The sequence below is a fragment of the Blautia sp. HCP3S3_H10_2 genome (genome assembly GCF_052122375.1).
Lineage (GTDB): Bacteria > Bacillota > Clostridia > Lachnospirales > Lachnospiraceae > Blautia_A.
In genome coordinates this window covers 1-57,671 of record NZ_JBQKCL010000006.1, presented here as the reverse complement: position 1 = coordinate 57,671, position 57,671 = coordinate 1, and the positions used below count along the sequence as shown (strand labels likewise).

45 protein-coding genes and 1 tRNA gene (1 of these 46 running past the window's edge) are annotated in these 57,671 nt (G+C 42.2%); 42 read left to right on the top strand and 4 right to left on the bottom strand.

The features are described 5' to 3' along the window. On the top strand, window positions 1-1,246 hold the 3' portion of the coding sequence (locus ACTQWB_RS08175; RefSeq protein WP_441501511.1) for a putative polysaccharide biosynthesis protein. It extends 374 nt beyond the left edge of the window; 1,246 of the gene's 1,620 nt are visible here — the last part of the coding sequence; its start codon lies beyond the left edge, outside the window; its stop codon occupies window positions 1,244-1,246. An 87-nt stretch (window positions 1,247-1,333) separates the two neighbouring features. Here ACTQWB_RS08175 and ACTQWB_RS08170 read toward each other — a convergent pair whose 3' ends face one another. Beyond that, the gene (locus ACTQWB_RS08170; RefSeq protein WP_441501512.1) at window positions 1,334-5,584 is read right to left on the bottom strand and encodes an acyl-CoA dehydratase activase-related protein; all 4,251 of its coding nucleotides are present in this window, start codon (window positions 5,582-5,584) and stop codon (window positions 1,334-1,336) included. A 321-nt stretch (window positions 5,585-5,905) separates the two neighbouring features. Between ACTQWB_RS08170 and tgt the strand changes: the two genes are divergently transcribed. The 7 genes from tgt (at window position 5,906) to ACTQWB_RS08135 (ending at window position 14,669) form a co-directional block, all read left to right on the top strand. Continuing rightward, window positions 5,906-7,063, top strand: a complete 1,158-nt coding sequence (gene tgt / locus ACTQWB_RS08165; protein WP_441501513.1) for a tRNA guanosine(34) transglycosylase Tgt — start codon at window positions 5,906-5,908, stop codon at window positions 7,061-7,063. A gap of 193 nt (window positions 7,064-7,256) precedes the next feature. Beyond that, the gene (yajC, locus tag ACTQWB_RS08160) at window positions 7,257-7,556 is read left to right on the top strand and encodes a preprotein translocase subunit YajC (protein ID WP_118584184.1); all 300 of its coding nucleotides are present in this window, start codon (window positions 7,257-7,259) and stop codon (window positions 7,554-7,556) included. A 308-nt stretch (window positions 7,557-7,864) separates the two neighbouring features. After that, window positions 7,865-8,947, top strand: coding sequence for a 3-isopropylmalate dehydrogenase (gene leuB, locus ACTQWB_RS08155; protein WP_441501514.1), 1,083 nt, complete (start codon window positions 7,865-7,867; stop codon window positions 8,945-8,947). 82 nt (window positions 8,948-9,029) lie between these two features. Continuing rightward, entirely contained in the window at window positions 9,030-10,703 is a 1,674-nt protein-coding gene (ilvD, locus tag ACTQWB_RS08150) for a dihydroxy-acid dehydratase (protein ID WP_441501515.1), read from the top strand. A 47-nt stretch (window positions 10,704-10,750) separates the two neighbouring features. Then, window positions 10,751-12,427 (top strand): biosynthetic-type acetolactate synthase large subunit, encoded by a 1,677-nt coding sequence (gene ilvB / locus ACTQWB_RS08145; RefSeq protein WP_441501516.1) that lies wholly within the window; start codon window positions 10,751-10,753, stop codon window positions 12,425-12,427. Further along, window positions 12,424-13,506 carry a 3-phosphoserine/phosphohydroxythreonine transaminase gene (serC, locus tag ACTQWB_RS08140; protein WP_148461832.1) on the top strand — a complete coding sequence of 361 codons (1,083 nt, stop codon included), beginning with the start codon at window positions 12,424-12,426 and terminating at the stop codon, window positions 13,504-13,506. Before ilvB ends, serC begins: the two co-directional genes overlap by 4 nt. Beyond that, window positions 13,506-14,669, top strand: coding sequence for a phosphoglycerate dehydrogenase (locus ACTQWB_RS08135; protein WP_441501517.1), 1,164 nt, complete (start codon window positions 13,506-13,508; stop codon window positions 14,667-14,669). Before serC ends, ACTQWB_RS08135 begins: the two co-directional genes overlap by 1 nt. 161 nt (window positions 14,670-14,830) lie before the next feature. Here ACTQWB_RS08135 and ACTQWB_RS08130 read toward each other — a convergent pair whose 3' ends face one another. Continuing rightward, window positions 14,831-15,805 carry a carbohydrate kinase family protein gene (locus ACTQWB_RS08130; RefSeq protein WP_441501518.1) on the bottom strand — a complete coding sequence of 325 codons (975 nt, stop codon included), beginning with the start codon at window positions 15,803-15,805 and terminating at the stop codon, window positions 14,831-14,833. 383 nt (window positions 15,806-16,188) lie between these two features. Here ACTQWB_RS08130 and glgB point away from each other — a divergent pair, with 383 nt between their 5' ends. From glgB to ACTQWB_RS08065, 13 genes are all read left to right on the top strand, one after another. After that, on the top strand, window positions 16,189-18,471 hold the full coding sequence (gene glgB / locus ACTQWB_RS08125; RefSeq protein WP_441501519.1) for a 1,4-alpha-glucan branching enzyme: 2,283 nt from the start codon (window positions 16,189-16,191) through the stop codon (window positions 18,469-18,471). Between the two features lie 62 nt (window positions 18,472-18,533). Continuing rightward, window positions 18,534-19,025 carry an ureidoglycolate lyase gene (locus tag ACTQWB_RS08120; RefSeq protein WP_441501520.1) on the top strand — a complete coding sequence of 164 codons (492 nt, stop codon included), beginning with the start codon at window positions 18,534-18,536 and terminating at the stop codon, window positions 19,023-19,025. 67 nt (window positions 19,026-19,092) lie between these two features. Further along, window positions 19,093-19,165, top strand: a tRNA-Thr gene (locus tag ACTQWB_RS08115). Between the two features lie 81 nt (window positions 19,166-19,246). Beyond that, entirely contained in the window at window positions 19,247-19,468 is a 222-nt protein-coding gene (locus tag ACTQWB_RS08110) for a hypothetical protein (RefSeq protein ID WP_441501521.1), read from the top strand. Between the two features lie 171 nt (window positions 19,469-19,639). After that, window positions 19,640-20,653 (top strand): ABC transporter ATP-binding protein, encoded by a 1,014-nt coding sequence (locus tag ACTQWB_RS08105; RefSeq protein WP_441501522.1) that lies wholly within the window; start codon window positions 19,640-19,642, stop codon window positions 20,651-20,653. Window positions 20,654-20,790: 137 nt separating this feature from the next. Beyond that, window positions 20,791-21,615, top strand: a complete 825-nt coding sequence (locus ACTQWB_RS08100) for an ABC transporter permease (protein WP_441501555.1) — start codon at window positions 20,791-20,793, stop codon at window positions 21,613-21,615. Further along, on the top strand, window positions 21,612-22,394 hold the full coding sequence (locus ACTQWB_RS08095) for an ABC transporter permease (RefSeq protein ID WP_441501523.1): 783 nt from the start codon (window positions 21,612-21,614) through the stop codon (window positions 22,392-22,394). The genes ACTQWB_RS08100 and ACTQWB_RS08095 overlap by 4 nt, the downstream gene beginning before the upstream one ends. 108 nt (window positions 22,395-22,502) lie before the next feature. After that, window positions 22,503-23,546 carry a spermidine/putrescine ABC transporter ATP-binding protein gene (gene potA, locus ACTQWB_RS08090; protein WP_441501524.1) on the top strand — a complete coding sequence of 348 codons (1,044 nt, stop codon included), beginning with the start codon at window positions 22,503-22,505 and terminating at the stop codon, window positions 23,544-23,546. Then, window positions 23,546-24,367 carry an ABC transporter permease gene (locus ACTQWB_RS08085; RefSeq protein ID WP_441501525.1) on the top strand — a complete coding sequence of 274 codons (822 nt, stop codon included), beginning with the start codon at window positions 23,546-23,548 and terminating at the stop codon, window positions 24,365-24,367. The genes potA and ACTQWB_RS08085 overlap by 1 nt, the downstream gene beginning before the upstream one ends. Before the next feature lie 10 nt (window positions 24,368-24,377). Beyond that, window positions 24,378-26,225 carry an extracellular solute-binding protein gene (locus ACTQWB_RS08080; RefSeq protein ID WP_441501526.1) on the top strand — a complete coding sequence of 616 codons (1,848 nt, stop codon included), beginning with the start codon at window positions 24,378-24,380 and terminating at the stop codon, window positions 26,223-26,225. Between the two features lie 113 nt (window positions 26,226-26,338). Further along, entirely contained in the window at window positions 26,339-27,367 is a 1,029-nt protein-coding gene (locus ACTQWB_RS08075) for a polyamine ABC transporter substrate-binding protein (protein ID WP_441501527.1), read from the top strand. A gap of 206 nt (window positions 27,368-27,573) precedes the next feature. Continuing rightward, window positions 27,574-29,196, top strand: coding sequence for a phosphoenolpyruvate--protein phosphotransferase (ptsP, locus tag ACTQWB_RS08070; protein WP_441501528.1), 1,623 nt, complete (start codon window positions 27,574-27,576; stop codon window positions 29,194-29,196). Between the two features lie 66 nt (window positions 29,197-29,262). Further along, on the top strand, window positions 29,263-30,399 hold the full coding sequence (locus ACTQWB_RS08065) for a DUF362 domain-containing protein (protein WP_441501529.1): 1,137 nt from the start codon (window positions 29,263-29,265) through the stop codon (window positions 30,397-30,399). A 153-nt stretch (window positions 30,400-30,552) separates the two neighbouring features. Here the strand turns inward: ACTQWB_RS08065 and ACTQWB_RS08060 are convergent, their stop codons facing one another. Continuing rightward, window positions 30,553-31,437, bottom strand: a complete 885-nt coding sequence (locus ACTQWB_RS08060) for a homocysteine S-methyltransferase family protein (protein ID WP_441501530.1) — start codon at window positions 31,435-31,437, stop codon at window positions 30,553-30,555. A 345-nt stretch (window positions 31,438-31,782) separates the two neighbouring features. Here ACTQWB_RS08060 and ACTQWB_RS08055 point away from each other — a divergent pair, with 345 nt between their 5' ends. The 4 genes from ACTQWB_RS08055 to ACTQWB_RS08040 all read left to right on the top strand — a co-directional run bounded on the left by ACTQWB_RS08055 (window position 31,783) and on the right by ACTQWB_RS08040 (window position 36,092). Next, complete coding sequence (locus tag ACTQWB_RS08055) at window positions 31,783-33,429, top strand: LCP family glycopolymer transferase (protein ID WP_441501531.1); 1,647 nt, start codon at window positions 31,783-31,785, stop codon at window positions 33,427-33,429. Between the two features lie 389 nt (window positions 33,430-33,818). Then, window positions 33,819-34,745: a hypothetical protein gene (locus ACTQWB_RS08050; protein ID WP_441501532.1), complete on the top strand. Its 927-nt coding sequence runs from the start codon at window positions 33,819-33,821 to the stop codon at window positions 34,743-34,745. Window positions 34,746-34,911: 166 nt separating this feature from the next. Beyond that, a complete protein-coding gene (locus tag ACTQWB_RS08045) occupies window positions 34,912-35,814 on the top strand; it encodes a hypothetical protein (protein ID WP_441501533.1) in 903 nt (300 codons plus the stop codon). 59 nt (window positions 35,815-35,873) lie between these two features. Then, entirely contained in the window at window positions 35,874-36,092 is a 219-nt protein-coding gene (locus ACTQWB_RS08040) for a hypothetical protein (protein ID WP_441501534.1), read from the top strand. 511 nt (window positions 36,093-36,603) lie between these two features. Here ACTQWB_RS08040 and ACTQWB_RS08035 read toward each other — a convergent pair. After that, window positions 36,604-37,746 (bottom strand): tyrosine-type recombinase/integrase, encoded by a 1,143-nt coding sequence (locus ACTQWB_RS08035; RefSeq protein ID WP_441501535.1) that lies wholly within the window; start codon window positions 37,744-37,746, stop codon window positions 36,604-36,606. A gap of 279 nt (window positions 37,747-38,025) precedes the next feature. On the opposite strand from ACTQWB_RS08035, the gene ACTQWB_RS08030 reads away from it, so the two are divergent. The 17 genes from ACTQWB_RS08030 to ACTQWB_RS07950 all read left to right on the top strand — a co-directional run bounded on the left by ACTQWB_RS08030 (window position 38,026) and on the right by ACTQWB_RS07950 (window position 57,379). Then, window positions 38,026-39,210: a zinc ribbon domain-containing protein gene (locus ACTQWB_RS08030; RefSeq protein WP_441501536.1), complete on the top strand. Its 1,185-nt coding sequence runs from the start codon at window positions 38,026-38,028 to the stop codon at window positions 39,208-39,210. A gap of 259 nt (window positions 39,211-39,469) precedes the next feature. Further along, window positions 39,470-41,536 (top strand): polysaccharide biosynthesis protein, encoded by a 2,067-nt coding sequence (locus tag ACTQWB_RS08025; RefSeq protein ID WP_441501537.1) that lies wholly within the window; start codon window positions 39,470-39,472, stop codon window positions 41,534-41,536. Window positions 41,537-41,556: 20 nt separating this feature from the next. Then, complete coding sequence (locus ACTQWB_RS08020) at window positions 41,557-42,825, top strand: DegT/DnrJ/EryC1/StrS family aminotransferase (RefSeq protein ID WP_441501538.1); 1,269 nt, start codon at window positions 41,557-41,559, stop codon at window positions 42,823-42,825. A 135-nt stretch (window positions 42,826-42,960) separates the two neighbouring features. Further along, complete coding sequence (locus tag ACTQWB_RS08015) at window positions 42,961-43,701, top strand: sugar transferase (RefSeq protein ID WP_441501556.1); 741 nt, start codon at window positions 42,961-42,963, stop codon at window positions 43,699-43,701. 108 nt (window positions 43,702-43,809) lie between these two features. Further along, window positions 43,810-44,583, top strand: a complete 774-nt coding sequence (locus ACTQWB_RS08010; RefSeq protein ID WP_441501539.1) for a glycosyltransferase family 2 protein — start codon at window positions 43,810-43,812, stop codon at window positions 44,581-44,583. Further along, entirely contained in the window at window positions 44,570-45,631 is a 1,062-nt protein-coding gene (locus tag ACTQWB_RS08005) for a glycosyltransferase (protein WP_441501540.1), read from the top strand. The genes ACTQWB_RS08010 and ACTQWB_RS08005 overlap by 14 nt, the downstream gene beginning before the upstream one ends. 27 nt (window positions 45,632-45,658) lie before the next feature. After that, window positions 45,659-46,789: an EpsG family protein gene (locus tag ACTQWB_RS08000; RefSeq protein ID WP_441501541.1), complete on the top strand. Its 1,131-nt coding sequence runs from the start codon at window positions 45,659-45,661 to the stop codon at window positions 46,787-46,789. 10 nt (window positions 46,790-46,799) lie between these two features. Continuing rightward, a complete protein-coding gene (locus tag ACTQWB_RS07995) occupies window positions 46,800-47,861 on the top strand; it encodes a glycosyltransferase (RefSeq protein WP_441501542.1) in 1,062 nt (353 codons plus the stop codon). A gap of 112 nt (window positions 47,862-47,973) precedes the next feature. Beyond that, window positions 47,974-49,317 carry a hypothetical protein gene (locus ACTQWB_RS07990; protein ID WP_441501543.1) on the top strand — a complete coding sequence of 448 codons (1,344 nt, stop codon included), beginning with the start codon at window positions 47,974-47,976 and terminating at the stop codon, window positions 49,315-49,317. Between the two features lie 9 nt (window positions 49,318-49,326). After that, window positions 49,327-50,607, top strand: a complete 1,281-nt coding sequence (locus ACTQWB_RS07985; protein ID WP_441501544.1) for a lipopolysaccharide biosynthesis protein — start codon at window positions 49,327-49,329, stop codon at window positions 50,605-50,607. Window positions 50,608-50,621: 14 nt separating this feature from the next. After that, window positions 50,622-51,767: a dTDP-4-amino-4,6-dideoxygalactose transaminase gene (gene rffA, locus ACTQWB_RS07980; RefSeq protein WP_441501545.1), complete on the top strand. Its 1,146-nt coding sequence runs from the start codon at window positions 50,622-50,624 to the stop codon at window positions 51,765-51,767. Between the two features lie 720 nt (window positions 51,768-52,487). After that, on the top strand, window positions 52,488-53,027 hold the full coding sequence (locus ACTQWB_RS07975) for a GNAT family N-acetyltransferase (RefSeq protein ID WP_441501546.1): 540 nt from the start codon (window positions 52,488-52,490) through the stop codon (window positions 53,025-53,027). Between the two features lie 82 nt (window positions 53,028-53,109). After that, window positions 53,110-54,348, top strand: coding sequence for a nucleotide sugar dehydrogenase (locus ACTQWB_RS07970; protein WP_441501547.1), 1,239 nt, complete (start codon window positions 53,110-53,112; stop codon window positions 54,346-54,348). A gap of 69 nt (window positions 54,349-54,417) precedes the next feature. Beyond that, window positions 54,418-54,822, top strand: coding sequence for a hypothetical protein (locus tag ACTQWB_RS07965; protein WP_441501548.1), 405 nt, complete (start codon window positions 54,418-54,420; stop codon window positions 54,820-54,822). Next, window positions 54,819-55,502, top strand: a complete 684-nt coding sequence (locus ACTQWB_RS07960; RefSeq protein WP_441501549.1) for a sugar transferase — start codon at window positions 54,819-54,821, stop codon at window positions 55,500-55,502. Before ACTQWB_RS07965 ends, ACTQWB_RS07960 begins: the two co-directional genes overlap by 4 nt. 297 nt (window positions 55,503-55,799) lie before the next feature. Continuing rightward, window positions 55,800-56,294, top strand: coding sequence for a transposase (locus ACTQWB_RS07955; protein ID WP_441501550.1), 495 nt, complete (start codon window positions 55,800-55,802; stop codon window positions 56,292-56,294). Further along, the gene (locus ACTQWB_RS07950) at window positions 56,291-57,379 is read left to right on the top strand and encodes an IS3 family transposase (RefSeq protein WP_441501551.1); all 1,089 of its coding nucleotides are present in this window, start codon (window positions 56,291-56,293) and stop codon (window positions 57,377-57,379) included. The genes ACTQWB_RS07955 and ACTQWB_RS07950 overlap by 4 nt, the downstream gene beginning before the upstream one ends. The last annotated feature ends 292 nt before the right edge of the window (window positions 57,380-57,671 follow it).

The following is a 57,671-nucleotide window of genomic DNA, read 5'->3' as shown; positions in this document are numbered from 1 at the left end:
CAAAATGCTGGCACCGACCATTTTCCTGTCTGGAATCCTGGGAACCTTCCGAGGCTATTTCCAGGCATACCGGAATATGCTTCCTACCTCTTTATCACAGATCGTAGAGCAGTGCTTTGTTGCAGTTTTTGCAATTCTCATGTCTACAGTTATGCTGAATAAATTCAGCGGAGCAGAAGAGTCTGTGCGAAATGCATGGGGAGCTGCCGGAGCGACTATGGGAACCGGAGCCGGAGTTGCTTCCGCTTTGCTTTTTATGCTTTTTGTATACTGGGTAAACAGGAAGAATATTAAAAGAAGACTGGCACGGGATACTCATTCACGGGATGAGGCTACCAGTGAGGTGATGAAGAATATTGTCCTCATTGTAATGCCGATCATTCTCAGTTCTTTCATTTACAATGTAAATGGTTTTATTAACAGCTACATGTATTCCGGCATTCAGGGCTTTAAGGGGATTGATCACGACACGATTACGAGTCTGTATGCGGAGTATGGTTATTATATGACACTGATCAATATTCCGCTGACACTTGCAAGTACAGCGCCGACCTCCATGATTCCGGAAGTTTCTGCCCAGTATGCCAAGAGAAACATGGACAGTGCCCGGGATAAGATTGACCGCGCGACCTGGATCAGTATGTTTATTTCCATTCCATGTGCAGTGGGGCTTGCGGTTCTTGCAGGACCTATCACCAGATTGCTTTTCCCGCGGACAGAGGGAGCTGCAGCCCAGCTGATGATGCTTGGCGTTATCACCATTATCCTCAATGGAAATTCCAATATTTCCAATGGAGTGCTTCAGGGAATCGGTAAGCCGAATATCCCGATGATCAATGCGGCTATTGCACTGGTGGTAGATGTGATCGCCATGGCGATCCTGCTTCTGGTCACGGACCTTGGAGTTTATTCCATTGTAATTGCCATGATCATATATGCGGTAGTAATGTGTCTGCTCAATGAACGCGCTATGAAGCAATATATGCAGTATAAGAATCCATGGAGAAGTGCTTATCTGAATCCTCTTCTGGCTTCCGTGCCCATGGCAGTAGTGGCCGGGTTCTCCTATTATGGAATTTACAAGCTGATTCATTCCAATTTTATCAGCCTTGGAATTGCAGTTGTGCTTGCTGTGATCGTATACTTTATTGTCTATCTGGCAGTGAGCAAGCCTTCTGACGAGCAGTTTGCCATGATGCCAGGCGGAGCTTATTTAAAGAAAATTGCGGGTAAATTGCCATTTTAACCTTAACATTATATTTGTGTTAATATGTAACGAAAGGCCCCTCAGAGCAGTAGTTCTGAGGGGCCTTTTGCTACACTTATTAAAAATTTATGCGTTTTTCTTTTCTTCTTCAGCCTTCAGATTCTTCTGTGCAGTGGAAAGCATCAGCTTAATACGGTTCAGCTGGTTTACCTCACTTGCGCCAGGATCATAGTCGATGGCTGCAATATTTGCCTTCGGATACTGACGGCGGATTTCTTTGATAACACCTTTTCCTACAATGTGGTTCGGCAGACAGCCAAATGGCTGGATACATACAATGTTCGGAACATCATCATGAATCAGCTCCATCATTTCACCGGTCAGGAACCAGCCCTCTCCAGTCTGATTACCTTCGGACACGATCGGCCGTGCCATCTTGGCCAGATCACGGATGTCGGCGGTAGGATGGAAATGGCGGCTCTCAGCAAGAGCTTCATTGGCAGTCTTACGAACCCAGTCAATTGCCTTGATGCCCATATTTCCAATGAAAGCCTTGGACTTCTTGAAGCCCAGATTCTCGGCTTTGAAATTCTGGTTATAGAAGCAGTAGGACATAAAGTCGATCAGATCCGGTACTACCGGCTCAGCGCCTTCCGCTTCCAGAAGCTCTGCAAGATGATTGTTCGCTGCTGGAAGGAATTTTACCAGGATCTCACCTACAATACCAACACGTGGTTTCTTCTCATCGCTGATCGGGATGGTATCAAAATCATGAACCATTTCCCGGCTCATTTTCTTAAACTGGCTGTGGCTTAAAGAGCTTCCGGAAACAAATGCGATTACGCGCTGTTCCCAGATCTTATGCTTGCGGTTTACAATTCCTTTCTCCAGCTCGTATGGACGCATACGGTAAATGCACTTCATCAGAATATCACCAAATACAGCTGCATATACAACCGCCTTGATAAGTGGAAGGGTAAGCTTGAAGCCAGGGTTGCTCTCCAGACCGCTTAAGTTAATGGAGATGACCGGAACCTGCTCCATGCCGGCTTTCTTAAGGGCACGGCGGATAAAAGCAATATAGTTGGAAGCACGGCATCCGCCTCCTGTCTGTGACATGAGAACAGCTGTTTTATTCAGGTCGTATTTGCCGGATAGAAGAGCGTCCATAATCTGTCCTACAACGATCAGGGAAGGATAACATGCGTCGTTGTTTACGTATTTCAGCCCCACATCAACGGCATGCTTGTTGTCATTTGGAAGGACCTCCAGATGATAACCATTTGCATTAAAGGCAGCCTCCAGAAGGGAGAAGTGTACCGGTGACATCTGCGGGCAGAGGATGGTGTAATTCTTGCGCATTTCTTTGGTAAATACCACCTTCTCAATAGAAGACGGATTGATGGTACGCTGCTTCTTCTGCGCATCCTTGGCACGGAGGGCTGCAAGAAGAGATCTGACACGGATTCTTGCAGCACCAAGGTTGTTTACCTCGTCAATTTTCAGACAGGTATAAATCTTACCACTGCCATCCAGAATCTCATAAACCTCATCTGTGGTTACGGCATCAAGTCCGCAGCCAAAAGAGTTCAGCTGGATCAGATCCAGGTCATCCCTTGTCTTTAGATAGTTTGCTGCGGCATAAAGTCTGGAATGGTACATCCACTGGTCATTGACACGGATCGGTCTCTCAACCGGAACCAGATGGGAAACAGAATCCTCAGTGAGGACAGCAACACCATAGCTGTTGATCAGATCCGGGATACCATGGTGGATCTCCGGGTCAATATGGTAAGGACGTCCTGCAAGAACGATACCTCTGCGGCCGGTCTGTTTCAGGTACTGAAGGGTTTCCTCGCCTTTTGTCTCGATGTCTTTATGTACGGCAGCCAGTTCCTCCCAAGCCTTATGGGCAGCTTCTTTTACCTCAGAAGCCGGGATTTTCGGGAAAATTTCCGTCAGTCTCTTGGTGACGATTTCCTCAGAAGTCAGTGCCAGGAACGGATTCATAAAGGTAATAGACGGATCATGAAGCTCGTCTACGTTATTCTTGATGTTCTCCGCATAGGAGGTAACGATCGGGCAGTTGTAATGGTTGACTGCGTCCGGGAACTCGTTGCGCTCATAAGGGATACATGGGTAGAAAATAAAATTCACACCGTTTTTAAGCAGCCAGGTTACATGTCCGTGGGCAAGCTTGGCAGGGTAGCACTCGGATTCACTTGGAATGGACTCAATACCCAGCTCGTAGATCTTTCTGGTAGAGGTAGGGGAAAGCACTACCTGGTATTTCAGCTCTGTAAAGAAGGTGTACCAGAAAGGATAGTTCTCAAACATGTTCAGGACTCTTGGGATACCCACTTTGCCTCGGGTGGCTTTATCCGGGGAAAGCGGCTCGTAGGAGAAAATCCGCTTGTATTTATATTCGTAAAGGTTCGGAATGTGATCCTTGTTTTTCTCTTTGCCGATACCACGCTCGCAGCGGTTTCCGCTTACAAACTGGCGGCCGCCTGTGAATTTGTTAATGGTAAGACGGCAGTTGTTGGTACATCCGTGACAGTTTGCCATGGATGTGGTGTATTTCAGCTCATTGATCTTGTCAATGGAAAGCATGGTGGTCTCACGGCCTTCTGCATGATAACGCTCTTTGGCAATCAGGGCAGCACCAAAAGCACCCATGATTCCGGCGATGTCAGGACGGATGGCTTCACAGCCTGCAATACGCTCGAAGCTTCGAAGAACACCGTCATTGTAGAAGGTTCCGCCCTGTACTACAATGTGTCTGCCAAGCTCCTTGGCATCGGAAACCTTGATAACTTTGTAAAGGGCATTCTTGATAACGGAATATGCAAGGCCGGCAGAGATATCAGCTACGGAAGCACCTTCCTTCTGGGCCTGCTTTACCTTGGAATTCATGAATACCGTACATCTGGTTCCAAGATCGATAGGATGCTCTGCGAAGAGGGCTGCTTTGGCGAAATCCTGTACGGAATAGTTCAGGGATTTGGCAAAGGTCTCGATGAAGGAACCACAGCCAGAGGAACATGCCTCATTGAGCTGTACACTGTCAACGGTCTGGTTACGGATCTTGATACACTTCATATCCTGACCACCGATATCCACGATACAGTCAACCTCCGGATCAAAGAAAGCGGCTGCGTAATAATGGGAGACTGTCTCTACCTCTCCCTCGTCCAAAAGCAGAGCGGCTTTCATCAGGGCCTCACCGTAACCGGTGGAGCAGGAGAATGCGATATGGGCATCCTCCGGGAGAAGACTGTAGATCTCCTGAATGGAACGGATGGCAGTCTTAAGGGGACTTCCGTTATTATTGCTGTAGAAGGAGTAAAGCAGGGTACCGTCCTCACCTACTACAGCGGTTTTTGTAGTGGTGGAACCGGCATCGATTCCCAGATAACAGTTGCCGTGATACTGGGAAAGCTCGCCCTTCTTCACCTGATAAGCACTCTGGCGCTTGTTAAATGCTTCATAATCCTCCTGGGTGGCAAAAAGCGGCTCCATACGCTCCACCTCGAAGTCCATCTTAATGGAATTCTTCAGCCGGTCCTTCATATCGGTAAGAGATACGGTCACCTCATCTTTGGCATTCATGGCAGAACCCATGGCTGCGAAAAGGTGGGAATTCTCAGGTGTGATGGCGTGCTCGTCATCCAGCTTCAGGGTACGGATAAATGCGGCCTTCAGCTGATCCAGGAAATGAAGGGGACCGCCAAGGAAAGCTACATGTCCGCGGATCGGTTTCCCACAGGCAAGGCCGGAGATGGTCTGGTTTACCACTGCCTGGAAAATGGAAGCGGAAAGGTCTTCCTTGGTAGCACCGTCATTGATCAGTGGCTGGATATCAGTCTTGGCAAATACACCACAGCGGGCTGCGATGGGGTAAAGTGCCTTATAGTTCCTGGCATATTCATTCAGTCCGGTGGCGTCTGTCTGAAGCAGGGATGCCATCTGGTCGATGAAAGAACCGGTACCGCCGGCACAGATACCATTCATACGCTGTTCGATATTACCGCCCTCGAAATAGATGATCTTGGCGTCCTCGCCGCCCAGCTCGATGGCTACGTCTGTCTGCGGTGCGATCTTCTGAAGGGAAGTGGATACTGCAATAACCTCCTGGACAAAAGGAACGCCCAGGTGATTGGCAAGGGTCAGACCGCCGGACCCGGTGATCACCGGGTGCAGGGTAAGCTCGCCAAGCTTCTCATAGGCTTTCTCAAGAAGCTCTGCCAGAGTCTCCTGGATGTTGGCGAAATGACGCTGGTAATCTGCAAAAAGCAGAGTGTCATTCTCGTCAAGTATTGCAATTTTGACAGTGGTGGAACCGATGTCAATTCCTAATGTATATTTATTGCTCATGTAAAAAATATGCCTCCTCGTTTGTGCTTGCAAATGCCGGACAAAGGCGGCTAAAAGCCTGTTTATCTGACATTCGTGTGGGATGAAAAAATCCCCAAACTTTCTTATTTATATGTAGTGTTTTTGAGTGAAGATATTCCGTAGTATTATACGATACAGGACATTAAATGGCAATGTAAAAGTTTAACAAGGATTCTCGCACAAAGTGTTGAATTTTCGGTTATTTCGGGCTATAATAGATAAAGCTTTGTGCCTGAACAGACATCGGGCTTTTGTTAAGATGAAATTTTCCAGTTTTACGATAAAAGAAAGGATATGTATATGGCGAAATATACACTTATGAAAACAGAAGGCCGCGCCAAGCGTGCCCAGTTTGAGACTGTACACGGAACCATCCAGACCCCTGTGTTTATGAACGTAGGAACGGTTGGTGCCATTAAGGGGGCTGTATCCACCATGGATCTGAAGGACATCGGGACTCAGGTGCAGCTTTCCAATACTTACCATCTTCATGTGCGGACAGGAGATAAGCTGATCAAGGAGTTCGGCGGACTTCACAAGTTTATGGTCTGGGACAGACCGATCCTTACGGACTCCGGCGGCTTCCAGGTATTTTCCCTGGCAGGCCTGCGCAAGATCAAAGAAGAAGGCGTCTATTTCCAGTCCCATATTGACGGACATAAGATCTTCATGGGACCGGAGGAGAGTATGCAGATCCAGTCCAATCTTGGCTCTACCATTGCTATGGCTTTTGATGAATGTCCAAGCAGTGTAGCCAGCAGGGAATATGTACAGAATTCTGTAGACCGTACCACCAGATGGCTGGAGCGTTGTAAAGCCGAGATGGCAAGACTGAACAGCCTGCCGGATACGGTAAATAAAGAGCAGCTGCTTTTCGGAATCAACCAGGGCGCGATTTATGAAGATATCCGTATCGCACATGCGGACACTATTTCGAAGCTGGATCTGGACGGCTATGCAGTTGGTGGTCTTGCAGTTGGGGAAACCCATGAGCAGATGTATCACATTCTGGATGAGGTCGTACCTCATCTGCCGCAGGATAAGCCGACTTATCTTATGGGGGTTGGTACTCCTGCAAATATTCTGGAGGGTGTTGCAAGAGGAATCGATTTCTTTGACTGCGTTTACCCAAGCCGTAACGGACGCCATGGTCATGTCTACACCAATCATGGCAAGCTGAATCTGTTTAACGCCAAGTATGAGCTGGATCCCAAGCCGATCGAAGAGGGATGCCAGTGTCCGGCCTGCCAGCATTACAGCAGAGCTTATATCCGCCACCTTCTGAAGGCGAAGGAGATGCTTGGAATGCGTCTTTGTGTGCTTCATAATCTGTATTTCTACAATCACATGATGGAAGAGATCCGGGATGCATTAGATCAGGGGAATTTCGCAGAATATAAGGAAATGCGCCTGGCTGGTTTTGAAGAGGGGAAAATCAACAGCAGATACAGCAAATGATAATATGCTTTCCGAAATAAATATAAAAAATCGCAAAACCACTTGAAGAATCAAGGCTTTTTGTGTATTATATACTATAATGCGCTGGTGAGGGAGCGGATGGATTTACCAGATACGTTCCTGCATACCCGGCGGGAGGACCAGAAGAGGCAGGAAGCCCCTTCGGCTAAGTAAGAAACAGGAGGATTAGCAAATGGACGCATCAAGCGGAATGAGTATGGGATTTACCATCGTATGGCTGGTTGTACTTTTCGGTATTATGTATTTTCTGATGATCAGACCTCAGAAGAAAGAGCAGAAGAGAGTACAGGCTATGCTCAGTGATATGGCTGTAGGTGACAGCATTGTAACCACAAGCGGTTTCTACGGTGTCATCATTGACATGACAGAAGAAGACGTGATCGTAGAGTTCGGTAACAATAAGAACTGCCGTATCCCTATGAGAAAACAGGCAATCGCCGAAGTTGAGAAAGCAGAGCAGGCTTCTGCATAATCAGAGCGTGCACGGTCTGGATTTTTTTGAATATGTTTAAGAATGGCTTCACTCGTGTAAGAGTGAGGCTTTTCTTTTTATTACGGTATTATTTAATTGCATCTTTATTCAAAGAATAGTATGTCTTTGCATAAATCACTTTAATATTTGCATAAATCACTTTATATAAGATGGAAAACGACAGTTTTTTACTTTAATAGGTTGAAATCTGAAAGAAAGTGCGTTATTATAATAACAATTACCCATTGATGTCAGGAGAGACGCGGAAATTCCCACTGGCATTCAGGAACAAAGGAGAGGAAATTATTATGAATTACAATATTTCGTTGATTCCAGGTGACGGTATCGGCCCGGAAATCGTTGCAGAAGCTAAGAAAGTTCTGGATAAAGTGTGCGAGAAATATGGACACAGCTTTTCCTATTCTGAGGTACTTCTTGGCGGAGCTTCCATTGATGTACATGGAGTACCGCTTACAGACGAGGCAATTGCCACAGCAAAGGCTTCTGATGCAGTTCTTATGGGTTCCATCGGCGGTGATGCCAAGACATCCCCATGGTACAAGCTGGAGCCATCCAAACGTCCGGAGGCAGGTCTTCTGGCCATCCGTAAGGCACTGAATCTTTTTGCAAATCTCCGTCCTGCATATTTATACAATGAGCTTCGCGCAGCATGCCCTCTTCGTGACGAGATCATCGGAGACGGCTTCGACATGATCATTGTCCGTGAGCTGACAGGCGGTCTTTACTTCGGAGAGAGAAAGACAGTAGAAGAGAATGGAGTGACGAAAGCAATTGACACCCTTTCCTATAATGAAAATGAGATCCGCAGAATTGCCATCAAGGCATTCGACATTGCCATGAAGCGCCGCAAGAAAGTGACAAGCGTTGACAAGGCAAACGTTCTGGATTCCTCCAGACTGTGGAGAAAAGTAGTAGAAGAAGTAGCGAAGGATTATCCGGAAGTTACTCTTGAGCACATGCTGGTTGACAACTGTGCCATGCAGCTTGTAAGAGATCCGAAACAGTTCGACGTGATCCTTACAGAGAATATGTTCGGTGACATTCTTTCTGACGAGGCAAGTATGGTTACCGGTTCCATCGGAATGCTTTCCTCTGCAAGCCTGAATGAGACCAAGTTTGGTCTTTACGAGCCAAGCCACGGTTCCGCACCTGACATTGCAGGACAGAATAAGGCCAACCCAATCGCGACCATCCTTTCCGCAGCTATGATGCTTCGTTTCTCCTTAGATCTGGACGAGGAAGCAAATGCTGTTGAAGCAGCAGTACAGAAGGTTCTCACAGCCGGCTACCGCACAGGCGACATTATGTCTGAGGGATGCACTCTGGTTGGAACGAAAGAGATGGGCGACCTGATCGCGAAGGAAATCTGATAGGAATATAGTTATAAATAATTATGTATAGAATGATTTATCAGCACTTTCCCGGTGCTGAAGAATAAAGGAGATTCAGGATATGAGAAGTGACGCAGTAAAAAAAGGCTCACAGCAGGCACCTCACCGTTCCCTGTTTAATGCCCTTGGAATGACAAAAGAAGAAATGGAGCGCCCGTTAGTTGGTATCGTATGCTCTTATAACGAAATCGTACCAGGCCATATGAACCTGGATAAAATCGCCCAGGCTGTCAAGCTTGGTGTAGCAATGGCTGGTGGAACACCAGTCATGTTCCCGGCAATCGCTGTCTGTGATGGTATTGCAATGGGACACATCGGTATGAAATACTCTCTGGTAACAAGAGACCTGATCGCAGATTCCACAGAGGCAATGGCACTGGCTCACCAGTTTGATGCCCTTGTTATGATCCCGAACTGCGACAAGAACGTACCGGGACTTCTGATGGCAGCAGCCAGAATCAATGTTCCTACCGTATTCGTAAGTGGCGGTCCTATGCTGGCCGGTCATTTAAACGGACATAAGACAAGCCTTTCCAGTATGTTTGAGGCTGTAGGAGCTTACGCAGCAGGCAAGCTTACCGAAGAAGGCCTTACCGAGTGCGAGAATAAAACATGTCCTACCTGTGGCTCCTGTTCCGGTATGTATACTGCAAACAGCATGAACTGCCTGACAGAAGTACTTGGTATGGGACTGAAAGGAAACGGAACCATTCCGGCTGTTTATTCCGAGCGTATCCGTCTTGCGAAACACGCAGGAATGCAGGTAATGGAAATGTACCGCCGCAACATCCGTCCGAGAGACATTATGACAAAAGAGGCTATTTTAAATGCCCTTACCGTAGATATGGCACTTGGATGCTCTACAAACAGTATGCTTCATCTTCCGGCCATCGCACATGAGATCGGCTGGGATTTCGATATCAGCTTTGCAAATGAGATCAGTGCAAAGACTCCGAACATCTGTCATCTGGCACCGGCAGGCCCGACTTACATGGAAGACCTGAATGAGGCCGGCGGTGTATATGCAGTTATGAATGAGCTGAACAAGAAGGGACTCCTTCACACAGAATGCATGACTGTAACAGGCAAGACAGTAGGCGAGAACATCAAAGACTGTGTAAATCTGAACCCGGAAGTTATCCGCCCAATTGACAATCCATACAGCACCACAGGCGGACTTGCTGTACTTCGTGGTAACCTTGCACCAGACGGAAGCGTAGTAAAACGTTCCGCAGTTGTTGCTGAAATGATGGTTCACGAAGGTCCTGCAAGAGTATTTGACTGTGAGGAAGACGCAATTGCAGCAATCAAAGGCGGTAAGATCGTAGAAGGTGACGTTGTAGTCATCCGTTACGAGGGACCGAAGGGTGGCCCTGGTATGAGAGAAATGCTGAACCCGACCTCTGCAATCGCAGGTATGGGACTTGGTTCTTCTGTAGCTCTTATCACAGACGGACGTTTCAGTGGTGCATCCAGAGGTGCTTCCATCGGACACGTTTCACCAGAGGCAGCAGTTGGCGGTCCGATTTCCCTGGTAGAAGAGGGAGATATCATCAGCATCAACATTCCTGAACTGAAACTGGAACTGAAGGTTTCTGATGAGGAACTTGCAGCGAGAAAAGCAAAATGGCAGCCAAGAGAGCCGAAGGTAACGACTGGATATCTTGCAAGATATGCAGCAATGGTAACCTCCGGAAACCGTGGCGCGATCCTTGAGGTACCGAAAGCAAAATAAAGGATCTGCCAGGCTAAGTTAAGAGAAACCCTAAGGAGGAAACGAAATTGCAGCTTACAGGAGCGGAAATCATCATAGAATGTTTACTGGAGCAAAGCGTGGATACCGTCTTTGGTTATCCAGGCGGCGCGATCCTGAACGTTTATGACGCCCTTTACCGATATAGTGATAAAATCAAACATGTACTTACTTCCCATGAGCAGGGAGCTTCCCATGCAGCAGACGGCTATGCCCGTGCAACCGGCAAGGTCGGTGTGTGTCTGGCAACCTCCGGACCTGGTGCTACCAACCTGGTGACCGGAATCGCCACAGCGTGTATGGACTCTGTTCCTGTGGTAGCGATTACCTGCAACGTTGGAACTGCACTTCTTGGAAAAGATTCTTTCCAGGAGGTGGATATCGCAGGTATCGTTATGCCTGTGACAAAACACAGCTACATTGTCAAAGATGTAACACAGCTTGCGGACACTATCCGTAAAGCTTTTACCATCGCAAAAAGCGGTCGTCCGGGTCCGGTACTTGTAGACGTACCAAAGGATGTAACCGCTGCGAAATGTGAATATATCCGTCACACCATCACAGCCGTAGAGCCTAAGGTGGACACCATCCGCTCGGAGGATGTAGATACAGCAGCACAGATGATCGCAGCAGCGAAGAAACCATTTATCTTCGTAGGCGGCGGCGCCGTGATCGCAGATGCTTCCGAAGAGGTTCGTGCTCTTGCGCACAAGATTCAGGCACCGGTCTGCGACAGCCTTATGGGAAAAGGTGCTTTTTCCGGAGAGGATGAGCTTTATACAGGCCCGGTTGGAATGCATGGAACCAAGACTTCCAATTATGCAATGTGTGAATGCGATCTTCTGATCACCCTTGGCGCACGTTTCAGCGACCGTGTGACAGGAGATACCAAGACCTTCGCACCGAAGGCAAAAATCCTGCAGATCGATGTGGATGCTGCCGAGATCAACAAAAATGTTACGGTGGATGCCTCCGTTATCGGAGATTTGAAGGAAGTGCTGAAGCTTCTTCTGGTAAAAATTCCAGAGCAGAAGCATGAAGAGTGGGTACAGCACATTCAGGATATGAAAGAAAAATATCCGTTAAACTACGATCATTCCCAGCTTACCGGACCATATGTGATCCAGAAGCTTTATGAACTGACAGGTGGAGATGCGATCATTTCCACTGATGTTGGACAGCACCAGATGTGGGCTGCCCAGTATTTCAAATTTAAGGAGCCGAGAACCTTCCTTACATCAGGAGGGCTTGGTACCATGGGTTATGGCCTTGGCGCAGCCATCGGAGCGAAGATGGGCTACCCGGACAAAACTGTGGTAAATATAGCAGGAGACGGCTGTTTCCGTATGAACATGAACGAGATCGCTACCGCAGTCCGCTGCGGCAGACCTCTTGTCCAGATCATTCTGAACAATCATGTACTTGGAATGGTACGTCAGTGGCAGACTCTTTTCTATGATCACAGATATTCCCAGACTGTCTTAAATGATGGTGTGGACTTCGTGAAAGTATCTGAGGCAATGGGAGCAAAAGCAATCCGCGTTACGAAGATGGAAGAAGTAGAGCCTGCACTTAAGATGGCGCTTTCATCAGAGGAACCGGTAGTTCTCGACTGCTGGATCGACCAGGATTTAAGCGTATATCCTATGGTTCCTGCAGGTGCAAGTTTAGATGAGGTATTTGACGAGGAGGATGTGAAGAAATGAGCAGAGTGTACAATTTTTCCGCAGGACCAGCAGTCCTTCCGGAAGAGGTGTTAAAAGAAGTCGCAGATGAGATGATGGATTACAATGGTACCGGAATGTCCGTTATGGAGATGAGCCACAGAAGTGCTGCATTCCAGGAAATCATCGACACAGCCGAGAAGGATCTCCGCGAGCTGATGAATATTCCGGACAACTACAAGGTACTGTTCCTTCAGGGCGGCGCTTCCCAGCAGTTTGCCATGATCCCTATGAACCTTATGAAAAATAAGGTTGCTGACTATATTGTAACCGGTCAGTGGGCAAAAAAAGCATACCAGGAAGCACAGAAATACGGAAAAGCAAATAAGATCGCTTCTTCCGAGGACAAAACCTTCTCCTACATTCCGGATTGCAGTGATCTGCCGATCAGCCCGGATGCAGACTATGTTTATATCTGCGAGAACAACACCATTTATGGAACCAAGTTCAAAGAACTTCCAAATACAAAAGGTAAAACACTGGTAGCAGACGTATCCTCCTGTTTCCTTTCCGAGCCTGTTGATGTAAGCAAATATGGTATTATCTATGGCGGTGTCCAGAAGAATATCGGACCTGCTGGTATGGTAATTGCCATTATCCGTGAAGACCTGATCACAGAAGATGTTCTTCCTGGTACACCTACCATGCTTACTTATAAGACACATGCAGACGCAGGTTCCCTTTATAATACACCGAACGCATACTGCATTTATGTATGCGGCAAGGTATTCAAATGGCTGAAGAAAATGGGCGGCCTGGAAGAAATGAAGAAACGCAATGAGGAGAAAGCAAAGATCCTTTATGATTTCCTTGATTCCAGCAAGCTTTTCCACGGCACAGTTGTTCCGAAAGACCGTTCTCTTATGAATGTACCTTTCGTAACAGGTGACAAAGAGATGGATGCGAAATTTGTTGCTGAGGCTGCCAAAGCAGGTCTTGTGAACCTGAAAGGCCACAGAACAGTGGGCGGCATGAGAGCCAGCATTTACAATGCTATGCCAAAGGCTGGTGTGGAAGCACTGGTTGCATTCATGAAAAAGTTTGAGGAGGAAAATGCGTAATGTTTCAGTATCATTGCCTGAATCCGATTGCCCAGAAAGGCCTGGACATTTTTGATGAAAAATATAAAAAAGCGGACACTCTGGATGACTGCCAGGCAGTCCTTGTAAGAAGTGCCAAAATGCATGACATGGAGCTTCCAGAAAGTGTTGCGGTGATCGCACGTGCCGGTGCCGGAGTAAATAATATTCCGGTGCAGGAATGCGCTGAGAAAGGTATCGTTGTATTTAATACTCCTGGTGCCAATGCAAACGGTGTTAAGGAGCTGGTTCTTGCAGGTATGCTTCTTGCTTCCCGTGATATCGTCGGTGGTATTGAATGGGTGCAGAGAGAGAAAGACCAGGAGGATATCGATAAGCTTGCTGAGAAGCAGAAAAAGCAGTTCGCGGGCTGTGAGATCATGGGCAAAAAGCTTGGTATCATCGGTCTTGGTGCTATCGGAAGTATGGTTGCAAATGCAGCAGCTTCTCTTGGTATGGAAGTCTATGGTTATGATCCATACATCTCCATTGATGCAGCATGGAACCTTTCCCGTACCATCAAGCACAGCAAGAGCTTAGATGAGATCTACAGCAAATGTGATTACATCACTGTTCATGTGCCGCTTCTTGATTCCACCAAGAAGATGATCGACAAAGAGGCATTTGCCAAGATGAAAGACGGCGTTGTTCTTCTGAACTTTGCACGTGATCTTCTGGTTGATGAGGATGCACTGATCGAGGCACTTGACAGTGGCAAGGTGAAGAAATATGTAACAGATTTTGCAAACCATACCGTAGCCGGTCATGAGGGAATTCTGGTTACCCCACATCTTGGAGCTTCCACAGAAGAGTCTGAGGAGAACTGTGCGGTGATGGCTGTGAAAGAGGTCCGTGATTTCCTTGAAAATGGTAATATCAAGAACTCTGTAAACTTCCCGAACTGCGACATGGGTACCTGCGTGGCAGTTGGCCGTATTGCCATCACGCACAAAAATATCCCGAATATGATCAGCCAGCTGACCAAGATTCTTGGCGCAGAGGGACTGAACATTGCAGATATGACCAACAAGAGTAAAGGGGAGTACGCGTACACTCTGATCGATCTGGAGAGCGCAGCTTCCGCAGAGGCACTGGATGCCTTAAAGGCAATCGAAGGGGTTTCTAAGGTTCGTGTAGTGAAATAAATGGGATAAGAATACAATCGTAAATATTTGCAATAATATAAAAAGTATTTCAATAATAAAACAGGAATAACTAATTTTCACATTAGCGATTCCTGTTTTTTGTTAATTTAAATTGTTAATAAAAAGTACAAACCATAAATTACGGTCTAAAAGCTGCATGTTTATCGTCCACTCTGCGCAATAAATCCCTCAACCTCTTCCCGGGTAGGCATTACACGCAGCGCACCCTTGCGGGTAGTGATCAGAGAAGCACCTGCGTTTGCGAAGGTGAGCATTTCCATAAGATTCTCATCTGTGAGATCAGTAAGACCATGATCCAGCACATAGTTCAGGATGCTGGCACAGAAAGTATCTCCGGCGCCTGTGGTCTCAATGGTATGCTCCTGAAGGAATGGAGCGCATTCTACACGGCGACCTTTGTAATAGGCACGACTTCCGTCCTTACCCATGGTAATCAGGACAAGGGGAATATGATATTTCTCTTCGATCAGGGCAGCTCCTTTGTCATAGTCTGTGGTGTCAAAGAGGAATTCTACCTCATTGTCAGAAATCTTCAGCACGTCGCATTTGGTGAGGCCATATTCGATCTCCCTACGTGCATCCTCCAGGGATTTCCACAGCGGAGGGCGGAGGTTCGGATCAAAAGTAACGATACAGCCGGCTTCTTTGGCGACTTCGATGGCATGGCGTGTGGCCTTCCGGACTCCTTCATGAGTGGAAGAGAGGGTTCCGAAATGGAAAATACGGGAATCGCGGATCAGATCATCCGGTACTTCCTCTTCAGTCAGCATCATATCTGCACCTGGATTACGGTAGAAAGAGAAATCTCTGTCTCCATCCGGGTAAGTATGCACAAATGCAAGTGTAGTATGTACTTCCTCGTCCATGATAAGGGCTCTTGTATCAATTCCAACTTCTTCAACAGCAGCTTTCAGCTGGTTCCCGAACATGTCTTTCCCAACTTTTCCGATAAAAGCAGTTTTCTTACCAAGGCGTTCAAGCATTGCAAGTACGTTACAAGGTGCTCCACCAGGATTGGCTTCCATAATTGGGTTGCCCTGTGTACTGGTTCCGTTCTCTGTAAAATCAATGAGAAGTTCACCAAGTGCAGTCACGTCATAGCTTCGATTGCTCATTGAAAAATCCTCCTTAGACATTTTCAGAATATATATCAATAATTTAACGCAGCAGGTGGGATTTGTCAAACAAATTCCTTTCTTTTTTTGGTGGAAAATGGTAAAATAGAAACAAATTATTAGCTATTGGTCACAGAGTGAACAGTAGCAATTATTGCAGTTTATGAAAGTGTTTGGAAGGTTATCGCTTAAACTTTCGGGAAACACGAAATGTGCTGCAATATTAAAAATATGCTCAGAATACCCGAAAAAATATAACAATAATGACATCTTTAAAGCATTGTGCAGCACTCTAAAATTAGATAGAAGTGCAGATGTTTTTATTTTATATAGAACTGGGGATCTGGCAATCCGTGAATTTTGGCGGGGAAATGGAGAGGCTTATGAGTAAAACAGTATACGATTATATGGACTGGCCAGGAATTGAAGCGGTTGTGTATGGGGAGGAGACAGCTCCCAGAGATGTGATGGGACCGAGGCTGACACCAGATGGGGTATTGATACAGGGCTTTTTCCCGGAGGCCAAGTCTGCAGCTGTAGCTGTGGGGCGTAAGAAATATGAGATGGAACTGGAGGATGAGGCTGGTTATTATGCAGTGCTGATTCCAGGGAGAAAGATACCGGATTACGAATTCCAGGTAGAATTTGAGAAAGAGACGAAGAAATTTAAAGACGCCTATGCATTTGGGGGACTCCTTACAGAAGAGGATGAGCGTGCTTTCCTTAGCGGCGTTTATTATGAAGCTTATAGGAAAATGGGGGCACATCCTATGATAATGGACGGTGTGGCAGGAACCCATTTTGCGGTCTGGGCACCAAATGCCATCCGTGTAAGTGTCGTAGGCGGATTTAATAACTGGGATGGCAGGATACTGCCCATGCATAGGATGCCGATGTCTGGCATTTTTGAATTATTTGTTCCAGGTGTGAAGCCAGGAGATGCCTACCGCTATGAGATCAAAGCGCGAGGTGATGTGCTCCTTCAGAAAGCAGATCCCTATGGGAACAGAACCCAGCCGGCACCGGCCTGGAATTCGGTTGTGGAAGATGTGACAGATTTCCAGTGGAAAGATGATAAATGGATGGCAGACCGTAAGAAATATAATGACCGTAAGCAGCCGGTTTCCATATATGAGACAAGTCTTGGACAGTGGAAGGATGGAAAGAAGCTGATCCGCTTTGTAAAAGAGGAAGGATATACCCATGTGGAGCTTCATCCGGTTATGGAATTTCTTGGGGAGAATTCAGATGGATATCCCACATCCGCATATTTTGCCGTTAGTACACGCTATGGTACACCGGCAGAGTTTGCCGCATTGATAGATGAGCTCCACCAGGAAGAAATCGGCGTGATCCTGGACTGGTCACCGGCTCAGTTCCCAAGATATGCAGGCGGCCTGGAGAAATTCGACGGAACCCCACTTTACGAAGTGAAGAATCCGGATATGGCAGTTCACCCTATGTGGGGAACCATGCTTTACAATTATGACAGTCCTATGGTAAAGGATTTTCTGATTTCCAATGCCTGCTTCTGGCTGGAAGTATTCCATGCGGATGGGCTTCGTATGGACGATGTAGACGCTATGCTTTATCTGGATTATGGACGGAGAAATGGCTGGACACCCAATATTTACGGTTCCAATGAGAATCTTCATGCCATTGAGTTCCTGAAGCATTTGAATTCCATTGTGAAAAAACGCAGTCCCGGAGTAATTCTGATCGCTCAGGAGGATGGGCTGTGGCCGCAGCTGACCGATAGCGTGGAAAATGACCATATGGGCTTTGACTATAAGTGGAGCGGCGGATGGACGAAAGATTTTCTTTCCTACTTATCAGTAGATCCGATTCTGCGTAAGAACCACTATGACCAGCTGACTTTGTCCAGTTTATATGCTTATTCCGAGCATTATATCCTTACACTTGGAAGCAGGGATGTGGGAACTCTGGATGACTTCCTTAAGAAGCTTCCAGGAGATGAGAAACAGAAGCTGGCCCAGGTAAGGGAAGCCTATTCTTATATGATGGTTCATCCTGGCTGCAAGATGATGGCACCACAGGGGGATATGCCAGAAGAGCTTGCGAAATGTGTCCAGGCATTAAATACCCTTTACAAGAATTCACCGGCACTCTACCAGATGGATGATGAGTACGACGGATTCGAGTGGATCCAGCTCATGAAATATGAGGAAAATGTGATCGCTTTCCTTCGTAAGACAGAGATGCCAGAGGAGACATTGCTTGTAATCTGTAATTTCGCTGCGGATCCTTATACAAACTACCAGGTTGGGGTTCCATTTGCAGGTAAATATAAAGAGATTTTTAATAGTGATGCAGCTGAATTCGGTGGTGAGGGTGTAGTCAATCCACGTGCGAAGACCGCGAAAGCAGAAGAATGTGATGAACGGGAATTTTCCATCAAGGTGAAGTTGCCAGCACTTGGGGTAAGTATTTACAGCTGTACCCCGGGGACAGCGCCTGCGAAAACACTAGTCAGGAAAAAAGCGGCTACAACGAAAAAGGCGGCTGTAACGAAAAAAGCGGCTGCAACGAAAAAAGCAGCTGTAACGAAAAAAGCGGCTGTAACGAAAAAAGCAGCTGTAACAAAAAACGCAGTTGCAGCAAAAAAAGCCAAAGAAACCGTAGAAAAAGAGAAGGCAGCTAAATAATATAAAGTGGGGAAACAAAAAACATAAACAAGAATGTAAAGAAAAACAGGAGGTTTTTACACATGAGGGAAATTACAGCAGTAAAAATTAACACCACAGATTTTGCACCATACGGAACTTTTTATTCCATGACAGAGCCGGAGGGATATCCGTTGCAGGGAGAAATACACAAGTTTTACCCAGACCGCATTTCTGGCACCTGTGTAGGCAGTATGGGCTTTTCCCCGATCGCGGTGAAAAAAGATGACCGCATTGTAAAAATGGCAGAATACCATACAACGACCTGGGAGGGAATCGTAGCATTAGATGACGACATGATCATTCACGTTGCCCCGGCTTCTGGCGGCACCCCTGTCCCGGAGCTTGCCAAGGCTTTTATTGTTCCGAAAGGCAGCATGGTAAAGATTAACCAGGCAATCTGGCATTTATGTCCATTACCGGTACATAACGAGGTTCTTCATGCCATGATCATTCTCCCGGAATGTACCTACGCAAACGACTGTACAGTGGTTGAGTTTCCGGAGAAGGATTGGTTCAAGATAAAAATTTCTTGACAAACGTGAACATATCAACTAAAATATAATTTGTGTCTGGCAGATGACAGCATTTGCCAGAACATAAGCTGGAATAGCTCAGTCGGTAGAGCACTTCACTCGTAATGAAGGGGTCGTGAGTTCGAGTCTCATTTCCAGCTTTTTTTATGCAAAAAATTGTTTTCAAACAGGCAATTCTATGATAGAAGATGCCTTGATTGCAAACAAAGGAGACGAGGTACATGTCAGGTTATTCTGCCCCAGGCTTTTTTGAAAAGAAAATAGAGCGGGAAACTGCTGCAAGGGTTGCAGCTTTTTTAGGCGGACTTGGAAGAGGCTCTGAGAATCTTGGAGCTACCGGGGTGCGTTCTGACTGGATGGAGCAGGACGGACCTGCTGTTGTTGTACCTTTTTTTGAAATGTTTTATCAGAATACGGGTTACCGATATAGCAATATGCAGTAAATGCAGCACGTGAGCATGTACAGTGCTTAAGAAAAGGCATTTCTGAATGGCAGGCTAGTTGGTATCCCGTAATTTTTTTCGCAAATTTGACGGAAATTTAATGTAGCGATTGAAAAAATATAGTAATTTAAAAATATTGCAATTTAAAATAAAGCAGAGAGGAGGGGGCAAATGTCTGACTCATTTCTTGAATTAAAAAATCTGAAGAAGAGTTTTACTCCCGGGGAATATGTGCTGCAGGGAATCAACCTTAACATAGAACAAGGCGAATTCGTCACCCTGTTAGGTGCGTCCGGCTGTGGCAAGACCACTACCCTTCGTATCATTGCCGGGCTTGAGCAGCCGGATAGCGGCAGCGTCTGGCTGGAGGGCAAGGATGTGACAGCCCTTGAGCCAAACCAGCGGGACGTCAATACGGTTTTTCAGAACTACGCCCTTTTTCCCCATATGAACGTGGAGGACAATATTGGTTATGGCCTGAAAATCCGTAAAGTGCCGAAACCCCAGATAAAAGAAAAGGTGAAAGAAATGCTGGAGCTGGTTCAGTTGGAGGGATATGGGAAACGGAAACCAGCCGAACTTTCTGGTGGACAGAAGCAGAGAGTGGCAATTGCCAGGGCACTGGCCAATAATCCGAGAGTACTGCTTCTGGATGAGCCTCTTGGTGCGCTGGACTTGCAGCTGCGTCGTGCCATGCAGCTGGAACTAAAGCGCTTACAGAAGAAACTTGGAATTACGTTCATCTACATTACCCATGATCAGGAGGAGGCCATAAATATGTCTGATAGGATCGTGGTAATGAACCAGGGGCATTTCGAGCAGATCGGCACCCCGGATGAAATCTATAACCATCCGAAAACCAGCTATGTGGCGACTTTTGTTGGCAATGCCAATGTTTTAAAGGGCGAGCTTGTCGGTATGAAAGGAACTGTTGCCATCCGAAGAGAAAATATTATATTGGATGAATCCTGTAGCTTTGGGTATCGGGCGGTTGTAAAGGAGAAAAATTTCGCCGCCGGCCAGCTTCGAGTGCTTCTTACGCTCCCGGATGGAACGGAAATCACAGCCAGCCGCTTCGGAATGAATGCCAATATCCAGCCCGGGCAGCAGATTACATGGAATTTTGATCCTGGAACAGCGGTTATTGTTGATGATGACGTTTTAACTCCAGGAGGCAATCCATGATGGGCGGTCGCGGTCAAGACCGTGAAAATGCAAATAAGATGCGCATCCGTGGTCAGGATCTGAAAACTGCAAATATGCCAGGCGGGAAAAACAAAAAGGTTTCTGCTTCCAGGAAGCACACCCGAGCCTCCATCTGGATGATCCTGCCCCTGTACATCTTTACCCTGGTGTTTGTCGCCTGTCCACTTCTCTACATGGTAGCAATGAGCTTTGCTACTCCCGGAGAAGTCCATGGTGTACAGTGGATTTTTACGCTGGATAATTATAAGAAGATTCTGGAACCGGTATACCTGAATACCTTTCTCCAGTCTTTCCAATTAGCCTTTACAAGCACTATCTGCATTACATTGATCGGCTATCCGTTCGGCTACTTCATGGCGAAGCTGCCAGCCGGAGGCAAGAAGAAAGCCATGCTTCTTCTGATGCTCCCGTTCTGGGTGAATTCCCTGATCCGTCTTTACGGCTGGATCATCATCCTGCAGAAAAAAGGCCTTCTGAACTTTGTATTAAAGAAGCTTGGCCTGATCGAAAAGCCGTTGAAGATCATGTACAGTTATCCGGCCATTGTGATCGGCATGATCTATGTGCTGTTGCCATTTATGATCCTGTCCGTGTATTCCAGCGCGGAAAAACTGGACTGGTCGCTGGTAGAAGCCGCCCGGGATCTTGGCGCCAGCAAAGCGAAAGCGTTCTGGACAGTAAGCTTCAAGCTGACCTTGCCAGGACTTTTATCAGGAGTGATCCTGACTTTTGTTCCGTCCATGGGACTGTTTTTTATAGCAGATATTCTGGGCGGGAATAAGGTAGTACTGGTCGGAAGCCTGATCCAGGATCAGATGACCAGAGGAAATAACTGGCCTTTTGCGGCGGCACTGGCAGTTATTATGATGATTCTCACCACGTTAATGATCTTATTATATCGGAAAGTCACTGGTGCCAGTGAAGTGGAGGGACTTGGATGAAAAAAAGCACACTTCTGGAAAAAATATACCTGGGCGTGATCTTCTGCCTCATGTATCTTCCTGTGGCAGTGGTGATCGTATTTTCTTTCAACGAATCCAAGCTGCCGGTGCGGCTCACCGGATTTTCCCTGCAGTGGTACGAGAAGCTGTTCGCAGACAGTGCCATGATGGAAGCCCTTGTGAACAGCCTGATCCTTGGGGCGGCCAGCTGCGCAGTTTCCGCAGTTATTGGAACATTGGGAGCGGTAGGCCTGTCACGGATTCATTGGAAAACAAAAGGCGCATTGGAGTACATCTCCATTTTGCCCCTTATGATACCGGAAATTATCCTGGGCATGGTTTTGATGGCATTTTTCTATATGCTGAACCTGCCCTTTGGAATGCTGACCCTGCTTATCGGGCATACGGTATTTTGCATTCCTTATATATTGATGGAAGTAAAAGCAAGACTTGTGGGCATGGATCCCTCTCTGGAAGAGGCTGCCCGGGATCTTGGAGCCACTTCCATGAGAGCCTTTTGGGACATTACACTGCCGCTTATTATGCCGGCTGTGGCGTCTGGCTCATTGCTTGCCTTTGCCATGTCCATGGACGATGTGGTAATCAGTATTTTTATTAACGGTCCGAGGCTGTCCACCTTGCCTATCAAGGTGTACACTCAGATAAAAACCGGTGTAACGCCGGAAATCAATGCCCTGTGTACGATTATGCTGACTTTTACAGTGGTAATTCTTCTTGTTTACTCTCTTATAAAGAAGTTAAAGAGGAAGTATAAGTAATTTGATCACAGGAATTAGCGAAGAAAATCACCTGATAAGAGCCGGTTTTTTCACGGCGTGAGGAAATATCGTTGATATTTCCGCTTAGGGACGGAAAGGAGCACACAAATGAACAAACTCATCGAGTTGAAAAACCTCACCAAGAACTTTGATGACCAGCAGGTTCTTCGCGGAATCAACCTGGACATCTATGAGAACGAGTTTCTCACCCTTCTGGGACCAAGTGGCTGCGGGAAGACCACGACCCTTAGAATCATCGCAGGCTTCGAGGAGCCAAGCGGCGGCGAAGTACTGTTTAACGGCATCGAGATTTCCAAACTCCCTCCATATAAAAGAGAGGTCAATACCGTTTTCCAGAAGTACGCCCTTTTTCCCCATCTGAATGTGGCAGAAAACATTGGGTTCGGTCTGAATCTGAAAAAAATGGATAAAGACGTGATTGCCCAGAAAGTCAGCAAAATGCTGAAAATGGTAGGCCTTGAGGGCTTCGAAAAAAGAGATGTCACCCTGCTTTCCGGTGGACAGCAGCAGCGAGTTGCCATTGCGCGTGCCCTGGTAAATGAACCGAAAATTCTTCTTCTGGATGAGCCCCTTGGTGCCCTGGATGCGAAAATCAGGAAACAGATGCAGATCGAGCTGAAAAAAATCCAGCAGGAAGTAGGAATCACTTTCATCTATGTCACTCATGACCAGGAGGAAGCCCTTTCCATGTCTGATACCGTAGTGGTCATGAACAACGGTGAGATCCAGCAGATCGGTTCCCCGACAGACATTTATAACGAGCCGGAAAACCGATTTGTAGCAGGCTTCATCGGAGAGTCCAATATAATAGAAGGTATTATGATCAAAGATTTCCTGGTGCAGTTTGACGGATTCGAGTTCGAATGTGTAGATAAAGGCTTCGAAGATAACGAAGAGATTGAAGTAGTACTCCGTCCGGAGGATCTTGATATTGTAGAGCCATCCCAGGCGAAAATCAATGGCGTTGTACGAAATGTTACTTTCAAGGGAGTTCATTACGAAATCCTGGTAGAGACAGAACTGCGTACCTATAAAGTTCAGACCACCGATTATGCGGAAGTGGGCCGCCAGGTAGGACTGAAATTCGGACCGGAAGACATTCATGTAATGTACAGAATGGGAGCATATTAATGAAACAGTTTAAACGTCTCATTATCCCGTATTTCATCTGGGCAATCGTTATCCTCGTGATCCCACTGTTTCTGATTGTCCTGTATGCGTTTACCACAGAAGGAAACGAAGTTATGACTCTTTCCTTCACCTGGGGAAACTTTGTGAAATTCCTGGAAGCCACCTATCTGAATGTTATTTTGAAATCCTTCTGGCTGGGGCTTCTCACCACCTTTATCTGTCTGGTGCTTGGTTATCCCCTTGCCCTGATCATTGCAAGATGCTCTGAGAAAGTACAGGGACTTCTGATCATGCTGGTAACCATTCCCATGTGGATCAATATGCTTCTTCGTACCTATGCCTGGATGAACCTTTTGTCCGATAATGGAATCATCAACAACCTTCTGGCAAAGATCGGACTGGGACCGATCAGTATGATGTACACGGACTTTTCCGTTATGGTAGGTCTGATCTGCAACTTTATGCCATTTATGATCATTCCCATCCATACATCCTTAAATAAAATGGATAAATCCCTGATCGAGGCAGCCTACGATCTGGGAGCCAATCGTTTCCAGACCTTCTGGAAAGTAATCTGGAAGCTGTCCCTGCCAGGCGTGGTAAATGGTATTATGATGGTCTTCCTTCTTGCCATTTCTTCCTTCGTTATCCCTAAGCTTCTGGGAGGCGGACAGTACATGCTCATCGGTAACCTGATCGAATCCCAGTTTATCTCTGTGGGAGACTGGAACTTCGGTAGTGCCATTTCCATGATTCTGGCAGTGATCATTTTGATCTCCATGAGCCTGATGAAGCGGATGGACAAGGAAAAAGGAGAGTAGGAGGGATATCATGCAGAAAAAAACAAGCTTTTTCCAGAAATTTTACGTGGCCATCTGCCTGGTGTTCTTTTACCTGCCCATCCTGGTGACCATGATCTTTTCCTTTAACTCTTCCAAATCCCTGACCAAGTTTACGGGATTTTCCATGAGATGGTACACCGAGCTGCTTCACAATACAGAGGTCAGCAAAGCGGTTTATGTATCTGTGACCATCGCCATTCTGGCAACTGTGATCTCCACAGTGCTTGGAACCATTACGGCTATCGGCCTTTCCAAATCCAGAAAGGTGTTAAAGGAAACACTTTTAAATATCAACAACCTGCCAATCCTGAATCCAGATATTGTAACGGCCATTGGACTGATGCTTCTGTTTTCCTCCCTTGGCTTCCGGAAAGGATATTTCACCATGCTGCTGGCGCATATTTCCTTTTGCACCCCTTATGTGATCACCAGCGTTTATCCCAAGGTAAGAAGCCTTGACCCGAACCTGGCAAATGCGGCCATGGATCTTGGAGCGACTCCTTTCCAGGCACTGACCAAGGTTATCGTGCCTATGATAAAGGATGGAATTTTCGCTGGTGCACTTTTAGCATTTACCATGTCCTTTGACGATTTCGTAATTTCGTACTTTGTATCCGGAAATGGTGTAAAAAATATTTCCATCGTGGTCTACAACATGACCAAACGAATCAATCCGACTATCAATGCGTTGTCCACCATCGTAATCGTAGTCATTGTGCTGGTAATGGTTTTTGCCAATGTACTTCCTAAGGTTCTGGAAAAGCATGCAAGCAAGCATGCGAAAAAAATCCAGCGTGTGATCGCCCTTTTTCTGGTTTGCGCTCTTGGTTTCGGACTGATTAAGTGCGGAGGCGGTGCTACGGAAAGCCATGTACTGAAAGTGTATAATGCCGGAGAGTATATTGACCAGGAACTGCTTACACAGTTTGAACAGGAATACAACTGTACAGTGGTTTACGAAACTTTCGAATCCAATGAAATGATGTATACCAAGCTTTCTGGCGGTGAATCCTATGATGTGCTGGTGCCTTCCGATTATATGATCGAGCGTCTGATCAAAGAGGATTATCTTCAGCATATTGACTGGGATCTGATCCCGAATAAAGACAATCTGATGGATGAGGTCATGAACAAGAGTTACGATCCGGGCAACCGTTATTCCTGTCCGTATTTCTGGGGTACCGTTGGTATTCTGTATGATACCACTGTGGTGGATCCTGCGGACCTTCAGGAAGGCTGGGATCTTCTGTGCGATACCAAATATAAAGGAAATATTTATATGTATGATTCCGAGAGAGATTCCTTTATGATCGCATTGAAAGCCCTTGGATATTCCATGAACACCACAGATGAGAACCAGATCCAGGAGGCATACCAGTGGCTCATTGACCAGAGAAATACCATGGATCCGATTTACGCAGGAGATGATGTGATCGATAATATGATTTCCGGAAATAAGGCTATGGCAGTTGTTTATTCCGGAGACGCTTCCTATATTATCAGCGAAAATCCTAATATGGATTACTTCACACCTGACCAGGGAACCAATAACTGGTATGATGCAATGGTCATTACAAGAGATTGTAATGAAGTAGAACTGGCCCATGAATTTATTAATTTTATGCTGGAAGAAGAATCTGCTCTTTCCAACACAGAAGAAGTAGGGTATACTTCTCCTGTAAAGAGTGTTTACGAAACCATGATCACCGGAGATTATGAGGGCATTTCCTCCTATATCCCGGATTTCGAAAATCCGAACAGTGAGATCTTCCGCTATCAGGAGCCGAAGATCAAGCAGAAATATGCAGAGCTCTGGACGAAGATCAAGGCGGAGTAGTCGGATATGTCTGCTTATGCAAACATCATCATGAATGAAAGTCAAGTGAATTGCTCCGTGCCTTTGGCACTTTTGCAATCTTTGGCTTTCGTAGAACAGAAGGGAGATTGATTATGAAGAAAAAGTTACTGGCAGTAATTCTTGCAGCCGCATCCATCTGCGGCAGTGTGGCACCTGTATATGCAGCTGATTCCGAGCTTGTCCTCTATACATGGGAAGGAATGTTTCCACAGGAAGTTCTGGACGGTTTCGAAGAAGAGACCGGATGCAAGATCGTATATTCCAACTTTGACACAGACGAGACCATGCTGGAGAAGGTTTCCATGGCAAAGGGCGGTGATTATGATGTGGTAATCGCAGATGATTACATCCTTGAGAAAATCGTGCAGGAAGGTCTTGCCACCAAGCTTGACAAAGACAAGATTTCCAACTGGGAAAATATCAATCCTCTTTACCAGGGACAGTTCTATGATGAGAATGACGAGTATACCGTACCATACGGTGCCGGTATTCCGCTGATCGTATATGATCCGGATGAGGTTGACATTGATATCAAGGGTTACGCAGATCTGTGGGATCCGTCCCTGGAAGACAGTGTGGCACTGATTGCCAACTACCGTGTTATTAACGGAATCACACTTCTCACCATGGGAAAAAGCATGAATGAGGAAGATGTAGATGTGATCAAGGAAGCTGGTGACAAGCTTGTAGAGCTGGCTCCGAATGTGCGTATGATCCAGGATGACAACACCCAGAATGCATTGCTCAATGGAGAGGCATCCGTAGCATTCCTTTATACTTCCCAGGTAACGGCAGCTCTGGCTGAGAACCCGGATCTGAATGTGGTATATCCGGAAGAGGGACTTGGCTTCGGTGTAATGGGTATGTTTATTCCAAGTGATGCACCAAATGCAGATGCAGCTTACCAGTTTGTAGATTACATCTTAAGACCGGAGATTGCTGCACAGTGCACTAACTACATTGGGTACTACAGCACCAATAAGGCAGCTGATGAGTTGGTAGATGAGAATCTGGTAGTCCCGGACAGCGTGACAAAGGGCGAGATCATCCAGAATGTAAGCACTGAGGCAGAAGAGCAGTATAACAAGAACTGGACAGAGTTCAAGGTTGCCTGCGATTAAGTGAGTGAATCACTGTTATTAAAGTGAGAATTTAAGAAGAGCCTGCATAGAGAAAATCTTTCCTGGGGAAATGGGAATTTTCTTTGCTGGCTCTTTTTGTTTTCATTTGTTAATATGGTAAATAGTGAGGGCTTGTGGTAAAATAGGAACAATATGATAAAGAGAAGAGATACCTGACTAAGTGACGAATAACGAGGAGAGACAAAATGGAAATATATAAAGGTTCTTCTGCATTTGCCGGAATTGCTATTGGAAAAATACGGTTTTACCGGAAGGGAGAATACCAGGTGCGCCAGCATCAGGCAGATGATGTGAAGAAGGAATTGCGCAGCTTCGATGTGGCAAGGCGGCATGTGATGCAGACTTTGAAGGAAGAGTATGACGGGATGTCTGACCCTAAGATCCTGGAACAGGCACAGCTCCTTGGCTCGGGCAGCTTCCTTAGGGCAGTGGAGAGCATGATCACAGGGGAAAAGGTGACAGCCGCCTATGCGGTGCAGACTACCAGAGACGAGCTGCAAAGCACTTTTTCCAGCCTGACAGATCCTTCCATAAAAGAACGGATCCGCAATGTAAGCCGCGTATCCGGCCTGCTTCTGGAAATCCTGGGAGAGGATGAGAACCGGATCGACCTTGGGGAAGAGCCGGTGATTCTGGCGGCAGATACCCTGTCCCCGGCGGAACTGATGGAAATGGACAAGGAGAAGCTTCTTGGAATTGTTACCAGAAGCGGCTCGGCTACCTCCCATGCAGCAATCCTGGCGAAAAACATGGACATTCCCTGTGTTACCGGTATCGGGATTCCACAGACAGAAGAGGAATTGGAAGACAGCATGGCCATTATCGACGGATATACCGGCACTTTTTACCTGGAACCGGATGGGGAAGTGCGAAAAGAGTATGAAATTCGCCGGAAAGCAGACCTGGTAGAACGGGAAGCTCTTCTGAAGCTGCGAGATGAGGCAGACGTGACACAGGATGGCCATGAAGTGGGAATTTATGCCAATATCGGCAACCTGGACGACCTGAACAGCGCCCTTTACTATGGTGCAAGGGGAATCGGCCTTCTTAGAAGCGAATTCCAGTATCTTGGAAGAGAGAATTATCCAGGGGAAGAAGAACTTTTCCAGGCGTATAAGAAAGCTGCCCAGACAATGGGGGAACGGCTGGTGATCATCCGTACCGCGGATCTTGGAGCTGACAAACAGGCTTCTTATCTGGAGATACCGAAGGAGACCAATCCCCTTATGGGAAACCGTGGAATCCGCCTCAGCCTGGATCGTAAGAATCTGTTCAAAACACAGATCCGCGCCATCTACCGTGCCAGCTGGTATGGCAACCTGGGAATGATGTATCCCATGATCTGCTCGGAAGAAGAAATGGATGAGATAGAAGCACTGGTGGATGAGGTAAAAGAAGAGTTAACTACGGCGGGGGTGCCTTTTAAGGACATCCATACCGGAATTATGATGGAGACTCCGGCTGCTGTGATGATTGGGGAAGAGCTGGCCAGACGTGTGGATTTCCTTGGAATCGGAACTAATGACCTGACCCAGTACACCCTGGCCATGGACCGGCAGAACCCTTTGCTGCAGAAGAAATACAATGATCATCATCCGGCAATCCTGAAAATGATCCGGATGATCATAGAGGCAGGACATGCCCAGAACTGCCGGGTGTGCCTGTGTGGAGAGCTGGCAGCAGACACCAGACTGACAGAGACCTTTCTTCGTATGGGCGTGGATGCCCTGTCTGTGGTACCCGCCTGTATCCTGCCAGTGAGGAAAGCGCTTCGGGCAGCTCGTGTGGAAAACAGCATGCAGATGTAGAATAAATAGAAAGTGCCAGATTTGGAGTAGCGTTTAAAATACGCCAGATTTGCAAAAGGTAAACTCATGAACAAGAAAAGTAAAGTAATCGTATTGCCCTGCAACGATTATAATGAAGAAAAAATATACAATCTACTGAAAGAGGGCCTGAACCAGCTTGGAGGTCTGGAAACTCTTATTAATAAAGAAGAAAAAATTCTCCTAAAACCCAATCTTCTGAAAAAAGCAGAAGTAGAAAAAGCAGTGATCACTCATCCGGTAGTGGTAGGCGCATTCGCCCGGATCCTCCGGGAAGAAGGATATCAGAATATTGTGCTGGCGGATTCCTGTGGACACGGCACTACGAGGCAGGTTATTCAGGGAACGGGGATGGACACTTATCTGGAAAAATACCAGATTCCGGCCATCGACTACACCAAAGGTGTACATGTGGACAATCCACAGGGAGTCCAGGCGAAGGAATTTATCCTCCCCAAGGAACTGCTGGAAGCAGACTGCGTCGTTTCCCTCTCCAAGATGAAAACCCACGCCCTGGAGCGCATCACAGGAGCGGTAAAGAATAGCTATGGATTCATCTATGGAAAAAATAAAACAATCGGCCACACCAGATATCCCAGTGCAGACAGCTTCGCCCGTATGCTCATCGATCTGAACCAGTATGTGAAACCGAGACTGTATATTATGGACGGAATTACAGCAATGGAGGGGAATGGTCCCGGGTCTGGAGATCCGGTGGCGATGAATGTGATCCTTATGTCTACAGATCCGGTGGCACTGGACAGTGTATTTGCCAGGCTGGTCTATCTGGAGCCGGAAATGGTTCCAACCAATTACCACGGGGAAAAGATGGGGCTGGGAAACTGCCAGGAAAAAAACATTGAAATCATAAAGGGTAGTACGATTTCATTGAAGGAATTGGTAGAGCAGTATGGAAATCCGCACTTTAATGTGGATCGAACCAAAGTCCGCAGCAATATCTGGACCAGACTTGCCAAGGCCCTGAATATTTTTCAGAAGAAGCCTTACATCGAGCCAGATCAATGTGTCCGTTGTGGAATCTGTGTCAACAGCTGTCCGGTACCTGGCAAAGCGGTGGATTTCCGGAATGGAAAAGATAAGCCCCCGGTTTATGACTATAAGAAGTGTATCCGGTGCTTCTGCTGTCAGGAGATGTGTCCGAAGAAGGCTATTAAAGTGAAGTGAAAATAACAAATAAAAAGACCGCTGTAGAATAACGGAAACATTTTTATAGAAAAGAATGACAGTTATTTCACAGCGGTTTTTTGTTATTTATGATAGAGATATTTAACTTTCAGCACGGTGATGTCTGCGCAAGCAGCTATGCCAGCTTCACTTTTAGGCGCGGCCCAGTACCTTCGCCACAGCTTTAATATACTCCGGTGTGGTACCACAGCAGCCGCCAACGATACCAGCTCCGGCATCTATCAGAGCCTTCACATGTGTGGCGAATTCCTCTGCCTTCATGGAATACACCGCATTTCCCTTATCATCAATAAAAGGCATGCCTGCATTAGGCTTGGCAATAACCGGAATGGAAACATTCTCCTTAATATTGCGGATCACGGAAACCAGCTGGTCCGGTCCAACAGAACAGTTTACGCCAACGGCGTCTGCACCGGCTGCTTCCAGGGAAACTGCAGCTTCGATGGCATTTCCACCGCTGAAAATGCTTCCGTCTGCATCAACAGTCATGGTACACATAATCGGAAGGTCGCAGACCGTAGAAGCGGCATCCACAGCTGCCAGGGTTTCTTCTATATTAATCATGGTCTCTGCAACGATCAGGTCAACCCCGGAGTCTTTCAGAATCTTTAACTGCTCCTGATACATCTCAAAAGCTGCCTCATAGGTCATCTCACCTGCAGGCGCCATCATCTTACCGCTTGTAGTAATATCCGCGGCCACATACACCTTATGGTCAGCAGCATCTGCCACCTCTCTGGAATAGGAAACCAGAGTGCGGTTGATCTCTTCCATACGGTCCTGGAGACCGTGCATGGTCAGATTCACACGATTACCGCCAAAGGTAGGTGCATAGATAATATTACTGCCGGCTTCAATATAAGCTCTCTGGAGATTCTGGATCACATCCTTATGTGCCAGTACCCATTCCTCTGTGCAGACACCCTTGGGCATACCGGCTGCCATCAGATTAGAGCCGGTGGCTCCGTCCAAAATCACAATATTCTGTGTCAGTGCCTGAAAATCCTGTTTCGTCATATGATAATTCCTCCTTAGATAGGGCAGAGCATATCCCATATAAAAAATCTGGAACGCCATTTCTCTGCCGGATACGTTGATTCCGTCATAGTCCCATCCGCGTCCTGGAGCATGTGCCAATAATATTCCCGCAATCGGTACACTCCTTGAAATTATAACGTTTTCATAAAAAAATTTTTAGAAATCTTTCGTATTATAACACTATTTCGCTTGATTTTCCAGCTGTCAGCGTATAAAATATAGCATATGCTTTGAAAGGTTACTGTTTACCAAGTGCACAGTACCTTGAAAGTCCACATTTTACCATGTGGCAGACACTTTTTATAAAAGATAAGGAGTTTAAAGATGAGTAGAAGGAGAAGAAGAAACGACTGGATACCAGGTGCGGTGATCACCATCATCGTTATCATGCTTTCTGTTGTTTTTATGGGACTTCTGGCGATGACCAAGATGATCCCTACGATTTACATGCTGATCATCGGTATTGTACTTGCGGTGATCGCAGCGATTATCTGGCTGCTGGTATGGCACACCAGATACACAGGCCGGTTTATAGGAGGAACCATATTCGCAGTGATCATGGTAGCCATCCTTGGATTTGGCGGTTTCTATATTAATAAGACAAGATCAGCCATCAGCGATATTTCCGGTGTGACCACAGAGGTTACCCAGATGGCTGTTTATGTAAAGAGCGATGACGCAGCAGATTCCGTAGAGGCTACTGCCGGATATACTTTTGGTATCCTGTCCTCCCTGGACCGTGAGAATACAGACGGCGCAGTAGAGCATCTGAAGAGCCAGTTTGGCACAGATGTACAGACTACGGAATACGCAGGCCTTACCGAGCTGGCAGACGGACTTCTGAACGGAGAAGTGAATGCCATGCTTCTGAACAGCGCATATCTCAGCGTATATGAGGATATGGACGGTTACACTGATTTCGGAACCAAGGTGAAAGAGGTTGGTACCGTAGATGTGGAGACCGAGATCCAGGCAGCCCAGGAGGAGACTCCGGTAGAGCCGATCACCACAGCTAATGGCGGTAAGGTTTACACCATTTACCTCAGCGGTATTGATACCAGAGGTGAGATGACAGCCAAGAGCCGAAGCGATGTGAATATTCTGGCTACCGTTAATACCGATACCCATGAGATCCTGCTGGTTTCCACACCACGTGATTACTATGTACCGCTTTCCATCTCCAATGGAGTACCGGATAAGCTGACACATGCCGGTATTTACGGCATTGATGTGTGTATGGATACTCTGGGAATGCTTTATGATATTGACATTAACTATTACTTCCGAATCAACTTCGGTGGATTTGTGAAAGTAATTGATGCACTTGGTGGAATCACGGTCGATTCTGATTATGACTTTAATTCTGGAAATATTACCGGATATCATTTTAACAAAGGTGAGAACTACTTAAATGGTGAGCAGGCCCTTGTATTTGCAAGAGAGCGTTACGCATTCCAGGAAGGTGACCGCCAGAGAGGTAAGAACCAGATGGCAGTTATCCGCGGTGTTGTGAAGAAAGCACTTTCCCCGGAGATTCTTACCAGCTATTCCTCCATTCTTTCCAGTCTGGATGGATGCTTCGGTACCAATATCACCTATGAGGAGATCGCACAGATCCTTCAGCAGCAGCTGACCAATGGCGGTGACTGGACCATCGTTTCCTACAGTGTAGATGGAACCGGTGCCACTGAAAAGCCATATTCCATGAGCCAGAAAGCATATGTCATGGTTCCGGATTACAATACCGTCGATAAGGCGAAGAGCCTTATGGAGAAAGTCCGCAACGGTGAGGTGGTTACCCAGGAAGAGGCTGATGCACCGATCAGCGGAAGCACAGAGAGCACCTCTACCCAGTCCGTAGCAGAGCCTGGTACAGTGGCAGCAGAGACAGCTGCTAATGCAGATGGAACTACTGCAGACGGCACTACTGCTGCAGATGGAACTACTACAGATACCACTACACAGCAGTAAGTGAATGGTATAATAAATTGGTAACTGTTCAGAACCAAATGGATTTGAGCAGTTGCATAAATTCTATAATGGATACTAACAGAAGCAGATTTTAGAGCAGTTTTCAATATGCGCTAGGATCTGCTTCTTTTTTTGAAAAGTTTATGGAAGAGTCTATTGGAAAATTTATAAACTTTTAAGATGATTTTTATAGTAAATTGTGATACTATAGAAATATGAGTAGGGGAAACTCAAAGAGCGCATATTAAGCTCATTTTAAATTGTATTTTACCGTTGCATTTTACAGAAGATAAATTCTGCACCATCATGTGCAGAAAATAAGAGGAACACGCCGAGGAAGCTTATGAAGTACATGAGATGACGATACAGAAATAAAAAGGAGAAATCTCATGCCAAACAGCAAACACGAAGATGCATTCCTGAAGATGGGAGTAGAGTACTTCCGGGAGCATATACTAAAATTACTCGGTATAAATTATAGTTACGAAGAGATCGGCCCCACAGAGCTGATCGCATTGACCATAAATGAACTGTATATGGACTTCACCTTTAAGACCACGGTGAAAGACCTATATATCCATATCGAATTCCAGACGACTAATAACTCAGAGAAGAAAAATCTGAGGCGTTTCCACTCTTATGATGCCTTATTTGCCCATAACATGGAGGCACAAGTAATTACATATGTAATTTACACAGGTGGAATCGAAGAAACCAAAGGAGAACTAAACTGCGGCATCTATACATACCGCGTGATCCCTGTGTATATGGGAAAGAAAAATGCGGATGGAATTATTTCACATTTAAAAAAGAAAAAAGCCGCAGGCGAAGCACTGACTGAAGACGATTACGCCCAGCTGAGTCTGACGCCACTAATGGGTGGAGATCTCAGCCGTAAGGATAAAATTAAAGAAGGAATCTTACTGGCGAAAGAGGAACATAATAGTATGGCGGATAAAGTTATGGCGATGTTATATACACTGGCAGACAAATTTCTGGATGGGGAAGAATTGAATGAAATCAAGGAGGTGATGACAATGACAAGATTGGGACAGATGATATATGCAGATGGAGAGAGCCGTGGCCGCGAAGTAGGAGAAAAACGTGGCCTTGAAATGGGAGAAAGACTGGGGCGTGAGGCTGGAGAAAAAATTGGTTGCGAGATTGGGCGAAGAAAAGGAATAGAAGAAACCCAGAGAAAAATGAATTGCCTCATAAATGCTTTGCTGTCAGCAAACCGAACAAGCGATTGCCTACGCGCTGCAAGAGATGAAGCCTACCGCGAGAAACTTATGGAAGAGCTAGGAATCAAATAACTCATAGGCAAGATAGAAGAAAAGTTTTAAATATTTGTTACTGGTTAAAAACACATTTCACAGAAGATAAATTCTGCACCATCATGTGCAGAAAATAAGAGAAACACGCCGAGGAAGCTTATGAAGTACATGAGATGACGATACAGAAATAAAAAGGAGAAATCTCATGCCAAACAGCAAACACGAAGATGCATTCCTGAAGATGGGAGTAGAGTACTTCCGGGAGCATATACTAAAATTACTCGGTATAAATTATAGTTACGAAGAGATCGGCCCTACCGAGCTGATCGCATTGACAATAAATGAACTATATATGGATTTTACCTTTAAGACTACGGTGAAAGACCTATATATCCATATCGAATTCCAGACCACGAACAATTCTGAGAAGAAAAATCTGAGGCGGTTCCACTCCTATGATGCTTTATTTGCTCATAACATGGAGGCACAGGTAATTACATATGTAATCTACACAGGTGGAATCGAAAAAACCAAGGGAGAATTAAACTGTGGCATCTATACATACCGTGTGATCCCTGTGTATATGGGAAAGAAAAATGCGGATGGAATTATTTCACATTTAAAAGAGAAAAAAGCCGCAGGTGAAGCACTGACAGAAGACGATTACGCCCAGCTGAGTCTGACGCCACTAATGGGTGGAGATCTCAGCCGTAAGGATAAAATTAAAGAAGGAATCTTACTGGCGAAAGAGGAACATAATAGTATGGCGGATAAAGTTATGGCGATGTTATATACACTGGCAGACAAATTTCTGGATGGGGAAGAATTGAATGAAATCAAGGAGGCGATGACAATGACGAGATTAGGACAGATGCTCATGGATGATGGAATTAAAATCGGAGAAAACCGCGGGTTAGAGATTGGAAGAATAGAAGGTAAACGGGCTGGTAGAAAAGCTGGCAGAAGAGAAGGCAGAAAATCAGGCGAGAAGAAAATGGCTACTCTATATGAAAAGTTGGAATCAGCCAGCCGCGGAACGGAATATTTACGAGCTTGCAAGGATGAAAATTATCGTAAGAAACTTATGGAAGAATTTAAAATAAGGTAAGAAAAAGTACATTTCGAAGATAAGAGAAACATTTCGAGAATGGCTAGGAGACGATGACAATGACGAGATTGGGACAGATGATATATGCAGCTGGAGAAAAAATCGGACGTGAGATTGGGATGAGTGAAGGAAGAAGAAAAGGAATAGAGGAAACCCAGAGAAAAATGAATTCCCTCATAAATGCTTTGCTGTCAGCAAACCGAACAAGCGATTGCCTACGCGCTGCAAGGGATGAAGCTTACCGCGAGAAACTTATGGAAGAGCTTGGAATAAGATAACCCACAAGCCAGGACTGATCAGTGACCTGCGGATCAATCCTGGCTTCTCTTATACAATACGATAGTACAAATTGTGCTTAACTGGACAACGGTCAGACATAGAGTGAATAATAAAGTAAAAGTGAAACTAAGCCTGTAAATAAAAAGCAAAAAGGAAAATAGAAAATCCATAAGAAACACAGCAAGAAAAGCAACAAGAAACGTAATAAGAATATAAATAAAAGACAATAAGAAAATCAATAATTATAAATCTATACAACAGAAAAATTCAAATAAAACAGAAAAAAGCAAATAAAAAAGATGACCCCTCAGTCGCATTATTCCAGTAATGCGTATTTGTGCTGCCAATCAGCCAAAACAAAGTCCAGATTGGACTACTGACCATGTAAACAGACCCCTTATTTTTGCACGAAAAAAAGACAGCCATCCGAAAAGCGTCGTATCGTCGCGCTCTGAATGGCTGCCTTTATCCCGTTGTACCATATTGAATTTTAAGATTTTGCTATGAGTTCTATATTACCTGCCCCATCATCTGATTCATATACTGCCGCTTAGTCTCTGCTTGGATGTGCACATACAGATCCAGAGTGGTGCGCACAGAGGTGTGCCCCAGAATCTCAGACAGCGACTTGGTGTCAAATCCGTGCTCCACCCAGCGGCAGGAGAATTGATGGCGCAGGGCGTGGATTTTGATCGGCGGAATCCCGCACTTCTTTAGCAATGTAGCATATCTGCGCTGGATCACCCGTGGCTCCATGCACTTGCTGGTGCCAGACAATATATAAGAAGAATTATCCTTACAAAACCGCTTTGCATAAAAAAGCAGCTTGTCCGGCAGGGGGATTTCCCGGTTGGAATGCTCCGTTTTCGGAGCCCCGATATACAGACAGGTTTTTGGGACTTTGCCTGTAATCGGATCTGGAATCTGATCCAGATTCTTAATGCGGATCACGGTCCTCTGTATGCGTATCTTGCGCTGGGAAAAATCAATATCCCCACAGCGGAGCCCGGCCAGCTCCCCCACACGGATGCCGGTATGCATACAAAGCAGCAGCCCGAAACAGAACTCATCGATGCTTTCCGTAAGGAATTTCTCTAGTTTTTCATAATCCTTTAGCTTCATAATCTGAACCTCCTGATTTTTTCCTGTAAGATGGGGATACCGGATGGGCTCACTGGTGTAGATGCCCTGCTTTTCGGCGTAGCCAAGGATATTGCGGAGTACGCTTAAGGTAACATGAATGGTTCCGGCTGACAGCCCCTGGTTCTTTTTCTTATGAACAAACTGGTTGATTCCGGTGTTGGTGATTCTGCGGATCTGTGTGCTTCCAAACTCCGGGAGAAGATGATTCTCCAGAATCGTTTTGTAATTGGAAAATGTGCTGTCCTTAATGGTATAGCGGATGTCCTGTTGCCAGTGGGCGGACACTGTCTGGAACGTTGCCTGGTAATCCAGGGCACCGGGAGTACGGATCAGATGTCCATAGCCCGGCAGTTCAGCAATCTTTTTATTTCGCTTGTCCTTTACTTCACCATAGGTTTTGCCATAAATGGAACCGTAATGGATCCTGCCATCTGGATCCCGGTATTTGATAAAACGGGCTTCCCAGCGCCCGTCCTTGCGTTTGCGGATGTTTTCACCTTTTCTGCACATAACTGCCTCCTTATTTTTATGTACCAATTATTTGACCACGCAAATATTTTATATCGAAAAAATCTCTTTGAAAAATGAATGGGAAAAGTGTAAATTCGGAGTCAATTATGGTATATTTCGACAAAAAAAGCCTATAGTCACTATAATTGGTTGACTTTCCCTCTTATTCGCGATAGAATGAAAAACGACGATGGGAAAGAAAGCAGAAAGTCTGCCTGGATGACCGTCGCATTACTGGAATAATACGAAAAAGAAAAGCGAAAATCACAGAAAAAACCTATGAAAACAGGATACAGCATCCGAACCTGGCGCATGCGCCTGGTTTGTCCGGAGCCTATATGGCTGGACAGGACAGAAGAATATTTTCAGAACGTGGTGGAGTTTTACTACCACCTTTTGAGACAGCATGAAGAACTGTGGAACAGCAGCCTCTTCGACATCCAGCGCAGCCTGGAGCTCCTGACCCTTGCCGGTCGGGACGGCAGACAGCCCACCAACCCCTTACCAATGGGAAAAGTACCTGTCTACCTGAGACGCGCTGCCATCAACAAAGCATCTGCCACAGTGAAAAGCACCCAGGAGCTTCAATCTGGATTCCCAGAGAAGCTGGAAGCCAAGGTTACTTTTTTCAAAGGAATGTATTCCGACCTCACCGACAGATCCATCTGCCTGAAGCTGTGGAACGGTGAGAAATGGATCTGGACAGACTGCAAGCTGAAAGGACGCCCCTTTCCCCAAGATGGTCAGCTAATGTCGCCCACCCTGGTAAAAGAGGGCAGGCGCTACCTGCTGAATATCCCGGTGAAACAGGAGAACAGCGACGCCCGCACTGCCAAAGAACGAATGGCAGAAGGCACGAACCTGTGCAGTGTCCGCTTTACAAACACAGACACCTTCGCAGTGTGCTGCATTCTGGATGAGCAGGGAAATCAGCTGGCGGTACACACCTGCCGGGGCGGAGATGCGTACCGCCACCGCTGCAAGTTGCTGGAGACCAGAATACAGAAATCCAGACCAAACACAGTGGGAGACAATAGTCCCCAGCCAAACCGGAAGTACTACATGCACCTGAAGAACCTGTCCGAGCACTACGCCCATCAGGTCAGCCGTGAGATCCTGAACTTCTGCAAAGAGAATCAGGCAGGAATCATTGTCCTCCCCGATTACGACCAGAATTTCACCCGGATGGTAATGGTAAAAAGCGGCAATTTTTCCCCGCTTCACTTAAGCAGTAAGATTCGGACCAACCTGCAGTACAAAGCCTGGGCAGAAGGAATTCTGGTACTGGAAACCAGAACAGACGGACTGAAAGACAAATGTGCCATCTGCGGCGGCAAGGTTCGTCGGAAGGAAAATGAATTCCTCTGTGAAAATGGTCATCAGGGAAACCGCTTCCTGAATGACGCCAGAAATCTTGGCAGGAAATGCCAGGACAGTTTTTTTCGCGGAAGTAGAACAAAATAATTATTGACAACAAAGAGAGAAATGATAATAAGCAGCGTTACGAACGCTCTTATCTATAAAACCGGGTAACCGGGCAAAGAGGCTGCGCCAGTGACGCAGGCTTTTCGGCAGACCACCGCCGGTGCGGGTTCCGGACTTCCCCAAGATATCATGGGAGTCGCCGAAGCACCAGACAGGAAGCTATCTGGTAAGTGGTCAAAGTTATGAAAAATGGGAGGAAAGGACTGGGGGGGGGTAACTCCGTCCGTATGATTAAGAAATGACAACGAAAAAACAAAAAACCGAACGCAAAAAAAGAAAGTTGGAGCATTGGCAGGTAATCGCACTTTATCTGGTTATTTATGATGTGATCGCCGTAAACGCCGCATACTTTCTCGGACTGTGGTTCCGCTTTGATTGTACATACTCTGCAATACCCGGAGAATATTTGTCTGCCTATCTGAAATTTGCACCATGGTATACAGTATTCTCTGTTTTTGTCTTTTGGGCATTGCGCCTCTATAACAGCGTATGGCGCTTCGCAAGCTACAGTGAGCTGTTAAGAATTGGCTTATCTACTATACTTACATTCCTGTTCCAGATAATTGGAATCACATTTGCTATTCAGAGAATGCCAATGTCCTATTATCTCTTCGGAACCATTATTCAATTTTGCCTGATTACAGGAATCCGCTTTTCATATCGATTTGTTCTTCTGGAAAGAACACGGAAACAGAAGGAAGAGGAAGGTCCGCTGCATCACATTATGTTGATCGGTGCCGGCCAGGCAGGACAGATCATTCTCCGCGACGTGGAACGCGCCAAAGAGCCGAAAGGAAAGGTCTGCTGTATTATTGACGATAACCCGAATAAATGGGGACGTTATATGGAGAGTGTGCCCATTGTAGGCGGTCGTGATGACATTCTCGCAAGCGCAAAGAAATATAAAATCGACCAGATTCTTCTGGCAATTCCAAGCGCAAGTGCAGCAGCGCGAAGAGATATCCTGAACATCTGCAAGGAAACCAAATGCGAAATGAAGATTCTTCCAGGTGTGTATCAGTTTGTCACCGGAGAGGTGTCCCTCAGCAAAATGAAAGACGTGGCAGTGGAAGACCTTCTCGGAAGAGAACCTATTAAAGTAAATATGGATGAGATTTTCCGCTACATCAGTGGAAAAACTATTCTGGTAACTGGTGGTGGCGGTTCCATCGGAAGTGAGCTTTGCCGTCAGATCGCAGCCCACGCGCCGAAACGACTGGTAATCTTCGATGTCTATGAGAACAATGCCTACGACATTGAACAGGAGCTTCGCTCCAAATATCCACATCTGGATCTGGTGGTACTGATCGGCTCCGTGCGCGACACCAGAAAGATCAACAACGTATTTGAAACATACAAACCAGACATTGTTTACCATGCAGCTGCCCATAAGCATGTACCTCTTATGGAGACAAGCCCATGCGAGGCAATCAAGAACAATGTAATGGGAACCTATAAAACAGCCCATGCAGCTTTGAAAAATGGTTGCCAGCGCTTCGTGCTGATCAGTACGGACAAAGCTGTAAATCCAACCAACATCATGGGAGCCAGCAAACGTCTCTGTGAGATGGTCATCCAGACTATGGATAAGATCAGCAGAACCGGAAGAGAAGATCTGCTTCCATTACTGGGAAGCCACTATGAAGACAGCGAGGAAGCACTTGCAGAGGTGGCAGCGGCTTGTGAAAATCCAGGTGCAAATGGTGAGAGAAAATACAGGACTGAGTTTGTGGCAGTGCGTTTCGGAAATGTGCTGGGAAGTAATGGATCTGTTATTCCGCTGTTTAAGAAACAGATTGCCAAAGGCGGTCCGGTAACGGTTACCCATCCGGACATCATCCGTTATTTTATGACCATTCCGGAGGCGGTAAGTCTGGTGCTCCAGGCTGGAACCTATGCCAAAGGCGGAGAAATCTTCGTCCTGGATATGGGGGCTCCGGTGAAGATTGATACACTGGCAAGAAACCTGATCAAGATGTCAGGGCTGACACCGGATGTGGATATTAAAGTGGAATACACCGGACTGAGACCTGGGGAGAAGCTTTATGAAGAGAAGCTGATGGCAGAGGAAGGGTTGACGAAGACGGATAATGATCTGATTCATATTGGGAAACCAATTCCATTTGACGCAGATGTGTTCTTACATCAGCTTGAGAATTTGGCTATGGTGGCTTATGGAAATGATCCGGATATAAGAAGCTATGTGGAAGAGATTGTACCGACTTATCATGCGGCGAAGGATGATCTGAAGCTGCATGGGGAGACATATAAGAAGCTGTTTGAAAAGGCAGCAGGAAATAAATAACAGGAAAAGAGGAAGTTATCATGTTCAGTAACAAAAATGATTTTCAGCCTTTTGAGTCAAAGGTATGGCTTAGCAGTCCAACAATGTATCCAGACAGTATGAAATATGTTATGGAAGCATATGAGACAAACTGGATGTCTACTGTTGGCGCAAATATTAATGAAGTAGAACGCATGGCTTGTGAGAAAGTTGGCTGCAAATATGCGGTAGCTTTATCCGCAGGAACTGCAGCACTCCATATGGCAGTAAAGCTTGCAGGAGTAAAGCCGGGAGATAAAGTATTTTGTTCCGATATGACATTTGATGCGACTGTAAATCCTGTTGTATATGAAGGGGGTGTACCTGTATTTATTGATACAGAGTATGATACCTGGAATATGGATCCTGTTGCTTTGGAGAAAGCATTTGAAATTTACCCAGAAGTAAAAGTAGTTGTTGTAGCTCATCTTTATGGAACTCCGGGAAAAGTAGATGAGATTAAAGTAATCTGCGAAAAACATGGTGCAACAATCATTGAAGATGCTGCAGAATCCCTTGGAGCAACTTATAAAGGTGTACAGACTGGAACATTTGGTACATATAATGCAATTTCCTTTAATGGAAATAAAATTATTACAGGTTCTTCAGGAGGAATGCTTCTTACAGACAGCGAAGATGCAGCAAATAAGGTTCGTAAATGGTCTACACAGGCCAGAGAGAATGCACCGTGGTATCAGCATGAAGAACTTGGCTATAACTACAGAATGAGCAATGTGATTGCTGGTGTAGTTAGAAATCAGTTCCCTCATCTGGAGGAGCACATTTCACAGAAGAAAGCAATTTATGAAAGATATAAAGAAGGATTCAAAAACCTTCCTGTGAAAATGAATCCATATGATGAAAATAACAGTGAACCTAATTTCTGGTTATCTTGCATGATCATTGATGAAGAAGCAATGTGCAAGCAGGTGAGAGGAGAGTGTGATGTACTTTACACACCAGAAGCAGGAAAAAGCTGTCCTACAGAGATTTTGGACGCAATCAGCAGTATTAATGCGGAAGGACGTCCGATTTGGAAACCAATGCATATGCAGCCGATTTATAGAATGAATGGTTTTGTAACAAGAGAAGGAAATGGTAGAGCAAAGACAAATGCTTATATTGCTGGTGGAATGCTGAGTAGAGTGGATGGAAAACCGCTTGATATTGGTATGGATATTTTTGCAAGAGGTCTTTGTCTGCCAAGTGATAATAAGATGACAGAAGAGCAGCAGGATAAGATTATTGCTGTGATTCGTGCTTGTTTTTAAAACGATATGTATTTAAAAGAGGGGATATATGTGCTGAAGAATATAGTTGGATTATTTGGTGTAATTGTTATTATAGTTGCCATAACTGTAATATTGAAAAATCAGGCAAAAAAAACTACATACAAAGCGGAAGAAATGGAACCAATTTGCACACGAAAATTGGACTTCTATGAAAAATATATTAAGAGAGTATTGGACATAATTTGTGCTGGTTGTGCTATTTTATGTTTTAGTCCACTTTATTTAATAATAGCAATATTAGTTAAGATAAAATTAGGAAGTCCAGTTATATTTACGCAAGATCGACCGGGTTTAATAGATAAAGATGGAAGAGAAAACATATTTAAAATGTATAAGTTTCGAACAATGACTAATGAAAGAGATAAATCTGGTAATTTACTTCCTGATGATATTAGATTGACACAATTTGGAAAATGGCTAAGGAGAACTAGTTTAGATGAATTGCCAGAGGCATTTAATATATTAAATGGAACAATGTCTATTATTGGTCCTCGTCCTCAACTTGTAAGAGATATGGTTTTTATGGATAAAGAACAGAGAAAGCGGCATTCAGCAAAACCTGGTTTATCAGGGTTAGCTCAAGTTAATGGAAGAAATGCTATTTCGTGGGATAAGAAAATTGAATGGGATTTGAAATATGTTAAGAACGTAAGCTTTTTGGAGGATATTAAGGTCGTTTTTTCTACGGTAAAAAAAGTGTTTCTAAAAAAAGAGGGCATTACGCAAGGTGATATGGCAACGGCTGAAGATTATGGCGATTACTTACTGAGAATGGGAAGGATTAGTCAAGAAAAATATCAGGAAAGGCAAGAGTGTGCAAAGAATATATTAGTATATAATAAAATTGAGAACTGATATTCATAAAATATTGCGCGCTGATGAAACCGGTTATTTTGTTTGAATTATTTTTATAAAGGCAGAATAAAGAAGAATATTTTAAGTTGCAAGAGGAGAAAAGCAGATATGAACGAGTTGGTTTCGATTATAATGCCATCTTATAATACAGCGAAGTATATTGCTTTAGCAATTCAGTCAATAATTGAACAAACTTATCAGAATTGGGAACTAATTATTGTTGATGATTATTCGACTGATAGTACTGATTTGATAGTTGAATCAATACATGATTCTCGAATCAAATATATAAAAAATGAAAAAAATTTAGGGGCTGCTGCTTGTAGAAATAAAGCTATAAGACATGCAAAAGGAAGATGGATTGCTTTTTTAGATTCGGATGATAAATGGAAACCAGAAAAATTAGAAAAACAGATTAAATTTATGTTACAAAAAAAATGTTTCTTTTCATACACTAATTATGAAGAAATTGATTTAGAAGATAATATAACTAATGTGATTGTTACTGGACCGGAGGTCATTTCAAAAAATGGAATGTTTAATTATTGTTGGCCTGGATGTTTAACAGTAATGTACGATCAAAATAGAATCGGGACAATTCAAATTGCGAATATTAAAAAAAATAATGATTATGCAATGTGGTTGCAAATTTGTAAAAAAGAAAAATGTTACTTATTAAATGAAGTATTGGGCGAATATAGGCGTGGAAGAAAAGGGAGTATTAGTAGTCATAGTTATTTTGAATTAATTAAATGGCACTATCTGTTATTTAGAACAGCAGAAAAAGAAAGTGTCTTTTTTAGTTTCTTAAACACTATAAGAAATATGATTTTTGGTGTATATAAAAAGAAAAGGTATGTTTTGAAAAATGAAAAAAGATAAAATTTGTGTTTTGGGTCATTTCGCATTTGGAGAGAATCTATTAAATGGACAAACAATAAAAACAAAAATTATTTCGGATGAAATGGAAAAGCAACTTGGCAGTAATAGGGTGATGAAGATAGATACCCATTGCGAAAAATGGCAATTTCTAAGTCTTGTTTATAATATTTTCAATAATATGAAAAAATGTGATAGCATTGTAATGCTTCCAGCTCAAAATGGTGTTCGCCTATTTTCGCCTATATTATTTTTGGGAAAAAAATTATTTAATACGCAAATTCACTATATAGTAATTGGAGGTTGGTTAGCAGATATTCTTTGCAATAGGCCTTTTCTTTTAAAATGCTTAAAGAAATTTGATGGCATATATGTAGAAACGCATACGATGAAAAAACAGCTCCAAAAAATTGGATTTAATAATATTTCTATTATGCCAAATTGTAAGGATTTGTATATATTAAAAGCTAAAGAATTAACTATTTCTGAATCATTTCCATTACAGTTATGCACTTTTTCTAGAGTTATAGGAGAAAAAGGTATTGAAGATGCTATAAATTCTGTGATTAAAATCAATAAAGAAATGCAATATGTATGTTATACATTGGATATATATGGGCAGATTGATGATCAGTATAAAGAAAAATTTAATAGTTTGGAAAAGAATTTCCCGGATTATATTCATTATTGTGGTTGTGTTGCGTTTAATCAAACGACAAATACCTTAAAAAACTATTTTGCTTTATTATTTCCTACAAAATATTATACAGAAGGTATTCCAGGAACAATAATTGATGCATATGCAGCAGGGGTACCAGTTATTGCTTCTAAGTGGGAAAGCTTTGATGATTTGGTAGAAGAGGGAAAAACAGGGTACGGATATGAATTTGGTAAGTCAGAGCAGTTAACAGAATTATTAATAAAAATAGCCAGTAATCCAAGATTAATTAATTCAATAAAAGAAAATTGCATAAAAAAGGCTGAAGATTATACTGCATATCGGATAGTATATGATTTTTTAAGTGGAAGAATAAAAGAAAGTTTTGAATAAACTATTGGTATTAAAAGGAGTATATAAATGAGTTTGTACATTTTAAATATGGGAATATTACCAATATACAGTCTTTTAAAAAAAAAGAATAAAAAATATGGGGTGTTTTTTGTTGGTTTACAATTATTTTTGATATTAGCTTTACGTGATATAACAGTTGGAGTGGATTTAAGTAATTATGGTGGTGGATATAAATTTATAGGAGGATTAACTTTTAAAAGCTTGTTATCAAGATTGCATTTAATTCAAACCGCTGAGTTGGTATATCCATATTCTTACGAAAGTGGTTATTGTGTTATTAATTGGATATTTAGTAAATTAGGATTCTCATTTCATGGATTTTTAATTATATGTGCTGCATTTACGATTATTTCTTTATGTATCTTTATAAATAAATATTCTTCTAAACCATGGTTAAGTTTTGCACTTTATATAGGATTGGGGATGTACGAATATTCATTTGGAATTTTAAGGCAAACATTAGCTTTATCAATATTATTATATGGAATTGATTTTATTAAGCAAAAGAAATTTAAAAAATTTATATTTATTGTGTTTATTGCATTTACAATCCACCGCTTAGCAATACTTTTTTGTGTTTTATATTTTTTGGGAAATAAAATTATAACAAAAAGGCTAATGGGGAGTTGTATTTTTTCTTGTATTATTTTTTTGGGAATATCTAAAATGTTTTATACGGGAGTTATAGGTAGGCTGTTGTCTATAATTGGAAAAAGTACCTATGCGGAGAGTAATTTTTCTATTAATAATCAAATTATTTTAATGTTTTTAATTGCATTACTTATTCTTTTTGCTGTTGATTTTGATCTATTTAAGCGAAAAGATATGAATTTATTTATGTGGTCATTTTTGTGTGCAATTCCAATTGAAATAATTGGTATGAATAATGATGGATTTGCTAGGGCTATAGAAATATTTTATATTGCAATTATTATTTTAATTCCAAATATAATTAATACTTATGGTGTGCGCTATTGTAAAAACACATATGGGCAAAAATATAAAATTCGTTGGAATGGTAATCAACTGTTATTGACAAAATTGATAGCTGAAATAATTGTATTTGTACTAGTTTTTGGTTTGTACATATATTTGTTAAAAGCTTCCCCGATTGTTCCATATAAATTATATAAATAGGAGACCAGTTATGAAAGTAATGCAAGTTATTCCAATGTTCGGTATAGCAGGAGCAGAGGTGATGTGTAAAACTTTAACATTGGAATTAATAAAAAGAAAAATTGATGTTTTTATTGTGAGTTTATATTCGTATCATTCTAGTTTAACAGAAGAATTGGAGGATTGTGGAGTAAAAATTTATTATCTCGAAAAGAAAAAAGGTCTTGATTTTAATTGTGTAAAAAAATTGAAGACAATAATAAATAAAGAAAAACCAGATATTATTCATAATCATTTATATTCTTTAAAGTATGTTGTTTGGGCTAACTCCAATAATATCAGTGTAGTTCATACAGTACATAATGTCGCTGAAAAAGAGGTCGGTTATATAGATCGTAAAATTTATAAGTATTTTTTTAGAAATAAAAGCGTTATTCCTGTTGCATTAACTAAAAAGATTCGAGATTCTATTAGTACAGTATATTCGATTCCTTCTAAATCAATTCCAATCATTTTTAATGGTATCGATTTAACAAAGTGTATTCCTAAAGTTGAATATCAGAAGAAAAAAATTTTTAAAATTGTTCATATAGGAAGGTTTATGAGTCAAAAAAACCATATTGGATTGGTAAATGCATTTAAAAAGTTTCATGAGTTAGAGCCGAATAGTGAATTATTATTGGTTGGAGATGGGGAACTTAAAGAATATATACAAAATATGGTATGCATAAATGGTCTTGATAAATGTGTTAAATTTGTTGGCTTACAAAAAAATATATATCCCATTTTGAATTATGCGGATGTGTTTATTTTGCCTTCATTATATGAAGGAATGCCAATGACATTAATAGAAGCGATGGGGACTGGAACTCCAATTATTGCTACAAAAGTAGGTGGAATAATGGATATGCTCAATGATAGTGAGGCGATTCTAATTGACTGCACTGAGGAAAGTATTGTTCTTGCACTTCAAAAGATAGTAAATAATTGTGAATTGCAAAAGAAATTAGGAACAAATGCAAGAAAAAAAGCATATAAATTTTCAGCTTCAACTATGGCCGTGGAATATTTAAAGGTATATGAAGAAAAATGATCTAAAAAGCAAATTTAATTTTAGAAAATTCAAAATATCATATTAAATATAAATGCAATAATGTTGAAAGTAGAAAAAATACCGGATTTTAAATAATAATTATGGAGAAAAAATGAAAAGTGTACAAAATAATAGAAAGTTTATAATTGTAGAAACAAGTGTGCAAATAGGCGGTGTAGAGATTCTTTTGGCAGGGTATGCCAAATATATTATAAAGAATGAGTTGGGAGAAATAATATATATTAGTAAAGAGTCAACTTTCAATTCAGAATTAACAAACAAATTATTTGGTGAATATGAAAATCAAATTAAGATTTTGTTACTAAGTGGTGGGTATTATAAAAATGACTTATTACTTAATTTGTCCAAATATCAGAAACTATATGAAAATGATAGAAGAAAAGTAAGTAATATTATTTCTGATACAGATGAGATTTATATTATAACTTGTTATTTTCCATTACTTCAGTATTCAATGGAACTTTTTAAACCCTTCATTAATTCGAAAATATTTTATATATGGCCTCATCCGTTAGATTGGATCAATGATGCAAAAATTCTTCCTCAAAAAGACTATACTCTTAATAAATTTAAAAATCGTAAAGTTATTTATCAGTCTGAACTATTGGAAAAGTTACATACTTGTCAAGCAATGTATTACGCATCAAGATCAATATTTGATTTTAATAATTGGTTTTATGAAACTGATCTTAATGCGCCAAATAGGATAGAATGTTTGCCTGTTAGTGGAGATGCTATTCAAAAAAAACATAAGTTTTCTAATGATAATATTTTAAATGTTTTATGGGTTGGAAGATTTACATATTTTAAAAATGATGCGATTGTTTACATTTTTGAAGAGTTAGAACAATTAAGTGAAAAATATCCTGATATAAGAGTAACATTTAACATTGTTGGTGCTGGCGAAAAAAAATATTTCGATGATCTCAAAAATAGAATTAAAGGAAAAAATGTAACAATTAAATATTGGGGGACTATTTTGCCAGAAAAATTACCTGAGATTTTTGCTAAAAATGATATTGGTATTTCAATGGGACTCACTGTAAAAACGATGGCTTTGAATGGCTTACCGGCTATTTTAATTGATTCTTTATCGAATGATTATAAATCACAAGCAATTTGTAATTGGATTTATGATGTAAAAGAAGGGGATGCTGGTGATGGAATGTATTATTGGGCTATGGGAAAACCCTTAAAATATAGAGATAGTCTAGGAAGTATTCTTGAAAACATAATACATGATAAGAAAGTTTTAGAACTGGAAGCAAATAAGTGTTATTTATATGTGAAAAATAATTATTCAGAAGAAAAACAATACAGAAAAATATATGAGGCTTGTATTGAATCAAAATTTCACGCTTATGATTATTATACTTTTAAGCATAGGCTATTTTATCGGGTTTTATATGAGCTTTATAAATATGTTAGAGAGTAAGAATTGAATATGAATAATATTACAAAACACTGGAAAGATAACTTGTTTATTAAAAATATAATGATGGTGGTAGGGGGAACTGCATTTGCGCAAATTATTACTATATTGATTACTCCGATTTTAAGTCGTATATACAGTCCTCAAGAATATGGAATTTACGGAACGTTTAGTTCATTAATAGCTATTTTTAGTATTTCTATTTCTTTGGATTATCAAAATGCTATTCCACTTGAAAAGGATGATGAAAATGCAAGCATATTGTTAAAAATTGCAATTGCTATTTTGGGTTTTGCAACAATAATGCTATATGTCCTTTTGGTATTTTGGGGAGATAATATATTAGGAATATTTAATAGCAGTGAATTATCAAGTTATATAGTATTTATTGTAGCTGGCGTATTTTTCACCGGCTTATATAATATTTTTTTGCAGAATGCATTTCGCAAATCAGCATTTAAGGATATTTCGTTTACTAAATATTCTCAAAGTATAATTGGTAATTTAGTGAAAATTGTATTAGGATTATTTGCACATAATCCTGTTGGATTATTAATTGGAACAATAATTGGACAAAGCGCAGGGATTATTCGTCTCTTCAAAGTTTCGTTAAAAGATTATAAAAATGTAAGAAAAATAGAACGATATAAAAAGTTATTAATTAAGTATAAAAAGTTCCCTTTATTTTCTGCCCCTAATAATTTAGTAAATACATTTGCTATTCAATTGCCTATTTTGATGCTAGCGTCACTGTATGATCAAGAAGTTGTAGGAAACTTTTCATTTGCAAATTCTATTGTTGGGTTGCCTACGACATTTGTAGGAACGGCTATAGGGCAAGTGTTTTATGCAAAAATTGCAAAATATGGAAGCGATGATTTAAAAAAGATGAAATCAGATGCTAAAAAAATGACTTTAAGAATGAGTGAAATTGGAATTATTGGATATGGTCTATTAGCAATTATTGCACCAGAATTGTGCTGCTTTGTATTTGGAAAACAGTGGCAAGTGGCCGGAGAATATATAAGATATATGTGCATTAATGCATTAATGAGTTTTATTATATTACCAATAGGAAGAATATTAGAAATAGTTAATCAACAACAAATTGGCTTAATTTTTAATATTATACGTTTAATAATTCTTTTTGTATTTTTCTTCATGGCGCAAATATTAAAGATTACTGATGTATGTACAATTATTGGGTATTCGATTTTGAGTAGTATTCTATATGGAATATTGATAATGATGATTTTTGGTGAAATAAATAAAAAAATAAAAGCAAACTTATAAGGAGAGAAAAGATTATGATTAATTTTAATGTACCACCGTATATTGGAACTGAAATTGAATACATGAAAGAGGCAATATTATTACATAAAATTTGCGGTGATGGTAAGTTTACACATCAGTGCAATGAATGGTTAGAAAATAAATTTGATGCACAAAAGGTAATGTTAACAACAAGTGGATCTACTGCTTTAGATATGGCATTGATGCTTTGTGAATTGGAACCAGGCGATGAAGTTATTTTACCAAGTTACACTTTTTCAAGTACAGCAAATGCCGCTGTACTATGTGGGGCTAAGCTTGTATTTGTCGATATTAGACCGGATACGATGAATATAGATGAAAATAAGATAGAAGAAGCTATTACGGAAAAAACAAAGGTAATAGTTGTTGTTCATTATGCTGGTATTGCTTGTGAAATGGATAAAATAATGTCTATTGCAAAAAAATATGGTTTAATGGTTGTTGAAGATGCAGCTCAAGGAGTAATGAGTACTTATAAAGGAAAAGCATTAGGAACAATTGGGGATTTTGGATGTTATTCTTTTCATGAAACAAAAAATTACTCTATGGGAGAGGGAGGCGCAATTGTCATTAATAATTCTGCATTTAACGAAAAAGCTGAGATTCTTAGAGAAAAAGGCACAAATCGTGCGAAATTTTTCAGGGGTCAAGTTGATAAATATACTTGGGTTGAATTTGGAGACAGTTATTTGCCCAGTGAATTGAATGCAGCTTATTTATGGGCTCAACTTGAAAAAGCTGACGAGATTAACAATAATCGTTTGCTTACTTGGAAAAAGTATAATGAAACACTTAAGCCTTTAGAGGAAAAAGGATATGTGGAACTTCCAATTGTACCCGATAATTGCAAACATAACGCCCATATGTATTATATTAAATGTAAAGATTTGCAAGAGAGAACTGCTTTTATACAATTCATGAAAGAGAAAGGGATTACAACAGTTTTTCATTATATACCATTGCATTCTGCTCCTGCTGGCTATAAATATGGCAGATTCTGTGGATATGATGAATTTACAACAAAAGAAAGTGAAAAATTAGTAAGGCTACCACTCTATTATAATATTACAGATCAGGATGTTAATATGGTAATAAACAATATATATAAATTTTTTGAAAATCGATATATCAGAAAATAGTGTTAAAAATATTATGAATCAATTATAATTCACAGTATTTTTATATTTTTGATTATTTTAGGAATCTCTGAGCCACCTGTCTGTATTTCGAGAACCATCATTCCGGAAAATGAGAGCCAGTTGAAATTTCCGATTTTAGTTGATTATAATATATGTCATAACAGCACTTGTAAAGCCTTCTAATGCCTCGCTAAAGAGGCTTCGGTCTTGACAAGTACTATCCTGTTAGAGTCCGCTTGAAACAGCCAGCCTAAGACTAGCAGAAACAACCAATCTGGGGCGACAGAAAAAGCCAATTATATTCCAATAGAAATGACCATAACTAGTGGGCTTCAGCAGAATATCTTCTTGTTCTGCTTGATTGCTTTATACAACAGGCTGAAAATGTGTCAATGGGGGCTATTTGCCGGCGTAGCCCTTGCCATTGATATAGATTGAAAGTATTGGTAAGCAAATGCTATGGTCTCTTTATCAGATATAATTATATGAATGGTGTTATTCCTGATGAGCTTAAATTGGCTGTTCCTACTGGGCTCTGAGTGGTTAATTCCTTCGGTTTTTTAACAGGCGGCTTTGCCGCATTGTAATGTTCAAATTTTTAATGGAATTATTAAAGTCAAAAGTAAAGTGTTTAAGTTGTAAATTTTATGGAATAAGGATATTATTACTGATGATATTTATTCCTAAAACTGTTAAATATGTATATGAGAGGTAAGTTTTATGAAGGATGATAATGAGGAAATTTATTTACGACCAATAGAGTATGGAGATATTGATTTAATTGTAAAGTGGCGAAACAGTGAAGATGTCAAAAAGTATTTTATATTTCAAGGGAGTCTTACGAAAAAATCTCAGGAGGAATGGATTGATACAAAAGTAAAAACAAAAGAAGTATATCAATTTATTATTGTCATAAAAAAATTAGAGAAGCCAATTGGTTCTGTTTATTTAAGAGATGTAGATATAAATCATGGAAAAGCTGAGTTTGGAATTTTTATCGGAGAAAGGTCTTATTGGGGAAATGGATATGGGACGATTGCTACAAAGAAAATATTAGATTTTGCTTTTCGCGAATTAAAGTTACATAGAATATATTTACGAGTGTATTCTGATAATCAAAGAGCTATAAATAGTTATAAAAAAGTAGGATTCAAAGTGGAAGGACTACTAAAAGAAGATGTATATGTTAGAGAAAAGTATCGTGATATTACCTGGATGGGGATGCTTAGAAGTAATTGGACTAAATTTTCTGAAAAATAATCAGGTTAGTACATGAAATTTGATTATTATATAAAAGTGTATAGGATTAAAAATATGATATGATTGGGAGTAGAAAAAAATTATGAAGATTGCAGTAGCGGGTACAGGATATGTTGGATTATCTATTGCAACATTATTATCACAACACCATGAGGTAATGGCGGTTGATATTATTCCAGAAAAAGTAGAACTGATTAATAATAAAAAATCACCAATTCAGGATGAATATATTGAAAAATATTTGGCTGAGAAAGACCTTAATTTAACCGCAACTCTAGATGCAGAAGTTGCTTATAAAGATGCAGATTTTGTTGTAATTGCAGCGCCAACCAATTACGATAGCAAGAAAAACTTTTTTGATACTTCAGCTGTAGAGACTGTTATTAAATTGGTGATAGAATATAATCCAGATGCAATTATGGTAATAAAGTCAACAATTCCAGTTGGCTTTACGGCAAGTGTCAGAAAGAAATATCATTGTGATAATATTATTTTTAGTCCAGAGTTTCTTCGTGAATCTAAGGCATTATATGATAATCTCTATCCATCAAGAATTATTGTTGGAACTGATGTTGAAAATGCGAGACTTGTAAAAGCTGCAAATACTTTTGCTACTCTTTTACAGGAGGGAGCCATTAAGGAAGATATTGACACTTTGATTATGGGATTTACAGAGGCTGAGGCAGTGAAGCTTTTTGCAAATACATATCTTGCACTTAGAGTTTCCTACTTTAATGAGCTAGACACCTATGCAGAAATGAAAGGCTTGAATACACAGCAGATTATTGATGGTGTTTGTCTGGATCCACGTATCGGGTCTCATTACAATAATCCATCATTTGGATATGGTGGATATTGTCTTCCAAAGGATACTAAGCAGCTTTTGGCAAACTATGAGGATGTGCCGGAAAATCTGATTGAAGCAATTGTAGAATCTAATCGTACCAGAAAAGATTTTATTGCAGACAGAGTACTTCAGCTGGCTGGATATTATGGATATGAGGATGAAAATACTTATGATGCAACTATGGAAAAAGAAGTTATTATTGGTGTTTATCGTCTGACTATGAAATCTAATTCTGACAATTTCCGTCAGAGCTCTATTCAAGGAGTTATGAAACGTGTTAAAGCAAAAGGTGCCACAGTAGTAATTTACGAGCCGTCTTTGGAAGATGGAACAACTTTCTTTGGAAGCAAGGTTGTAAATGATCTTACGAAATTCAAAGAAATTAGCAAGGCAATTATTGCGAATCGTTATGATAGTTGCCTGGATGATGTGCAGGAAAAAGTTTACACTAGGGATATTTTTAGAAGAGACTAATCAATTTGGTATAAAGAACTAATTCCTTTGATATCAATTGGAGGAAAATAGAGGAGGCGAAGCAAAAAAGTGCAAGAAAAAGCACAGAAATTTATTTCTTGGTTAGTAACAAACATTGTTTTGCCTATACTACCTGTAGTTATCAAATTACTAATTGTGATATTTGCTGATAATAAAAAAATATCTGTAGCAGTTTTGGATTCGATTGAATTATTATATTACAATTTGTTTATTTGTGTTGTCTTTTTAAATCTATTAGGAGAATGTGAACATATAAAGCTTATTGAATATGTTATGCGTTGTATATTTACTGTTATTATATTACTAGATTTACTTTTAATTTTTATGAGCTATGCTGAAATTGCAAGCTATAAATGTTCAATCATGGCCATTGTATTGTCTATAGTTGTCCCAATTGTAGTTTCAATCTATCAATGGATTAATATGAGAAGCCAAGGAGGGATGTCAGTGTGAATATTATTTTGGAAAATATAATATTTATTGTATTATTTGTGACATTTTGGGCTTTGATTTTAACACTACTAGTTTATGTGGCAAAAACACCTAATGTGGAAGAATTGATTAAATCAGCTACATTGTCTTCGCCAAATATGTATTTGAATGAAAAAAAAAGTTTGAGTAGAAGATATTATTTTATAAAAAGATGTTTAGATATTGTTTTATCCATTTGGGCGCTTATAGTATTATCTCCATTGTTGCTTTTATCAGTTATATTCTTAATGATTGACGGTGTTAGACCTATTATTAAAAGAAAAAAAATAGTTGGTTATAAGTGCAAAATGATTAATATATATGAATTGAATACAGTAAAGAGTGAAATAGGAAATAAAAAAATACGCTCTCAAACTGGAAAAATTATATATAAAACATGTCTGGATCAGTTTCCAATGTATTTTTCTGTATTAAAAGGTGATATATCAATTATCGGACTTGAAAAAATATACAATTTAAACACAGAGAAAGAAATTGGAAACGAATACTGGTATTGTAAACCGGGTATTGTATCAATTGGTTCTGTTTCCCAAGAAAAAAAATCTTTGACGGAATATAATAAGATATATGTTGCACATGCAAATATTAAACTAGATATAGCAATTGCAATGTATTGTGTGAAGAGTGTTTATAGAGTATAAGAGTGAAGGAGTTCCCGTGTAAACTGTATCCCTTGTCAAGGACATTTTGAATTAGTGTAGTGCCTATTTTTTAGACACCTACACAAAAGTGATATCCCTGATTTTGGACATTCCTTTGTTTGGTTATCCACATAAGTGGACACATGACATTTGATGTGCCCACAGAATTGGACAGTAAGTGCCTCAAAACATGGCGTAATGACTCCCACTATCCCTGTGTGTTAGGATAGATGTCAATGAAGCTTGAAAGTTTTTGTGGTAGTATATAGATAGCTATCACGGGAAGGAGCTTTCACTATGAACTACAGTCCAGAACTCAAGGAAGCTTTATTAAGGAGAATGCTTCCGCCTAACAACGAATCCATCAGTAAGATATCCAAAGAAGAAGGAATATCTGAACAGACCCTCCGTAACTGGCGTGATAAGGCCAGAGCCGACGGTATTGCAGCACCTGGAAAGGATGCTCTTCCGGATAACTGGAGCACACAGGATAAATTCCTTATCGTTGTTGAAACAGCAAGCATGAATGAAACTGACCTTGCTGAGTATGCCCGCAAAAAAGGGCTTTACGTTGAACAGATCAAAGCATGGCGCGATGCCTGTATGAATGCCAACGGTGGTGTTGCAAAAGAGGCAGCACGTTTGAACAAAGAGCTTAAAGAATCCGAAAAGGAACGTAAAAAGCTGGAAAAAGAACTGGCAAGAAAGGAAAAAGCTCTTGCCGAAACGGCAGCTCTTCTCGTACTGAGAAAAAAAGCCGATGCGATCTGGGGGGATCCCGAGGACGAATGATCAGTGCCTCAGATCGCGAAAAAGCTGTTTTACTGATCAAAGAGGCTGTTTCTTCCGGCGCGTCATTGTCAAAAGCCTGCGAAGAACTTGGTGTTAATGAAAGAACTTATTATCGCTGGATCCGCCTGAAAAAGGAAACAGGATCTTATGATGATCTGCGCCCAAAAGCAGAGCGAAAACCTCCGGCTAATAAGCTGACGTCCGAAGAAATAAGAACGATCATTGATACAGTGACCAAACCAGAATATGCAAGCATGCCACCCTGTGAATTAGTACCTGCTCTTGCTGATGAAGGTATCTACATCGGTTCAGAATCCACAATATATCGAATTCTGCATGAAGAAAAAATGCAGAATCACCGCGGAAGATCAGAAGCACCGACGAGACATCATCCAACAACGTATTCCGCAGATGCGCCAAATCAGGTTTGGATGTGGGACATTACATATTTAAATGGGCCGCACCGTGGCATGTACTACTATCTTTATCTCTTTTCCGATCTGTATGACCGGTCCATCGTAGGATGGGAAGTCTACGAAACGGAAAGTGCAGATCACGCCAGTGAATTAGTCCGCAGGATCTGTCTGAAACAGAAACGTCTGACGACAGAACCACTGGTACTGCACTCCGATAATGGGTCACCGATGAAAGGAGCTACTATGCTGGCAACACTATACCAGTTGGGGATCACTCCCTCAAACAGCCGTCCAAGAGTAAGTAATGACAATCCGTATGCCGAATCATTATTCAAGACATTAAAATACAGGCCTAATTACCAGCCTAAAGGCTTTGAATCCATCGAGGCAGCCAGAGAATGGGTGCGTCTGTTTGTCAAATGGTATAACTATGAGCATCATCACAGCGGGATCAATTTCTTGACACCGAAGCAGATGAGAAGCGAAAAAGGAGCGGAGATTCTTGAAAACCGCCATCAAGTATACGAGTCAGCAAAAGCAGCTCATCCTGAAAGATGGAATGGCCGCAAGACTCGCGACTGGAGCATACCCGAAAAGGTATACCTTAATCCAGAGGTAAAAGTAGAGATTACAAATGTGAGTAAGGAAGAAGAAGCAAAGGCTTCGTAATTCCGCGTCCATCGGGCTTGGCTACTATAAACTCTGGGTTGAGAGCAGCTGTCAATGATTGTGCAGCAACTCGTCTTGTCATTGACAGCTGCTCTCAGCCCAGAGTAAAGTCCGGCAGCCCAGATGTATATGTAACCAAAAAAAATCAAGATTTTACTGACAACTATCTTGACAATTACCGCTATTCTTCCTGATATACTGTAAAACATCAATATCAAGGGAGGCGCACTTATGGCAAGACCAAATTCAGAAACAGTTACTACATTTGGCGAAGTACTTCATTCTGCTAACA

Bases quoted from the DNA above. Each gene is read 5' to 3' on its own strand.
- ACTQWB_RS08170 (WP_441501512.1), bottom strand. From the start codon at position 5,584: ATGAGCAATAAATATACATTAGGAATTGACATCGGTTCCACCACTGTC.
- tgt (WP_441501513.1), top strand. From the start codon at position 5,906: ATGGCGAAATATACACTTATGAAAACAGAAGGCCGCGCCAAGCGTGCC.
- yajC (WP_118584184.1), top strand. From the start codon at position 7,257: ATGGACGCATCAAGCGGAATGAGTATGGGATTTACCATCGTATGGCTG.
- leuB (WP_441501514.1), top strand. From the start codon at position 7,865: ATGAATTACAATATTTCGTTGATTCCAGGTGACGGTATCGGCCCGGAA.
- ilvD (WP_441501515.1), top strand. From the start codon at position 9,030: ATGAGAAGTGACGCAGTAAAAAAAGGCTCACAGCAGGCACCTCACCGT.
- serC (WP_148461832.1), top strand. From the start codon at position 12,424: ATGAGCAGAGTGTACAATTTTTCCGCAGGACCAGCAGTCCTTCCGGAA.
- ACTQWB_RS08135 (WP_441501517.1), top strand. From the start codon at position 13,506: ATGTTTCAGTATCATTGCCTGAATCCGATTGCCCAGAAAGGCCTGGAC.
- ACTQWB_RS08130 (WP_441501518.1), bottom strand. From the start codon at position 15,805: ATGAGCAATCGAAGCTATGACGTGACTGCACTTGGTGAACTTCTCATT.
- glgB (WP_441501519.1), top strand. From the start codon at position 16,189: ATGAGTAAAACAGTATACGATTATATGGACTGGCCAGGAATTGAAGCG.
- ACTQWB_RS08120 (WP_441501520.1), top strand. From the start codon at position 18,534: ATGAGGGAAATTACAGCAGTAAAAATTAACACCACAGATTTTGCACCA.
- ACTQWB_RS08110 (WP_441501521.1), top strand. From the start codon at position 19,247: ATGTCAGGTTATTCTGCCCCAGGCTTTTTTGAAAAGAAAATAGAGCGG.
- ACTQWB_RS08105 (WP_441501522.1), top strand. From the start codon at position 19,640: ATGTCTGACTCATTTCTTGAATTAAAAAATCTGAAGAAGAGTTTTACT.
- ACTQWB_RS08100 (WP_441501555.1), top strand. From the start codon at position 20,791: ATGATCCTGCCCCTGTACATCTTTACCCTGGTGTTTGTCGCCTGTCCA.
- ACTQWB_RS08095 (WP_441501523.1), top strand. From the start codon at position 21,612: ATGAAAAAAAGCACACTTCTGGAAAAAATATACCTGGGCGTGATCTTC.
- potA (WP_441501524.1), top strand. From the start codon at position 22,503: ATGAACAAACTCATCGAGTTGAAAAACCTCACCAAGAACTTTGATGAC.
- ACTQWB_RS08085 (WP_441501525.1), top strand. From the start codon at position 23,546: ATGAAACAGTTTAAACGTCTCATTATCCCGTATTTCATCTGGGCAATC.
- ACTQWB_RS08080 (WP_441501526.1), top strand. From the start codon at position 24,378: ATGCAGAAAAAAACAAGCTTTTTCCAGAAATTTTACGTGGCCATCTGC.
- ACTQWB_RS08075 (WP_441501527.1), top strand. From the start codon at position 26,339: ATGAAGAAAAAGTTACTGGCAGTAATTCTTGCAGCCGCATCCATCTGC.
- ptsP (WP_441501528.1), top strand. From the start codon at position 27,574: ATGGAAATATATAAAGGTTCTTCTGCATTTGCCGGAATTGCTATTGGA.
- ACTQWB_RS08065 (WP_441501529.1), top strand. From the start codon at position 29,263: ATGAACAAGAAAAGTAAAGTAATCGTATTGCCCTGCAACGATTATAAT.
- ACTQWB_RS08060 (WP_441501530.1), bottom strand. From the start codon at position 31,437: ATGACGAAACAGGATTTTCAGGCACTGACACAGAATATTGTGATTTTG.
- ACTQWB_RS08055 (WP_441501531.1), top strand. From the start codon at position 31,783: ATGAGTAGAAGGAGAAGAAGAAACGACTGGATACCAGGTGCGGTGATC.
- ACTQWB_RS08050 (WP_441501532.1), top strand. From the start codon at position 33,819: ATGCCAAACAGCAAACACGAAGATGCATTCCTGAAGATGGGAGTAGAG.
- ACTQWB_RS08045 (WP_441501533.1), top strand. From the start codon at position 34,912: ATGCCAAACAGCAAACACGAAGATGCATTCCTGAAGATGGGAGTAGAG.
- ACTQWB_RS08040 (WP_441501534.1), top strand. From the start codon at position 35,874: ATGACGAGATTGGGACAGATGATATATGCAGCTGGAGAAAAAATCGGA.
- ACTQWB_RS08035 (WP_441501535.1), bottom strand. From the start codon at position 37,746: ATGTGCAGAAAAGGTGAAAACATCCGCAAACGCAAGGACGGGCGCTGG.
- ACTQWB_RS08030 (WP_441501536.1), top strand. From the start codon at position 38,026: ATGAAAACAGGATACAGCATCCGAACCTGGCGCATGCGCCTGGTTTGT.
- ACTQWB_RS08025 (WP_441501537.1), top strand. From the start codon at position 39,470: ATGACAACGAAAAAACAAAAAACCGAACGCAAAAAAAGAAAGTTGGAG.
- ACTQWB_RS08020 (WP_441501538.1), top strand. From the start codon at position 41,557: ATGTTCAGTAACAAAAATGATTTTCAGCCTTTTGAGTCAAAGGTATGG.
- ACTQWB_RS08015 (WP_441501556.1), top strand. From the start codon at position 42,961: ATGGAACCAATTTGCACACGAAAATTGGACTTCTATGAAAAATATATT.
- ACTQWB_RS08010 (WP_441501539.1), top strand. From the start codon at position 43,810: ATGAACGAGTTGGTTTCGATTATAATGCCATCTTATAATACAGCGAAG.
- ACTQWB_RS08005 (WP_441501540.1), top strand. From the start codon at position 44,570: ATGAAAAAAGATAAAATTTGTGTTTTGGGTCATTTCGCATTTGGAGAG.
- ACTQWB_RS08000 (WP_441501541.1), top strand. From the start codon at position 45,659: ATGAGTTTGTACATTTTAAATATGGGAATATTACCAATATACAGTCTT.
- ACTQWB_RS07995 (WP_441501542.1), top strand. From the start codon at position 46,800: ATGAAAGTAATGCAAGTTATTCCAATGTTCGGTATAGCAGGAGCAGAG.
- ACTQWB_RS07990 (WP_441501543.1), top strand. From the start codon at position 47,974: ATGAAAAGTGTACAAAATAATAGAAAGTTTATAATTGTAGAAACAAGT.
- ACTQWB_RS07985 (WP_441501544.1), top strand. From the start codon at position 49,327: ATGAATAATATTACAAAACACTGGAAAGATAACTTGTTTATTAAAAAT.
- rffA (WP_441501545.1), top strand. From the start codon at position 50,622: ATGATTAATTTTAATGTACCACCGTATATTGGAACTGAAATTGAATAC.
- ACTQWB_RS07975 (WP_441501546.1), top strand. From the start codon at position 52,488: ATGAAGGATGATAATGAGGAAATTTATTTACGACCAATAGAGTATGGA.
- ACTQWB_RS07970 (WP_441501547.1), top strand. From the start codon at position 53,110: ATGAAGATTGCAGTAGCGGGTACAGGATATGTTGGATTATCTATTGCA.
- ACTQWB_RS07955 (WP_441501550.1), top strand. From the start codon at position 55,800: ATGAACTACAGTCCAGAACTCAAGGAAGCTTTATTAAGGAGAATGCTT.
- ACTQWB_RS07950 (WP_441501551.1), top strand. From the start codon at position 56,291: ATGATCAGTGCCTCAGATCGCGAAAAAGCTGTTTTACTGATCAAAGAG.